Origin of the sequence: Muricoccus harenae, assembly GCF_009848505.1 — a bacterium.
Lineage (GTDB): Bacteria > Pseudomonadota > Alphaproteobacteria > Acetobacterales > Acetobacteraceae > Roseomonas > Roseomonas harenae.
On the sequence record NZ_WWDL01000032.1, the window covers coordinates 6,211 to 62,925 of the forward strand.

Annotated in this window: 50 protein-coding genes and 2 pseudogenes; 20 read left to right on the forward strand and 32 right to left on the reverse strand. The window is 68.7% G+C overall.

The window, feature by feature from the left end:
- A partial coding sequence (locus GSE44_RS20025) for a malectin domain-containing carbohydrate-binding protein (RefSeq protein WP_159350606.1) occupies positions 1-4,287 on the reverse strand: 4,287 nt, incomplete at its 3' end.
- A gap of 648 nt (positions 4,288-4,935) precedes the next feature.
- Here GSE44_RS20025 and GSE44_RS26530 point away from each other — a divergent pair.
- Positions 4,936-5,202 carry a DDE-type integrase/transposase/recombinase gene (locus tag GSE44_RS26530; protein WP_408015127.1) on the forward strand — a complete coding sequence of 89 codons (267 nt, stop codon included), beginning with the start codon at positions 4,936-4,938 and terminating at the stop codon, positions 5,200-5,202.
- Positions 5,203-5,396: 194 nt separating this feature from the next.
- Here the strand turns inward: GSE44_RS26530 and GSE44_RS25840 are convergent, their stop codons facing one another.
- Complete coding sequence (locus GSE44_RS25840) at positions 5,397-6,722, reverse strand: hypothetical protein (RefSeq protein ID WP_159350607.1); 1,326 nt, start codon at positions 6,720-6,722, stop codon at positions 5,397-5,399.
- Between the two features lie 208 nt (positions 6,723-6,930).
- On the opposite strand from GSE44_RS25840, the gene GSE44_RS20040 reads away from it, so the two are divergent.
- Together GSE44_RS20040 and GSE44_RS20045 are read left to right on the forward strand one after the other, a co-directional pair.
- A complete protein-coding gene (locus tag GSE44_RS20040; RefSeq protein WP_159350608.1) occupies positions 6,931-7,515 on the forward strand; it encodes a sigma-70 family RNA polymerase sigma factor in 585 nt (194 codons plus the stop codon).
- On the forward strand, positions 7,512-8,195 hold the full coding sequence (locus GSE44_RS20045) for a ChrR family anti-sigma-E factor (protein WP_159350609.1): 684 nt from the start codon (positions 7,512-7,514) through the stop codon (positions 8,193-8,195). Before GSE44_RS20040 ends, GSE44_RS20045 begins: the two co-directional genes overlap by 4 nt.
- Positions 8,196-8,199: 4 nt before the next feature.
- Here the strand turns inward: GSE44_RS20045 and GSE44_RS20050 are convergent.
- From GSE44_RS20050 to GSE44_RS20070, 5 genes and pseudogenes are all read right to left on the reverse strand, one after another.
- Positions 8,200-8,541: pseudogene (locus GSE44_RS20050) on the reverse strand (transposase); the annotation flags it as partial.
- A 453-nt stretch (positions 8,542-8,994) separates the two neighbouring features.
- Positions 8,995-9,873: a hypothetical protein gene (locus tag GSE44_RS20055; RefSeq protein ID WP_159350610.1), complete on the reverse strand. Its 879-nt coding sequence runs from the start codon at positions 9,871-9,873 to the stop codon at positions 8,995-8,997.
- A gap of 658 nt (positions 9,874-10,531) precedes the next feature.
- A complete protein-coding gene (locus GSE44_RS20060; protein WP_235924978.1) occupies positions 10,532-12,691 on the reverse strand; it encodes a N,N-dimethylformamidase beta subunit family domain-containing protein in 2,160 nt (719 codons plus the stop codon).
- A gap of 1 nt (position 12,692) precedes the next feature.
- Positions 12,693-14,285, reverse strand: a complete 1,593-nt coding sequence (locus tag GSE44_RS20065) for an ABC transporter substrate-binding protein (RefSeq protein WP_159350611.1) — start codon at positions 14,283-14,285, stop codon at positions 12,693-12,695.
- A 32-nt stretch (positions 14,286-14,317) separates the two neighbouring features.
- Positions 14,318-15,700, reverse strand: a complete 1,383-nt coding sequence (locus GSE44_RS20070) for an aminotransferase family protein (RefSeq protein ID WP_235924979.1) — start codon at positions 15,698-15,700, stop codon at positions 14,318-14,320.
- A gap of 95 nt (positions 15,701-15,795) precedes the next feature.
- On the opposite strand from GSE44_RS20070, the gene GSE44_RS20075 reads away from it, so the two are divergent.
- The 4 genes and pseudogenes from GSE44_RS20075 to GSE44_RS20085 all read left to right on the forward strand — a co-directional run bounded on the left by GSE44_RS20075 (position 15,796) and on the right by GSE44_RS20085 (position 18,674).
- Positions 15,796-16,533, forward strand: coding sequence for a TetR/AcrR family transcriptional regulator (locus GSE44_RS20075; protein ID WP_159350613.1), 738 nt, complete (start codon positions 15,796-15,798; stop codon positions 16,531-16,533).
- Positions 16,534-16,753: 220 nt separating this feature from the next.
- Positions 16,754-17,143 (forward strand): annotated as a pseudogene (locus GSE44_RS26535) (TRAP transporter large permease subunit); the annotation flags it as partial.
- Positions 17,144-17,300: 157 nt separating this feature from the next.
- Positions 17,301-17,438: a hypothetical protein gene (locus GSE44_RS25845; protein WP_235924980.1), complete on the forward strand. Its 138-nt coding sequence runs from the start codon at positions 17,301-17,303 to the stop codon at positions 17,436-17,438.
- Between the two features lie 630 nt (positions 17,439-18,068).
- Positions 18,069-18,674 carry a YciE/YciF ferroxidase family protein gene (locus GSE44_RS20085; protein WP_159350615.1) on the forward strand — a complete coding sequence of 202 codons (606 nt, stop codon included), beginning with the start codon at positions 18,069-18,071 and terminating at the stop codon, positions 18,672-18,674.
- A 534-nt stretch (positions 18,675-19,208) separates the two neighbouring features.
- Here GSE44_RS20085 and GSE44_RS20090 read toward each other — a convergent pair.
- The 6 genes from GSE44_RS20090 to GSE44_RS20115 form a co-directional block, all read right to left on the reverse strand.
- A complete protein-coding gene (locus tag GSE44_RS20090) occupies positions 19,209-19,646 on the reverse strand; it encodes a hypothetical protein (protein ID WP_159350616.1) in 438 nt (145 codons plus the stop codon).
- A gap of 78 nt (positions 19,647-19,724) precedes the next feature.
- Entirely contained in the window at positions 19,725-19,943 is a 219-nt protein-coding gene (locus tag GSE44_RS20095; RefSeq protein WP_159350617.1) for a hypothetical protein, read from the reverse strand.
- Positions 19,944-20,176: 233 nt separating this feature from the next.
- Positions 20,177-21,241: an SPL family radical SAM protein gene (locus tag GSE44_RS20100; RefSeq protein WP_159350618.1), complete on the reverse strand. Its 1,065-nt coding sequence runs from the start codon at positions 21,239-21,241 to the stop codon at positions 20,177-20,179.
- Position 21,242: 1 nt separating this feature from the next.
- Positions 21,243-22,298: a spore photoproduct lyase family protein gene (locus tag GSE44_RS20105; RefSeq protein WP_159350619.1), complete on the reverse strand. Its 1,056-nt coding sequence runs from the start codon at positions 22,296-22,298 to the stop codon at positions 21,243-21,245.
- Positions 22,299-22,939: 641 nt separating this feature from the next.
- Positions 22,940-23,227 carry a hypothetical protein gene (locus GSE44_RS20110; protein ID WP_159350620.1) on the reverse strand — a complete coding sequence of 96 codons (288 nt, stop codon included), beginning with the start codon at positions 23,225-23,227 and terminating at the stop codon, positions 22,940-22,942.
- Between the two features lie 270 nt (positions 23,228-23,497).
- Positions 23,498-24,946, reverse strand: coding sequence for a helix-turn-helix domain-containing protein (locus GSE44_RS20115; RefSeq protein WP_159350621.1), 1,449 nt, complete (start codon positions 24,944-24,946; stop codon positions 23,498-23,500).
- Between the two features lie 128 nt (positions 24,947-25,074).
- Here GSE44_RS20115 and GSE44_RS20120 point away from each other — a divergent pair, with 128 nt between their 5' ends.
- Genes GSE44_RS20120 through prpB form a run of 3 tightly spaced genes read left to right on the forward strand, consistent with a single transcriptional unit; the run spans position 25,075 to position 28,696 of the window.
- Positions 25,075-26,589, forward strand: coding sequence for an MmgE/PrpD family protein (locus GSE44_RS20120; protein WP_159350622.1), 1,515 nt, complete (start codon positions 25,075-25,077; stop codon positions 26,587-26,589).
- A gap of 23 nt (positions 26,590-26,612) precedes the next feature.
- Positions 26,613-27,776, forward strand: a complete 1,164-nt coding sequence (gene prpC / locus GSE44_RS20125) for a bifunctional 2-methylcitrate synthase/citrate synthase (RefSeq protein ID WP_159350623.1) — start codon at positions 26,613-26,615, stop codon at positions 27,774-27,776.
- On the forward strand, positions 27,776-28,696 hold the full coding sequence (gene prpB, locus GSE44_RS20130) for a methylisocitrate lyase (RefSeq protein WP_159350624.1): 921 nt from the start codon (positions 27,776-27,778) through the stop codon (positions 28,694-28,696). Before prpC ends, prpB begins: the two co-directional genes overlap by 1 nt.
- Before the next feature lie 209 nt (positions 28,697-28,905).
- On the opposite strand, the gene hemW is transcribed toward prpB, so the two are convergent.
- Positions 28,906-30,099, reverse strand: coding sequence for a radical SAM family heme chaperone HemW (gene hemW / locus GSE44_RS20135; protein WP_235924982.1), 1,194 nt, complete (start codon positions 30,097-30,099; stop codon positions 28,906-28,908).
- A 15-nt stretch (positions 30,100-30,114) separates the two neighbouring features.
- Between hemW and GSE44_RS20140 the strand changes: the two genes are divergently transcribed.
- Positions 30,115-30,615 (forward strand): YbaK/EbsC family protein, encoded by a 501-nt coding sequence (locus GSE44_RS20140; RefSeq protein WP_159350626.1) that lies wholly within the window; start codon positions 30,115-30,117, stop codon positions 30,613-30,615.
- Positions 30,616-30,830: 215 nt separating this feature from the next.
- Complete coding sequence (locus GSE44_RS20145; RefSeq protein ID WP_159350627.1) at positions 30,831-32,132, forward strand: MFS transporter; 1,302 nt, start codon at positions 30,831-30,833, stop codon at positions 32,130-32,132.
- A gap of 15 nt (positions 32,133-32,147) precedes the next feature.
- Here GSE44_RS20145 and GSE44_RS20150 read toward each other — a convergent pair whose 3' ends face one another.
- Positions 32,148-32,822, reverse strand: coding sequence for an RraA family protein (locus GSE44_RS20150; protein ID WP_159350628.1), 675 nt, complete (start codon positions 32,820-32,822; stop codon positions 32,148-32,150).
- A gap of 4 nt (positions 32,823-32,826) precedes the next feature.
- On the reverse strand, positions 32,827-33,816 hold the full coding sequence (locus GSE44_RS20155; protein ID WP_159350629.1) for a tripartite tricarboxylate transporter substrate-binding protein: 990 nt from the start codon (positions 33,814-33,816) through the stop codon (positions 32,827-32,829).
- Between the two features lie 162 nt (positions 33,817-33,978).
- Here GSE44_RS20155 and GSE44_RS20160 point away from each other — a divergent pair, with 162 nt between their 5' ends.
- Positions 33,979-35,142, forward strand: a complete 1,164-nt coding sequence (locus GSE44_RS20160) for a DegT/DnrJ/EryC1/StrS family aminotransferase (RefSeq protein WP_159350630.1) — start codon at positions 33,979-33,981, stop codon at positions 35,140-35,142.
- 128 nt (positions 35,143-35,270) lie between these two features.
- On the opposite strand, the gene GSE44_RS20165 is transcribed toward GSE44_RS20160, so the two are convergent.
- Genes GSE44_RS20165 through GSE44_RS20175 form a run of 3 tightly spaced genes read right to left on the reverse strand, consistent with a single transcriptional unit; the run spans position 35,271 to position 38,661 of the window.
- Positions 35,271-36,644, reverse strand: coding sequence for a serine/threonine-protein kinase (locus GSE44_RS20165; protein WP_159350631.1), 1,374 nt, complete (start codon positions 36,642-36,644; stop codon positions 35,271-35,273).
- Between the two features lie 7 nt (positions 36,645-36,651).
- Complete coding sequence (locus GSE44_RS20170; protein ID WP_159350632.1) at positions 36,652-37,527, reverse strand: Tll0287-like domain-containing protein; 876 nt, start codon at positions 37,525-37,527, stop codon at positions 36,652-36,654.
- Between the two features lie 45 nt (positions 37,528-37,572).
- On the reverse strand, positions 37,573-38,661 hold the full coding sequence (locus tag GSE44_RS20175) for a peptidoglycan-binding domain-containing protein (RefSeq protein WP_159350633.1): 1,089 nt from the start codon (positions 38,659-38,661) through the stop codon (positions 37,573-37,575).
- Between the two features lie 203 nt (positions 38,662-38,864).
- On the opposite strand from GSE44_RS20175, the gene phnC reads away from it, so the two are divergent.
- The 6 genes from phnC (at position 38,865) to GSE44_RS20205 (ending at position 44,926) form a co-directional block, all read left to right on the forward strand.
- Positions 38,865-39,677 (forward strand): phosphonate ABC transporter ATP-binding protein, encoded by an 813-nt coding sequence (gene phnC, locus GSE44_RS20180; RefSeq protein WP_159350634.1) that lies wholly within the window; start codon positions 38,865-38,867, stop codon positions 39,675-39,677.
- Between the two features lie 11 nt (positions 39,678-39,688).
- Positions 39,689-40,672 (forward strand): phosphate/phosphite/phosphonate ABC transporter substrate-binding protein, encoded by a 984-nt coding sequence (gene phnD / locus GSE44_RS20185; RefSeq protein ID WP_159350635.1) that lies wholly within the window; start codon positions 39,689-39,691, stop codon positions 40,670-40,672.
- Between the two features lie 13 nt (positions 40,673-40,685).
- Positions 40,686-41,657 carry a phosphate/phosphite/phosphonate ABC transporter substrate-binding protein gene (phnD, locus tag GSE44_RS20190; protein ID WP_159350636.1) on the forward strand — a complete coding sequence of 324 codons (972 nt, stop codon included), beginning with the start codon at positions 40,686-40,688 and terminating at the stop codon, positions 41,655-41,657.
- Complete coding sequence (gene phnE / locus GSE44_RS20195) at positions 41,654-42,547, forward strand: phosphonate ABC transporter, permease protein PhnE (RefSeq protein WP_159350660.1); 894 nt, start codon at positions 41,654-41,656, stop codon at positions 42,545-42,547. Before phnD (GSE44_RS20190) ends, phnE (GSE44_RS20195) begins: the two co-directional genes overlap by 4 nt.
- A complete protein-coding gene (phnE, locus tag GSE44_RS20200) occupies positions 42,544-43,458 on the forward strand; it encodes a phosphonate ABC transporter, permease protein PhnE (protein WP_235924983.1) in 915 nt (304 codons plus the stop codon). Before phnE (GSE44_RS20195) ends, phnE (GSE44_RS20200) begins: the two co-directional genes overlap by 4 nt.
- Positions 43,459-43,684: 226 nt before the next feature.
- Positions 43,685-44,926 (forward strand): TCR/Tet family MFS transporter, encoded by a 1,242-nt coding sequence (locus GSE44_RS20205; RefSeq protein ID WP_159350637.1) that lies wholly within the window; start codon positions 43,685-43,687, stop codon positions 44,924-44,926.
- A gap of 15 nt (positions 44,927-44,941) precedes the next feature.
- Here the strand turns inward: GSE44_RS20205 and GSE44_RS20210 are convergent, their stop codons facing one another.
- Complete coding sequence (locus tag GSE44_RS20210; protein WP_159350638.1) at positions 44,942-45,412, reverse strand: GcrA family cell cycle regulator; 471 nt, start codon at positions 45,410-45,412, stop codon at positions 44,942-44,944.
- A 166-nt stretch (positions 45,413-45,578) separates the two neighbouring features.
- Positions 45,579-46,544, reverse strand: coding sequence for an acetamidase/formamidase family protein (locus GSE44_RS20215; RefSeq protein WP_159350639.1), 966 nt, complete (start codon positions 46,542-46,544; stop codon positions 45,579-45,581).
- A 217-nt stretch (positions 46,545-46,761) separates the two neighbouring features.
- Between GSE44_RS20215 and GSE44_RS20220 the strand changes: the two genes are divergently transcribed.
- A complete protein-coding gene (locus GSE44_RS20220) occupies positions 46,762-47,739 on the forward strand; it encodes a Bug family tripartite tricarboxylate transporter substrate binding protein (RefSeq protein ID WP_159350640.1) in 978 nt (325 codons plus the stop codon).
- 81 nt (positions 47,740-47,820) lie between these two features.
- On the opposite strand, the gene GSE44_RS20225 is transcribed toward GSE44_RS20220, so the two are convergent.
- From GSE44_RS20225 to GSE44_RS20275, 11 genes are all read right to left on the reverse strand, one after another.
- Positions 47,821-49,032, reverse strand: a complete 1,212-nt coding sequence (locus tag GSE44_RS20225) for an MFS transporter (RefSeq protein WP_159350641.1) — start codon at positions 49,030-49,032, stop codon at positions 47,821-47,823.
- A 94-nt stretch (positions 49,033-49,126) separates the two neighbouring features.
- Complete coding sequence (locus tag GSE44_RS20230; RefSeq protein WP_159350642.1) at positions 49,127-49,837, reverse strand: isochorismatase family protein; 711 nt, start codon at positions 49,835-49,837, stop codon at positions 49,127-49,129.
- Positions 49,834-50,319: a hypothetical protein gene (locus GSE44_RS20235; protein WP_159350643.1), complete on the reverse strand. Its 486-nt coding sequence runs from the start codon at positions 50,317-50,319 to the stop codon at positions 49,834-49,836. The genes GSE44_RS20230 and GSE44_RS20235 overlap by 4 nt, the downstream gene beginning before the upstream one ends.
- Positions 50,316-52,253 carry an acetate--CoA ligase gene (gene acs, locus GSE44_RS20240; RefSeq protein WP_159350644.1) on the reverse strand — a complete coding sequence of 646 codons (1,938 nt, stop codon included), beginning with the start codon at positions 52,251-52,253 and terminating at the stop codon, positions 50,316-50,318. Before acs ends, GSE44_RS20235 begins: the two co-directional genes overlap by 4 nt.
- Before the next feature lie 157 nt (positions 52,254-52,410).
- Positions 52,411-52,731: a hypothetical protein gene (locus GSE44_RS20245; RefSeq protein WP_159350645.1), complete on the reverse strand. Its 321-nt coding sequence runs from the start codon at positions 52,729-52,731 to the stop codon at positions 52,411-52,413.
- A gap of 153 nt (positions 52,732-52,884) precedes the next feature.
- Positions 52,885-53,730, reverse strand: a complete 846-nt coding sequence (locus GSE44_RS20250) for a sugar phosphate isomerase/epimerase family protein (protein WP_159350646.1) — start codon at positions 53,728-53,730, stop codon at positions 52,885-52,887.
- Positions 53,731-53,739: 9 nt separating this feature from the next.
- On the reverse strand, positions 53,740-54,708 hold the full coding sequence (locus GSE44_RS20255; RefSeq protein WP_159350647.1) for a Bug family tripartite tricarboxylate transporter substrate binding protein: 969 nt from the start codon (positions 54,706-54,708) through the stop codon (positions 53,740-53,742).
- A gap of 109 nt (positions 54,709-54,817) precedes the next feature.
- Positions 54,818-55,168 carry a Rieske (2Fe-2S) protein gene (locus GSE44_RS20260; RefSeq protein ID WP_159350648.1) on the reverse strand — a complete coding sequence of 117 codons (351 nt, stop codon included), beginning with the start codon at positions 55,166-55,168 and terminating at the stop codon, positions 54,818-54,820.
- Positions 55,165-55,575 (reverse strand): EVE domain-containing protein, encoded by a 411-nt coding sequence (locus GSE44_RS20265; protein WP_159350649.1) that lies wholly within the window; start codon positions 55,573-55,575, stop codon positions 55,165-55,167. Before GSE44_RS20265 ends, GSE44_RS20260 begins: the two co-directional genes overlap by 4 nt.
- Complete coding sequence (locus tag GSE44_RS20270; RefSeq protein ID WP_159350650.1) at positions 55,572-55,865, reverse strand: YciI family protein; 294 nt, start codon at positions 55,863-55,865, stop codon at positions 55,572-55,574. Before GSE44_RS20270 ends, GSE44_RS20265 begins: the two co-directional genes overlap by 4 nt.
- 174 nt (positions 55,866-56,039) lie before the next feature.
- Positions 56,040-56,636 carry an HdeD family acid-resistance protein gene (locus GSE44_RS20275; RefSeq protein WP_159350651.1) on the reverse strand — a complete coding sequence of 199 codons (597 nt, stop codon included), beginning with the start codon at positions 56,634-56,636 and terminating at the stop codon, positions 56,040-56,042.
- Positions 56,637-56,715: the final 79 nt, after the last annotated feature.

Sequence of the window (56,715 nt, forward strand, 5' to 3'; positions counted from 1 at the left end):
GCCGCCCGTGACCGTGATGTCGCTGGTGCCGATGCTGGCGAGCGCAATCCCGGAAGGATCGCTATAGGTGACCGCCACCGTATGCGTCTGGTTCGCCGCAATCAGATCAGCGGCAGAGCCCGATGCGCTCGGCGGGACCGTGTCGGTCTGGCCTGACTGCGTCTGCACCACGAAGCCGCTGAGGGTGGCGTTGTCGAGGTCGTCGGCGCCGCTGCTTTCGAGGCGGAGGTTGAGCTGGCCATCGGCGACGGTCACGTCACGGGTGACGATGTAGGCGTTGTTGGTGCCGCCGGCCGCTGTGAACAGGTCGAGGTCGGCAATGACCTGCTGCCCTTCCAGGTGCACGTCGAACTTCCGCTTGCCCGCGCTGGTCCAGTAGGTTTCGACGAACTGAAGCTCGATGGTGTAGTCGCCGCTGGCAAGATTGACGTTGTAGCCGAAGTCCTTGCCCGTCCGGTAGGACTGGAAGAGCGTATCGTCGTTCGTGTTGGCGATGGCCGCGCTGACCGACTTCGCCGTGCTGGTGCCGGTCAGGGTGGGATGCGGCGAGGTGGCCGTGTCGGCGGCATATTGGATGCCGGTGTCGGTGTCGGTGTAGACTGCACCAGCGGTGTTGACCGCCGCCGAGGAGGGCGCCTCCCCGATGTCGACGGTGAAGGTGTCGAGCGTCGCGGAGGCCGTGGCGTTGCCCCGGGTGTCGGTCACCGCGCCGCTGGCGAGCGCCACGGTGTAGGTGCCGTTGTCGGCGGTCGTGAACCCGTCCGCACCGGAGGACAGCGTATAGGTCGCCACCACCTGGTTGCCACTCCCCTGGGTGGTCACGCCGGTCACCGTCACCGGGTTCGGGCCGCCCGTGACCGTGATGTCGCTGGTGCCGATGCTGGCGAGCGCAATCCCGGAAGGATCGCTATAGGTGACCGCCACCGTATGCGTCTGGTTCGCCGCAATCAGATCAGCGGCAGAGCCCGATGCGCTCGGCGGGACTGTGTCAGCGCCTTGATCCTGAATCAGACGAAGCTCCGGACTTACGGCGCTTATGACGATGCCCTGTGCATTCACCTCCGCGGCAGCCACGACCATGACCCGATCGGGAAGCATATCCACCGCAGCCGCCGCCCTTCCATCGGCATCGAGCGTGAGCGTCTGGTAGGTGACCTGGGTGGCGCTGTTTCCCTGATACGGGTCAGAGGAGGATACGACCTGCTGCTCGACCGCCAGGACTTCCACGCGAACCCTGCTGCCGGGCGTGCCGGAGACGATAACACTCGCGTCCGAGAAGGGCACCGAGACATTGCCGCTGCTGACGCCGCCAGCCGTTACCGTCGGCGCGGCGGCCTGCGATGGCCTGCTGGTCGCCTCAGCCTGGGCAACGCCCGAGCCGAACAAATCAGCGACCTGCTCAGTGCCATCGGCAAAAACATAAGTGACGCGCGCTCCCGCCGCTTCGGCGCCGGAAACGGCGCCAGGATTGACGGACTGTGGATATCCCCGCATCGAATCCGGATCGATGTCGATCGAGAATCCGAGCGTCTCGCCAGGGTTGAAATCGGTGAGGTTGAGGGTCAGTTCCCGGTAGCCAAGTTGGTTGCTGCCGTTGCCATAGCTCGCGACCGCGTTGAATGCCCCGATCTTGCTGTCGATCGTGAATGGCTTGCCGTCCGAGCCGCCCGCATTCGCAGGATCGAAGAATATCCCATCAGGAAGAATGGCGCTGCTCAGATCGATGCGGATCTGCGTCAGATTGCTGCCGCTGCTCGATAGGTTCTCGAGACGGAGGGTGTTCGGGTTAAACGTGCTGACATTGAGCGTGCCGTTCGGCGTCACCGTCAGCCGGGCTGCACCGGCCTCCCCGGGAGGAGGCTCGGCGGTCGAGGTTATGCTAACAGAGTTCCACGTGGCGTCGAATGGCGCACCAGGCCCTGTGGAGGTGGAGATAAGGCCCACCGCCAAGGCGCTTGGAACATCGGTGCCGTCTCCAGTGGGCACCGTGTACGTGCCCTGGAGCGCCTGGAGCAGCGCACCGGTGACCTGGACGGGGTTGCCCGACCCCGTGATCACCGTGCCGCTGCTTCCGGAGGTCGCGCCGCGGGTGACTGTCCAGCCGGGCGTCACGGAACCGACATCCGGATCCACGGTCAAGGTCAGCGTTATATCGTCGAGCGACGTAAGAGGCAGGCTTCCGCCGAATACCGGGACAGCGATTTTCTGCTGCGCGACAGCCTGATTGTTGCTTTCGAAGGTTGTCTCGATCATCGCCGTGTTGGCCGAGCCGATGAGGTCGCCCGCTCCTGCTACGATCTTGAGGTAGCTGGCTTGATCGCCTGTTCCAATGAAGAAGCCGATATTCTGATAATTGGCGGGCGTGGTTGTCTCGAAGGGGTTGTCCAGCTTGGTCGTGACGACAAAGCTGTCGACATCGGGCGCGACTTTGACGCCGAACTGGTAGCCATCGAGCTGACTGTTCTTGGTCCCGTTGGCGCTTCCTTCCGTGATGTCCTGCAGCAGGACGCCCGATGCCGCGCCGCCGGCTACAACCCGGGTCGGATCATATTGCTGCTTGTAGGATGCGGTCGTGTTCGTCATCACGCCGGTAAAGCCGATATTGTGGATCGTCTCCTCCGGGCCGGGGTGATCCTGGTTCTGGCTAAAGCCCCAGGTCAACGTCCCCCCGCCCTGCAACAGCGTCGTCATGCCGTTGTCCGGGTCGACAGCAAAGCGGTCAATGGTGTCGGTCAGGCCGTCCCCATCGGTGTCGTCGGTAGGGGGCGGTGAAACGGTGTCGCTCGGCTTCAGAACCGTGATGCCGCCGCCATAGCTCGCCACCCACAGGGTACCGACAAACGGGCCTGAGTCGGGCGCGGCGTGAACATCCAGAGCATTTCCGCCGCCAAGCACCCCATTCGGCGTGAGATTGGTGACATCCAGGACAGATTGTCCGTCTGACGCAAGATTCACCCGGTAGATGAAGTCCTCGTTGAGAGAAGCAAGAACGAGATCTCCGGTCATCTCACCGTCGAAATTCACTGCGCGATAGTCATCGATGCCGTTCACCGAACCGAGGAATGTAGTTAACTCGTCCCTGAGATTGATCGGGGTTTCAAGGTTCGACGGGAGCCGAGCGGCACGATCTTGCCCGGGCGGCAGGTAATAGCCTTCGACCGGGTTCTCCATCCCAAGCGGGACCGGCGGCCAGTCCGCAGGCAGCGGCACGAGGTTGTTGTTGGCATCGTACAGTCCCGCGCCGTCCGGATTACCCCTGATTGGGGTTGGGTGCCCGCCATAATAGCCTTCCTCAATCCAATGCAGCGGCGCCTTGTTGACCGAGCCGGAGCCGTTGTTGATGCGATTCGTGACGTCGTCGGTGGGCGTGGTCGAAAAGCTTCCGTCCGCCTGACGATAGATGGGCGGACCGCCCCAGGTCGGGTTGCCCGAATTGTCGATTCCGTACATCTTGCCGGATGCAGAGAAGGTGATGTCGTAGATGTTTCGGAAGCCTCCGGCGTAAATCTGGACAGGGCTTTCCGCAGTCAGGCGCGCCTGATTCAGGCCGTCATTTCCTCCAAATATCTCCGGCTGCCCGGTGGCGATGACATCGGCGCCGTTCGATCCATCCGCGCGAGTGGGATCGTTCACGGTCGGCAGCATGTATTTGTAGGTTTGGCCGCGATAGGTGATGTCGGGCATCGCATTGATGGCTTGCAGGTCGATGCTTACGATTGAGCTTGAATAGGCATACTCCGAAAGGTAAGCGAAATTCGCGGAGGGCGCTCCGACATTCGTGTTTCCGCCGACCGTCAGCAGGAGATGACCCGTCGCCGGGTCGATCTGCATTCCATTGACGGCGTGGTTCTCTTCGCTGCGCGGGAGACCGACGACGAGGTCTTCCTTGACCCATGTCGAACCAGCCTTGGTCAGACGGGACAGAATGCCGGAATTCGTATCTAGCCCGGTATCGTTCTGCGAAGTGCCCGCCCCGATCCGGGGGTCGCTGGAGCTGACATAGAGGACGGGGTTGGTCGCGGTGCCGGTGACCAGGATGCCCGTCACCTGGCGCCCGGTGATGCTGGAATTGAACGCGCCGTTATCATTATGGTTCGGCATCTGCGCGACAAGACTGATCGTCTCGGTCGCGGTAACCGTGTACCCGCCCGTCGACGTCTCTGCGATGGAGAATGCCTTTAGCGTTCCATTGACCTGCGAGGCGTACAAGCGGCCATCAGGCCCGAACTGCAACGACGTCGGATTCACGATGCTTGCGTTCAGCTGGAACTGCTCGAAGTTGACCATGGCGTTTGGCTCCACCGGGCGGTTTGACGCTATACTTGCCTTCAGCAGCTGCAACATGCTGCGCTTACGGAACGGACGGGAGCGATAGGGAAGGCCAGGAGAAAGATGTTGCTGACGGGGGCTTCTATGAATCGGATCGTACTCGTGTGACGCCGATTGCGAAGCAGCTGACGCACTGAACGAACCGGGTTAATGCTAGAAACAACCAAGTGTGATCGATGTCGATCTTCGCTTGCGCGAGCTTGGACCGGTCAATGCAGTCCGTGGTTGATAATTCGCTTCTGCCAGCTTTCGCGCCAGAAGGGGCCGGGTAGCGGGCGAGGATGTCTGGTGGGTAGGCTCCGGACTGGATCAAGGCGGCTCAGGAGCCCGGGATGGAATGCGTCGGCTGCGGGTCCCAGGCTGCCTAAGAGCGCCGGGACCGCACCCGGCGCTTCAGCTGCCGCGGTTTTGGCCGACAGTCCAATGAGCGCAGCGGCGGCGTGCTGAAACTGACTCAGTATCCGAGCGACGTTTATTGCCTTGGTCGTGTTCTGGCGCTTACGCCGCCGCCTCACACTGCAGGACCTCAGCGCGATGTTTCTGGAGCGCGGCATTGTCTTCAGCCATAAGGCGGCCCGGGAGTAGGAGGCGAAGTTCACACCCATTCTGACCGCCGAGCTCTGGCAGGGACGTCGTAGCAAACACGGAGCCGGTCGCCGGTCCTGGCCTGTTGGCGAGACCTGTTCGAAGGTTCGCGGTCGCTGGTGCTTCCTCTGCCAGGCCACCGATCGCAACGGTGATCTGGTCGACGCTCTGCTGAGCGATCACCGCAACATGGCCTCCGCCCAAGCTTTCTTCCGCTCGGCCAAGTCGGTCACCGGTATGACCCCCGATCGCGACACCACGGACGGACATGCCTCCTATCCAGGCTAACGAAATACCAACGATGCTCCGCGAGCAAACAGCTTATTGTCGCGTTCGGCCATCGATACTTATGCCGGTGCGGAGCCCGCATCTCACCTCGTCGAGTATCGCATGGCTTGCTATCCTGCTCGGATTCTTGGGGCCAGGCACCCGCACGGCCCGGATCCCGAGGGTGATCCGGGCCGGCACTCATCCTCCGGAAGTCAGAGGATGAAATCACTGGCGGAGAGGTTGTGCTCGCCCGTCAGTTCGATCTGGAAATCGGCATCGCCATCGCCATTCAGATCGCCCTCGACAAGCGTATTGCCGCCGGACTGAATGGCGTGCAGTTCGCCGGCTGCGCCAGTGAACTCCACGGCACCCAGGAATGCAAAGGCCTGCCCGCCATTCAGATTCAGCATCGCGCCGAGTGCGGCGAGATCGATCACGTCACCATCGCCGAAATCGGTAATGACATCGTGGCCGCTGCCCCTCTTGGAGTCCTCCAGCGTGGTGAGGGTGAAGCGGTCCCCCCCCGCCCCGCCGGTAAGGATGTCCCTGGCCGCGCCGCCGATCAGGATGTCGCCGCCATTGCCGCCGTCGAGTGTGTCCTTGCCAGCATCTCCGAGCAACGTGTCATCGCCCGCGCCGCCGAGCAACGTGTCCCTTCCATTGCCGCCCGCAGCGCGGTCGTCACCAAGGCCACCGTCGATCCGATCGTCGCCGGTGCCACCGATCACGCGATCATTGCCGCCGCCCGCTTCGACGATGTCGGCGCCGCCTTCAGCGTCGATCATGTCGCTGCCATCGGTGCCAGTCAGGCGGTCGACAAAGCCGGTGCCCGCGAGGGTGGGGGTGAGGTCGGCGTCATCTGCTGCGTCGTCATGCAGGAAATCCAAGAACTGCGGTGCGAAGAAATGGGCACCGACCTGTTGCAGCTCGCCTGACGCGATGGGCAGGACAGCCTTGTAGCCTTGGACCCCGTCGGCCTCACCGCTGCCTGTACCCTGGCCTTCCTGCAGGGTCAGTCCATGCAGCACAATTTCCTTGGCCTGGAGGGGCGTGATGCCGCCGAAGATTGCCTGGGCGTTCTGGTCCGAGGCATCGAAGTGGAAGGTTTCAGTGTAGCGCAGAAAACCTTTCTCGTCCGCGGTCGGAAACACTGCTGCCGCGGTGTGGTCATGGCCGTCCGTGCCATGGTCATGCACCGAGTTGTCAGGGTTAAGGGTCAGATTGAGTTGAACCGGTCCATAGGTATCGAGCCCTTCCAGAAGCTCGACAAAGCCGTCGCGGTCGTCATCCTGTGCAAGTGTCGGGGTCCTCGCTTCGAAGTCGTTGCCGAAGCCATGGATGTGCTGCGGGTGCACTTGGTTCGGCTCAAGCCCCTCAGCCTTGATATGCACGGTAAGCGTCTGGCTGCGCGCGTCGAGGAACAGAAGCGCCTGTCCATCGACGCCGGAGTTGTTGAGCGCAGTGAACTCGGTCGCAAATATCTGCAGACCACCAGTCGCCGATCCGGTCTGGCTGCTGCTGTGACGATCGCTACTCATCGCGTGACATCTCCCTGTCTCCGTTCGTTGGCGCCAGGTGATACGGAGGGAGAGGTGCGCTGGATCACAGGGTAACGCTCACGTGACCGTCTGGGCTCGATGCGGTGCCCGCCATGTATGTCTGTTATGAATGTGACCTGTGAGCCTGAGCAGGTCACCAAAGTGATCTAGCCGAGCGCTCGTCACGTATTGGGCTGGAGCGTCGTCATTGCAGTCGCACCGTTCGCCCCAAACCAGCACCGAGGCGGCGCTCGAACGCTACGCCGCCGAACTGGCGCGGTCGCAGGACCAGGCCGCCTTCGCAGCTCTGTTCTCTCACTTTGCGCCGCGGCTGAAGACATACCTGCGCAGACTAGGCATGGTCGATGGGGAGGCGGAGGAACTGGCACAGGAAGTAATGATGCTTGTCTGGAGAAAGGCAGCGCTGTTCGACCCCGAAAGGGCTGAGTTCTCCACCTGGATCTATGCGATTGCCCGGAACCTTCGCCTTGATGCGCTTCGCCGCAAAGGCTTCGCCGGGCATGAGATCACGGCGGCGGAGCAGGACGCGGTTCCCGATACCGCCCCGGATGCGGAGGAGCAGTTCGCCTCCTCAGCACAGCAGGCACGACTGAAGACGGCGATGCACCGCCTGCCTCACGAGCAGGCACAGGTCGTTCAACTCTGCTACTTTGACGACAAGTCACATGTCGAGGCCGCCTCTGAGTTGGGCATCCCTCTTGGTACTGTTAAGGGTCGCCTGAGGCTCGTCCTGAGGCGACTGCGCCGGGCGTTGGGAGATGAGGGAAGATGACCGGAGAAGGATATCGTACGGCCCGCCGTCATCCTAGTGCGGCGACGTTGGCCTTTTATGGCGCAGGCCACCTCGGACAGGCTGCCGGCATTGCTGTCGCGGCTCATCTTCTCCACTGCGAGCACTGTCTTACCGCAGTCAGCATGGCGGAGGAGGTTGTTGGGCCGACGATACCGGACCTGCCGCTATCACCGCTTGCCCCTGACGCTCTGCAGCGAACCATGGACCGGATCCACGCTGACTACACGGCCCCGCCCGATGTGCTGTCTACCGGGGGACTGCCGGTTCCCACCCAAGGGGCGGCAATCACGCTTGACCGTCTCGGCTTGCCTCCTCCCCGGCTTCGCTGGGCTGCTCCAGGCGTTCGTATTGCCCGGCTGCTGCAGGAACGTTGGGGAAGCAACGACTGTGAGACGCTGCTCCTTCTGCGCGTCGCGCCGGGTGTTGCGCTGCCCGGCCACGGCCACGAGGGCAGCGAGCTTACCTGCGTGCTGGAGGGAGCCTTCGCAGACGAGACTGGGCAATACGGCGCCGGGGACATGGCGGAGGCGGAGGAGGATGTCAGACACCGGCCGGTGGCAGAGGGGCGAAGTGACTGTGTCTGCCTGATCGCGACGCGCGGACGGTTGCGATTCCCAGGGCTGATCGGGCGGCTGGCAGGAGCCTATCTGAGGATATGAGCACTTAAGATCTGCGGCTGAGCTCTACTTGGAACAGCCGACGGAACCGTCTGACCTGGCCGAGGCAGACGGGGGCGCAGGCGAGTGTCGTGAAGGCGAGGTGGATATCCGAGCGTCGCTCGTATCGGATGGTCAGGCGGCGGTATCGGGCCAGCCAGGCGATGGTCCGTTCCACAACCCAGTGGCGGCGACCGAGGTGGGTGCTGTTCTCGACCCCGTGGCGCGCGAAGCGCGGGACAATGCCACGAGCGCGGCAGTCCTGGCGGTCGCGGCGGTGGTCGTAGGCCTTATCGGCGTGGAGCTTGTCGGGCCTGTGCCGAGGTCGGCCGCGATGGCCGGTGCGGACCCGTCAGCGCTGCCAAGTCAGCTAGCCGCAGGCGACCGCCCTTCGGCTTGGGCCGCTTGGGCGGTAGCAGCGGCTCAATCGCCGCCCAAAGGTCGTTCGGAACAGGGGCTTCGCCAGACCCCAGGAACGCTCAGCAGCCAGTTGTGTTAGGCATTCCAAGTGCAGCGCCGCCTTCTCCGAGGACCCGTCGCCGGGATGAGAACTGGGCAAGGCCTGGAGTAGTGCTGTGGAAGCTTCGGTGAACCGCGCGCCCTAGATTGGCCTGCTGGCTCTGATCTGACGGCATGATGTGGCGGCCGACGTGCCGACCACGGACGGAGGCATGACACCGGCGACGTGGCAATCCCTCGAAGGGACTTGACGGGATTGGCCCATCACGAAAGCACTATGGCGCTCGCGGCCGCGTTCCGAGACACCCGCCGGGCGGGACCGACCGCCGCTCCTGCCGCCCGCTCATGAGCCGCTCTTCGCCCGAGATCCGGGGCTCGTCGGCAACCCGGAAACCGGGTAGGGCGAAGCCGCGAACAGGCATTGCTGCTGATCGAACAGCCAGCGCAGAGCGTTGGGGCATCTGTCGAAGAGGTATTGCCATCCGCGCACGAGCTCTACGAGTAGCTCCTCCGGGGTGAGCGAGGCTTCCCTGAGGTCGGGCCCTATCCCCGCAAATGTCACCATGCGCTGGCCGCACTCAAACTTGGTGAGGATGTCGTCCGACTCCTGCATCACGCGGCGGGTCAGATCCGCGTCCCTGAACCCCCCAACGGGGCGCGTGTGCACCGCCGACACTCCGTCGATGATGCCGACGCGCTCGTAGCCGAGGATCTTCGGCCAAGCGGAATCGAGGCCGAAGCCCCATCCCGTGGTCGAGAGCGCGAACGTGGGAAGAAGCTCCTCGAGAGTCGCTCGGCGGAAGCAGGGAATCATGATCTCTACGAAGCCGACCCGCCTTGCGAAGAAGCTCGCGTTTCGCATCGCGATGAAGTGGGCATAATGCGAGGTCTCGTGGAGGGCCGGCGCGAAGAGATGGAAGTCGAGCGCGCGCCCAACCTCGAACATGCTCGTGATAGCATCCTGTCTGGCGAGGATGTCGTCGTCGGGAAGCCAGATCTGGTCGTAGTCACGCCAGCCGGGCCATGCGTTCAGCAGCCTGGTCAGGCCGGTCCATTTCGGACCCGGGATAACGTCGCCGATCTGGCAATCCAGGTCCTCCTGTGGCCCGATCTCCTCGTAGGGACAGAGATAGAGGTCCCAATCTCGCGGCTTGCCCGCATCGATCCAACACCGGTGAAGCGATTTCCGGCCAACCCGAGCGATGACGAGAGAGCGGCTCATGAAGCCTCCGCAAATGGGTCGAATCCGCCGACTGCATGCTCCGCAACTCGCTCATCTGCGCGAACACGGCATCTACCCCGGCTTCCGTCAACTTGGTCCCGTGACCGGGAGGGCAGTACCGCCCACCCGAGAAGCCGATACTCAAATATCGGCTTACACCCTGAGGCCCGCGAGACTATCTTCGATGACGACGCATCCGGCGCTAACATAGGCTCCGTCACTGCCGGGGTTTTAGGCGGACAACGCACAGAACCATCCAGGGTTACCGTTCGGAGGCGGACAGTTCCCACTGCGCATTCGGCGCGAAGACTCCTTTGGCCCGGAGTTTGACGCCGAAATAGGCGCGCCGCTTGCCGCATCTGCGATTAGCTCTCGCCGCCCCTAATACCGAGTGTGCATCCGTGGCAATGTCTTCTGCTGCCTGCCTGCCTGCCTGCCTGCCTGCCTGCCTGCGTGCGCGCACGCACAACGCATCGCCAGTTGCACGGTAAAGCGCCTATGGTTTCCTGCATGCAGGGCAATGGCTCTCTGGGTCCAGATACGAGTGGACACGGGGAGCCCCTCACTGCCGCTGCCCGGCTTACCCCCGCACAAACGATGCCTGCGATGACAGAGCCGCCTGTCGATCCCGCCTCATACGAACCCAGCTTAGATCAGCTCAGGAACGAGTGGTGCCTGAGAAGCGCCGCACAACGTTCTCGAGCAACCGCGAGATCGGTCCGCCGAACACTCCGTCCTTCCAGAGGCTGCCGAGAAAGGTGATGGAGCCGACTGCGAAGACGGCGCCGCCGCCGGGCACATCGAAATAGACGATCTCCGCCCGCTTCAGAGCCTCCGGGCTCTCGCCCGTTACCGTCGCGATGTGCGAGAGCAGCTCCTCCGGCACCGTCACGAAAGAGTTGGGCGGTGGTCCCGAACGCGCCAGGATAACCGTACCCGGCGGGGTGCCGAGACGCTCATCTGCTCTGTCCAGCTCGAAGCCTGCCGCGCCGCCGCCCGAGAGGCCATGATCACCGAAGATCTCCGGCACGTCCTCGAACATCCAGGCATGGGCGGGGTCATGACTGGCTGGCAGGCGGTGATAGAAGGTGCCCTCGAACAATCCCTGAGCACTGAAGCCGACGCCCGCGAGCGCCTGGGGCGGGCGGCGGTTGCGGCGCCAGAGTCCGCCAAGCGCACCATCCAGCTGGTGGTGGTACTCGCCGGGCTCTGCCGCCCAGGCGCGGATGCCTCCCTCCGCGCGGCGAACCTCGATAAGGTGTGGGCGGGTGGGATCGCGCGCGATGCGCCAGTAGAAACCGTTGCCGCCGAGGTAACAGAGCCGGCCACCGTTGTCGCGATAGGCGGTCAGCGCGTCGAGCATACGCTCCGTGTGGTATTCTGGGTGCGAGCCGGTGAGCACCACGCGGTGCGGGCGAAGGAGTTCCGTACCCTCGTCGTCCAGATCTTCGTCGGTGATCACGTCGAAAGCGATGCCGCGCGCCTCCAGCCAGGCCAGGAGATGCGTGTCCGCAGGGTAGTGGCGCAAGCCCGAACCCTTGGCATCGTTGAAGGTGAGGAAGCCCGGCCGCATCGTCAGGATCGGCCGCCGGCGGGAGGAGAGCGCGACGCCGCTGCCGTCGGGGTGGCGGTTGTAGGTGGAGTGGGCGAAGTCCGGCACGCTGTCCGGGTTGAAGGAATAGGCGCCCCATTCAGCCACGCGCGCCTGGTAGTCCGCGTCGGCATTGCCGCGCGCGTGGTTGGCATAGGCCTGGTAGGTGAAGGTGGAGGCGAGGAAGGCGACTGGCGCGTGCGGCCCCTCCCGCCGAGGCAGCACGTAGAAAGGCAACCAGTCCTCTCCGCCCGCGCAGGTCAGGTGGAAGGCGTAGGCGCCGCTCGGCAGGTTGGCTGGAACGTCGAAGTGGAATGAGGGCGCCCAGCCCAGGTCGTCCAGATCGTCCGCGTGGAAATGGACGGCGGCGTAGTCGGCCGGGGCATGGCGCCAGCAGGTCTCGGTGCCCGACCAGCGCGCGCCCACCACGCCGCGGGTGGGGGCGTTGCGGAAGGTGCCGTGCAGGGCGTCCGGGCCGCGATCGGCGAAACCCCAGCCCTCGATCCTGGCGGAGAAGTCCCAGCGGGCACGCAGCTCGCCCGGTGGTGGCTCCAACACGTCCGGCCATGAGGTAACGAAGGCGGCCAGCAGCAACGGGTCCTCCACCTTGCCGGTGAAGTGATCCGACGGCACCGCACCCCCGCGCGCTCCGAACGTAGCGGCGGTAACGGCCGGCCCCTCGCCGGGCGGGACATCCGCCCTGGCTGTCGCGGCGCCGCCTCCCAGAGCCTTCTGCCCGAGCAGCGCGCGGCCCGTCACCGGGTCTTGAGACAGCCAGAGCCGGTACCATACCCCTGGACGCAGTGGCGCCCCCGTGGCGAGGCGCGTCACAGCCCCGTCCGCCGCGATCTCCGCCTCGGCGCCGCCGGCACCGGCGCGGATCGTCACACCCCCGGCCGAGAGAACGGTGGCGGCGGGCAGGGGGGCGAGGAGCTGCACAAGCACCGCCCAGCACCGCGCCTCCGTGCCCGACAGGCGCGGCCCCGCTGGTACCTGGCCGGAGGAGCCAAGCCGTGACGGCTGGTGGATTCCCGCGAAGGCATGGTTGAACAGCTCCGGCATGGAGCGGAGGTCCATCCCGGGCCCCTCCGGGTTCGGGTCGCCAGAGACCACGCGGACGAGGCGGGCGCGGCAGGGCCCCGGCTCGCGCAGGCTGACATGGGCCGTGACCCGGCCGCCGGGACGGCGGGACAGGCGGTCGAGATAGCCGGTGACAGGAGGAAGCATCTCAGGCGCGCCGAATGTTCCAGGGCACCGGGCGCGGTCCCTCCAGCAGGCCGGTCAGCGACCGCCGGTAGGCCGTGCGGATGAAGAATTGGCCGAGCGGCACGGTGGGTACGTCGCGGAAGGCGAGGTCCTGCATCTGCTCGCCGATCGCCATCCGCGCCGCTTCATCCGGTGCCGAGAGCCAGCGCTCGTTCAGCGCCTCCATCTCCGCGCTCCCGTACCAGCCGCTCCAGCCACCGGCGCCCTGGCCGCGGATGAGGGCGTTCTGCGTCGGCGTGACGATTCCCATGCCGCTCCACCAAACGGGATAGAGGTTCCATCCGCCCTGGGCTGGCGGGTTCCGGTTGTTGACGCGCCCGAGCACCGTGCCCCAGTCGGTGGACACGAAATCCATGTTGAAGCCGATGCGCGTCAGCAGGTCATTGGCGATGAGGCCGAGCGGCGCGATGGAGGTGAAATCGGAGGGGTTGAGGAAGGTCACCTTCTCCCCATTGTAGCCGCTCGCCCGCAGCATCTGCCGCGCCTTCTCCATCCCTGCCCCCGCCATGGGGTCGGGCGAGGGTGCGCGGCCATAGGGCGTGGTGCAGGGGAAGAAGGAGTGGCAGATATTATAGGCGGTGGAATCGTTGTTGGTGACGGCCGCCATGAAGTCCGGTTGGCTGATGGCGGCCAGCACGGCGCGTCGCACCTCCGGCTTGTCGAAGGGCGGGTGCAGGTGATTGAAACGCAGCACGCCCATGTAGCCGGCGGGATCTCCGTTCCCGATGGCGATGTCGCGATTGCGGCGCAGCAACGGGATCAGGTCCGCCGCCACCTGCTCCCACCAATCCACCTCGCCGGACTGGATGGCCGCCGCCGCCGTCGCCTGGTCGGGCAGCATGATCCATTCCACCCGCTCGAAGTTCACCGCCTTGCCCCCGGCGGTCCATTCCGGCGCCTCCTGGCGCGGCGCGTAGCGCTCGAACTTCCGGTAGGCGGCGCGGCTGCCGGGGATGAACTCGTCCGCCACGAAGCGATAGGGGCCGGAGCCAATGATCTCCGGCAGTGGCCTTAGCGCGTCAGTGGCCGCCAAGCGCTCCGGCACGATGAAGGCGGGCACGGTTCCGGGCTTGGCCAGTGCATCCAGCAGCAGCGGGAAGGGACGCTGCAGGCGGATGACGAGGGTGCGGTCGTCCGGGGTCTGATACTCGGCGACCACGGCCGCCAGCGTCCGGCCGAAGGTGTCGCGGCTTCCCCAGCGGCGGATGCTGGCGGCGCAGTCGCGCGAGCGCACCGGCTCCCCGTCGTGGAAGAACAGGCCCTCGCGCAGGCGGATGGTCCAGGTCAGGCCGTCATCGGAGACGCTCTGCCCCTCCGCCATCTGCGGCTGCGGGCGCATCTTCGCGTCCACGCCGTAGAGCGTGTCGAAGACATAGAAGCCATGGTTCACCGAGACGCCGGCGACGGAGGAGACCGGATCGGGATTCGACAGGGCCGCTTGCGGCACGAAGCGCAGCACCCGCGGATCGGCGCGCTGGGCACGCGAAAGGGAGGGCGCCGCAAGGATCGCGCCTCCGGCCAGGAGCGCGCCGCGGCGCGTGACGGTGGTACGCATGCCCGAACCCCCTTGTATCCCGATGGGTGATGTCAGCGGAGGACACCCTCCGACCGCAGTTCCGACGCGTAGTCGTCGAGTACGGCGGCGAGCCGCTCGACGAGGAGATCGACCTCCTCCGCCGTGATCGTCAGCGGCGGGCTTATCATCAGCCAGTCGCCATACGCGCCGCGCGACGTGCGGCGGCAGTAGAGCGCAAGGCCACGCCGCATCCCCAGCGCCTTCACCCGCTCTGGCGCCACGCGCTCCAGCGGGATCATCGCCTTGGCTTCCTTGTCCGCCACCAGCTCCACCGCGAGCAGCAGCCCCTTGCCGCGTACGTCGCCGATCAGCGGACTGTTCGCGGCCAGCTCGTCCAGCCGGGCGCGGAGCAGGTCGCCCCTGCGCGCGGCGTTGCCGACGAGGTCCGCCTCCTCCACCTCGCGCAGCACGGCGGCGCCGACGGCGCAGTTCATGACATGGGCGTTGTAGGTGAAGCCGTGCATAAAGCCGCCGGCCGCCGTGACGGCCTGCACCATCGCCGCCGAGACCAGAGCGGCACCGAGTGGCGCGTAACCGGCGGACAGGCCCTTGGCGAGCACCGCGATGTCCGGCCGCGCATCGGGCCAGTGGTCGGCGGCGAGGAAGCGGCCGGTTCGGCCGGCGCCGCTCATCACCTCGTCGAAGATGAGCTTCACGCCGTGAAGGGTGCAGATCTCCCGCACCAGCGTATAGTAGAGGTCGGGTGCCACCAGCGCGCCGGTCGCGAGGCCCCCGACCGGCTCCATGATGAAGGCGAGCACCGTCTCCGGTCCCTCGCGCTGGATCGCCTCGTCGAGAGCGGCGGCACAGGAGCGGGCGTGACTCTCTGCCGTGTGGTTCGGCGGCACGCGGTAGGTGAGGGGCGCCGGCACGCGGGGCACGGCGCGCATCATCGACCCGAAGATCTCGTGCGCGTGCGCATCGCCCGAGACGGCGAGCGCCCCAAGCGTGTTGCCGTGATAACCGGGCTGGCGTCCGATCACCTTCCAGCGCGAGCCCTGCCCGGTGACGACGGCGTGCTGGCGGGCGAACTTGATGGCGCTCTCCACCGCTTCCGAGCCACCGGAAACGATAAAGGCGCGGTCCAGCCCCGGGCCCGCGAGGCGGCCGAGGCGTTCGGCGAACTCGATGTTCGCCGCGCTCTCGAACTGGCTGGGATACGCGAAGACCGCCTGGCGCGCCTGCGCCTCGATCGCCGCGATGATGCGCGGGTGGCCGTGGCCGAGATTGCTGGCGACGGGGCCGGAGGAGGCGTCGAGATAGCGGTTGCCATCCGTATCGATCAGCCAGATGCCCTCGCCGCGCGCGATGCGGGGGAGCGGCGGTGCGTCCAGGGGGCGCGAGAAGGCCTGGAGGCCGTAGCCCGGCTCGGTCGGTGTGGCTGCAGTCGGCAAGGCGAGCTCCCCATCGGCTGAGAGCAGTCTGGCGCGGTTCTTGAGCATCGTTCAAGAGGCTTTCGTGGCGGGCGAGGGAGCGATAGACGGGCGACATGCCGAGAGAGCAGAAGGCCAGGCGCCGGGCCGCCCGCGCCGCCCCCGTCGCGGTCGGGCTGAGCCGGGCGGCGATCATCGATGCGGCGCTGGCCGAGATCGACCTCGGCGGGCTGCCGGCCTTCAGCCTGCGTGGTTTGGCCCGCGCGCTCGGGGTGAATGCCAACGTCATCGTTTGGCACGTTGGCAACCGGGACACCGTGATCGCCGAGGTGATCGCCCATGTGCTGCGCGACGTCGTACCGTCCGAAATGCCAGAGGAGGGATGGGAGGCACGGCTGCGCGGCCTTTTCGCCCGGTTCCGCGCGGCCATGCGGCGGCACCCGAACACTGCCCCACTGATCGGGGCGGATGCTGTCTCCAATCTCCGGCCCGACCTCCCCCTCATTGAAGCAATCCTCTCGGCACTGGAGGAGGCGGGCGTACAGCCGGAACGAATCTGTGAGACCTACAACACTGTACAGGCGGCCATGGTCGGCTTCGTGACGCAGGAATTGGCACGGCTGCCGACAGAGGATTTGCCGGGTTGGCAGGCCAGGATCCGCGCCGGGCTGGAGGCGGTGGATGCCGGGCGCTTCCCGACCTTGGCGCGCCATCTACCGCGCCTGATGAATCGCGCCTTCATCCTGCGTTGGCAGAATGGCGCGGAGGTGCCGATGGAGAGCAGCTTTGAGGCGTTCGTGGACTGCGTTATTGCGAGCATCGCTACATCGCGGGGCGAACCCTGGATGCAGTAGGAGTAGAGTATTTCTGCATACTCCGCTGGTCCGACCAAATGCGCCCGACGACCGGATTAGGCTAACCACATGGCAGAGAGTGACCCAGGAACACGTGCCTGTTTTCGGGTTTCTCACAGGACAAAGCGGACGCTGAGTGGGACAGGCGTTTTGCCAGCCATCGGCCATTTCTCGGGCCATCACGGAGCGAGGCCGGACGGGATTACCCCGATAGCTCGAGTTGCTGGTCCATCGGACTGGCACGCCTGAGGTATCACCGGAGGGTCGGCGCTGCGAGAGGGGGCGCGATGCAGCGGTCAGCCCAGGCAGTTGGACGCTGTGGCGTGGCGCTCCGCCCAAACCTCGTCGATGCCGATGCTGCCCCAGCGAAGGCGACCGGCCGATCCGGCGGTGGGGACCGGAGGACGAGGGATCCTGGGAGATCCGGACGAAGCACGAGCCCGAGGGCCAGATCCGTCCCGGCTTCATCCATCAGCGCAACCTGATGAATCTGTCGGGGATCACCGACCGGATCTTCAACTTCGCCGACACGCTGTTCAGCCGGATTCATGGTGGGCTGACCCAGGTTAGCATTCTGGGCAGCCTGATCTTTTCCGGCCTTTCCGGCGCCGCGCTGACCGACCCTGCGAGAAGCGTGGGGTGCCACCTTGCCTGCCATCCCGCCCCTGGTGGCGGCCGGGGCGGACCCGGTGCATCCGGGCTTGGGCGTGGTGGCCGATCAGATGATCGGCCTGCTGACGCCGCCCCTGTGAATGGCGCTGCTCCTGATGACCGACATCGCGGAGATCAGCATGCGCCAGCTGCTGCGCGCGTTGGTGCCCCTCCAAATCCCGTTGATCGTGACGCAGGTGGTGATCACGATGTGGCCGGATGTGGTGCTGGTGACCCCGCGGATGATTCGCTGACGGCGGCGAAGCGGGGCGGGCATTGGTTTTCGCGGCTTCGGGACGCGGGTGTTGGATGGGGCGGTGCGAGGTCAACTCGGCGGCAGGGTGCCGCTCGCCTGGAAGGCCTCGGGGCCAGTTTTCGAGACTGAAGTGCTGGTCAAGCCGAAATGGCAGCTTGCCGACATGGCCACGACACCTGGAGCGAGTTAAGGCAGGATCGCGCAGCTCGCGAGGCGACGCTTTTCGCCCTGGACGGCAAGTGCTGCCTTACGATCGGAACGTCTGCTCTTAGCACCGCGGCGGCGCTAGGCGTCGGTTATGACGCGCCCTGCCGAGCTGCGACCTTGTTGCGCCGAATGTCCGCTTCGGAGTGCGCCTGAGCGGGCTTGGAAGGTTCGGAATGGGCGCAAAGCTGAAGGTGCCTGTCCAGGTAATCCCGAAAGGGGAAAGCCCTGCTTCAACCTGAGGCCGAGGGGGCCGAGGAGAGGGCGACTGCTTCCTCATATCGCCGCACACCCTCAGATGTAACCAACAACTTTTTTGCAACAATTTTTGCACGGCCGCCCACCCGGCTGTCCCGCTAATCCGGACGTTGCAGCTGAGGTCCACAGTCAGACGTTGGGACCGTGTTTAGGAGAATCAGCTACAATGCCCGAGAAAACCCTCAATGACGCCTTCTACGAAACGCTGAAGGACGTCTACTACGCCGAAAAGCAGTCGGTGCGCGCCCTGAAGAAATCCGCCAAGGCTGCCGAGGTGCCCGCGCTGAAGGATGCCTTCAACCAGCATGCCGAGGAGAGCGCCGTGCAGGTCGAGCGCCTCGTACGGGTGTTCGAGATCATCGGAAAGGCGGCGCGTGCCAAAACCTGCCAGGCGATGCAGGGGCTGGTCGCGGAGATGGAGTCGGATCTGAAGGATTTCAGTGGCACCGAAGCAGCGGACGACGTGCTGATCGGCTGCGCGCAGGCGATCGAGCACTATGAAATTGCTCGCTACGGCATGCTCCAGAGCTGGGCCCGGAAGCTCGGCTATGATGAGGCCGGGGAGTTGCTAGGCGAGACGTTGGAGGAGGAGAAGCGCACCGATGTGCTCCTGACCGAGATCGCCGAGAGTCTCGAAGCGTCCGGTGCGGAGGAGGAAGAAGAGGAAGAGGAAGAGGAAGAGGAAGAGGAAGAGGAAGAGGAAGAGGCTCCAGCGCCCAAGCGCACTCGAGCCGCGAAAGCTTCGCCTGCTAGGTCCAAGGCGAAGAAGTAGGCTCCGGTCGGAAGCACCTGCCAGGATGTGAGGACCGCGGCGAGGGCGGGGCCAGTTCACATGGCTCCGCCCGGAGGTGTCCAACACCGAGCAGCGGTCGTTGGCCGATGTTGAACATGAGGCAGGCGTAAGGCTTGTCCCCCACAGAAAGTTCGGGTTCGCCAAGAAGTCGCCCATGTCCGGCTCGTTGACCTGCCCGCTGATGGCACGTCCGAGCGCCATGATCAGCGCTACGACGGCATCGATCTTCTGCTCCGGCCGGGCCGTGCGCGGATAGACATTGCCGCGGGCGTCATCATGCCCGACCACATTGCCGTTGTATCACCCCAGCACGGGCGTGCCGTCGTGCCGGATCCGCCCCGCCTGCGTCGCTGCGCCTGGCTCTTTGATGGGCGAGCCGCGGACCACTTGCGGGACAACCTGATCCTCTCGCCCGGGCAAATGCCCGACCGGGTGAGGATAATATCCGCCCGATCGAGGCCTTCGTTCCACCGAGGATTGACGTTCCGGGCAGGCGACCGGGTTCCCCCCGCTTTATGCCTCCCGGAACTGGGCAGGATCCTCGATGCCGAGCTCGGCGCCCTTGGCGTCGAAGGCCGCCTCGTAGACCTGCGTCAGGCGGCTCTTGGGTGCCACGCCGCCGTTTCCCTCTCCCGACAGATCCGACAGGGCGAGCACGTCAGCCTCGATGGCGATGGCCATCATATGGGATGCCTGCGCCGCCAGGCCTGCCGAGTGCATCGTCTCCACCGCCAGCTTCGCCTCAGCGATAGCGAGTTGCCGCTCAAGCTCCGCGGCTTGCCGTTCCGCAACGTCAGCCCGTCGCTCCTGCTCCATAAGGGCGGCTCGCAGCTCCTCCATCTTCGCGGCCATGTCGCGTACGGCCTGATCCAGGCGGTTCAGGGGGAGGCGTTCAAGACCGTTGGAGGCGCCCTTCGGGGAAGGGATCGTTGCGGCTTGGGGCTCGGGCATCGGAACTCGCTGGGCCAGGAAGGCGCCACCCATAGTTCGGTCTGGCCGGACAGGAAATGCTGGGCAGGCCCGCACCTCCTAGCGGTTGGCAGCCTTGTGGGTGCCGACGTTCTCGTGCCACTCGACCGGCATCCCATCCCAGAAGGTGATCTGCTTCCCTGCCCACTTTCGCCGGACATAGACGTGGAATGCGTCGGGTGAGGCCTCGACGTAGCCGGACTTCCCGTCGGTCAGCCGCAGATGAAGGGCCAACTGCTCTGCCTGCTCCTTCATGTACGCGTCATCCGAGTCGCTCATCGGGAGCCTCCCATGGGTCATGTTCCAGTCTGCCCCGGAACCGCCGCCGGGCGGAGGGGTTTCCTGTCCGCCACAAGGGAGGCGGACCGCTTGCCAAGCGCCACATCAAGCGGATCGCGGCGGGACCAGGCACCGGCCGTCCTCTGGCGCGGCCCCGGTACGGGCAGCTTGGGGTAATGCGCGTCAATGGTGGGGCCGCTGGTGGTGCTGTTCTTCCGGTGCCTCACCTGATGTCAGGTGAAGTAGAGCACTCGCGCCTGCGGCAGGTGGCGAGCGACGCTCGCTTCCAGGCCCGCGCGCAGCTCGGCCATCAGCGCCTTGGGGAAGACGTACTTGGCCGAGCCGAACTTGGTGAGCTTTCGGCTGCGCTGCGCCGGGTCCATCTCCAGACCGCTGCCGGGGTACCAGCCCTGGAGCACCTCCCGCGAGCCCTCGGTGAAGCGGTGGGTGATGAGTTCCACCGTCAGGTCGGGGTCCGGCGCGCCTTCCAGAGCGGTCGCGCAATCTGCCAGCAGGACGTCGTAGGCCTCCCGCCAGCCCGGCAGGTTCAGGAGGGGCGCGACGGTGAGGCCGATGCGGTAGCCAGCCATGGCGGCCTGCCGCATGGCGTAAAGCCGGCTCCGCACGCGCGGCGCCCCGCCCTCGAAGCGCTCCGTCCCGCGCGCATTGACGGAGAAGCGGATGCGCGTGCGGCGGCTGTGCGGCAGGTCCAGCAGGGGGGCGATGGCGTCGTATTTCGTGGTGAAGCGGAGCTGCGCCTCGGCCTCACAGGCGCCGAAGAAGCGGATCGTCTCGGCCAGGCTGCCGGTGATGTGCTCGATACCCAGGGGATCGGTGTAGCAGGAGGCCTCGAAGGTCGTGCCTTCTGCCACGCGGGCGGCATTGCGGGAGGTGACCTGGCCCTGGCCCAGCAACGGCGGCAAGGCGGCCAGGATCTCCGGCAAGTTGGCGTAGGCGCGGATGATGGGCGGGCCGGCGAGGGAGCCTGCGAGGTAGCAGTACGCGCAATGGGCCGGGCAGCCCTCGGCCAGGTCGAAGCGCCAGTCGGCGCTGGGCGGGATGGGCTGCGGCTTGCGGCGGCTGGGGGAGGCGACGACGACGGCCATGGTCGTCTTGGCGTCGCGGTAGGTGTTGGGCAGGCCGGTCAGGCGGTCGGCCTTCAGCCGCACCACTTCGGCCCCCAGCGCTGCAGCGCGGTCCGCCATGGTCGCGCCTTGCGGCCAGGAGAGGGCCGAGGGGGTGATGAGCAGGCGCTTTGGCTTCCAGAGCGGGTGGGCGCGGGCAGGGACCTCCAGCATGTCAGAAGGCATAGCGTACCCGGCAATAGGGCATACGGGCGGCCAGCAGGTCCTTGAAGCGCTGTAGCCAGCGGCCTTTCCAGCCGGTGCGGTAGCGCAGGTTCACGCCGCCGCTTTCGGAGACCTTCTCCTCCTGGATGTCCGGGCGCCAGAGCAGCTCCTCCGCCTTCGGATGCCAGGCGAGGTTGATCTCATGCAGTTCCCTGTTGTGGGTGAGCATGATGATCTCGGCCGCCAGCTGATCCTTCACGGCGGCAGGCAGTATGTCGTCCAGCTCCTCGAACAGCGCACCCCACTCCGCCTCCCACCCCTCACGCAGCACGACGGGAGAGAAGTTCAGGTGCATTTCGTAGCCGGCGCGGTGGAGGTCCGGGATGGCGGCGATGCGCTCGGCCACGGGGGAGGTGCGGACATCCAGCAGCTTCGCCAGGTCGGGCGGCATGAGGGACATGCGGATGCGCGTGCGGCCCCTCGGGTCGTAGCCCAGGAGATCCGGGTTCACCCACTTCGTCGCGAAGCTGCCCTTCGCGTCTGGCAGGGTGCGGAACAGGGAGACGAGGTCCCGCACGTTGTCGGAGATGGCAGCGTCCACGGAGAGATCGCCATTCTCGCCGAGGTCGTAGACCCAGGAATGCGGGTCCACCTGGTTCGGCACCGTCTTTGAGCCCTGGCGCGCCGCGTGGCGGGCGGTGGCGGCCAGCATCGCCTCGATGTTGACGAAGACGCTGATGGGATTCGCGTGCCCCTTGCGCCGGGCGACATAGCAGTAGGCGCAGGCCATGGCGCAGCCGTTGGAGGAGGAGGGCGCGATGAAGTCCGCGCTGCGGCCGTTGGGGCGGAAGGTCAGGCCCTTTTTCACGCCGAGCACCAGGGCCTGCCGCTTGGCGGCCAGGTAGTCGCCGGGATCGCCCTCCCGCAGCTCCGGGATGCGCCAATGGGAGGCGACCGGGATGCGCTCGGCCTCTGGGAAGCGAGCGAGGATCTCCCGTCCGCGGGCGTGCTCCTCCACGGCGGGTTCGAGGTAGATTCGGGCGATGTCGAGTGGGAGGGCGGCCATCCACGCGAGATGTGGGGACTCCGCCCGGGCTTCCCAGGGGGCAGGTCAGGCCCCCGGCAGCATCAGGATCCGCTTTTCCGTCCCGGTCGGGTACGCGCATCGCGGTCGGGAATGCTGGCCGGGTGCGGCCCGCCACCTGCCTCCCCGCCGCGCGACCTGGGCAGGCGTGCCTCCAGCGTGATGTTGGTGAAGAAGCTGCCAGGTACACGCATGGCGAAGGCCTTCAACACACTGCCGGCCGCGCTGCTGGCGCAGGACCCGCGGCGCGAAAGAGGAAATCGTGTCATCTTCCTCCCGGGTAATGACGAAGGGGCGATGGCGGAGGTGACGCTGGTGCGTCAACTCGGCTCTGCGCCGGTGCCACTCGGCACGCTCGAGACCGGCGGCATGCTGATGCAGCTCGGTGGTGCGCTGATGGTCCGTGACCTGATCCACTACGGCCGAAACTCGAGACCGGGACATGACAGTCGCGACCGAGCTGCTGACGGCCGGTCGTCCGATGAACCGGGCGGTGAGTGCTTTCGTGAAGCTGGTGCGTGCGGTGCGCTGGGAGGGTGGACGCATCGCCTCGGCGACGTGACAGGCGTCGCACCCGGCCGCCCTGGGGGGCGGCCGGGTTCGCGTCGGGCAGGCGTGAGGGTTCAGCTGCCCTGGGAGGTGAAGTCGAACGCGCCGATGACGCCGGCCAGCGGCGTGCGGCCGGAGGCGGAGGGCGAGGCGGTGGGGCCGGCGACATACTGGTCGTCACCACCGGCATACCGGTTCTGCACCGCGAAGTAGGAGCCGGCGAGCGGGGTGCGGCCCCCGACCTGGCTCCAGGACTGCGAGGCGGTGGGGCCGGAGATGTAGTCGCCCTCGGCGAAGGAGGGGCCGCCCTCGCCACCGACCAGGGCAGTGGCGAGGGCGGCAATGGTGAGTATCTTGCGCATGGCGGGGGTTCCTTCTCTGTCTGGGTGGTGCGGCTCGGTGCCGCAGTGATGGATAGGACGAGGCGGGGATGGCCGGCTGTTCCCCCCGGCACACCGCGTCACGCCCTCATCGGCCTGCTGCGGGACATGGCCGGGTATCCACCCGCGCTGGCCGTCTGCTCCGGACTCTCCTTCCTGGCGGCGCTGACAGTCATCCGGCGTCCTGGCGGTAGGAGCAGGCGGCGGCAGAGGCGCGGCATCCTTGTGCGGGCCTGATCCCGCCAGCACGGCTCACCCCTGGCTGGGGCGGACGATCCGATAGGGCAGAAGGCCGCGCTCCGCCGTGCCGACATCCAGCCGGTGCCCCACCGGCGGCATGGCCCGGTGACGGCAATCCCCACGCTCACAGGCCCGGCAGCCCGGGCCAATCGGCACGGGCAGCCGCTGATCCGCCAGGGCGATACCGGCTGAATAAACCAGCTGATCGGCATGTCCGATCTCGCAGCCCAGCCCGACTGCTCCCTCCCGCGGCTGGTTGAGGAAGGAGCCCCCGCTGCCGACGGTGCGCGCAATGCACAGATGCGTCACCCCGTCGGGCGTGCGGGCGAGCTGCGTCAGGATGCGGCCCGGCTGGGCAAAGGCCTGGTGGACGTTCCACAGGGGGCAGGCGCCGCCGAACAGCGCGAAGTGGAAGCGCGTGGCGCTGGAGCGCTTCGAGACATTGCCGGCCACATCGACCTTGAGGAAATAGAAGGGCACGCCCTCCTGCCCCGGCCGCTGCAGCGTGCTGAGGCGGTGGCACACCTGCTCGAAGGAAGCGCTGAAGCGGCGCTGCATCCGCTCCACGTCGTGTCGCAATTCCCGCGCGGCGGCATGAAAGCGGCCATAGGGCAGCATCAGCGCGCCCGCGTAGTAATTGGCGAGGCCTACCCTCGCCAGGGCACGCGCATCGGGGCCCGATAACGGTGCGCCGGCCACGATGCGGTCGATCGTCTCGCCCTGCCCCAGCAGACCCACGACATGGGCAAGGTAGAAGAGGCGGCTCTCGGCCGCCATTTCCTCGGCCAGCAGCAGGCGGCGGGTGTCGCGGTCCAGGCGCCAGAGCACGCCGGTTTCCCGTTCGTCTCCGGAGGCTTCCGCCACCGAGATGCCGTGCCGCTCCGATAGGTGGTTCCGCAGATCGGCGGACAGGGTCTGGGAGGAGAAGCCCCTGGTCTCGAAGAGGTGCTCCGCCGCCTCGTCCAGGGCGGGGAAATGGTTGCGCTGGGCCTGTACCCAATCCTGCACCTCGTCATAGGGAAGACGGGAGGCCGGGCCCATGGCGACGGCGCCATCGACCAGCCGGGCATGCAGGGCCCGGTGCTCCTCCTCCAGCGCGCGGTAGGCGCGGTGCATCGCGAGAAGGCGCGCGGCCACCTCGGGCGCCGCCCGGACGGCAGCATGCACCTCGGCCAGGTCGGGCGGGGCCGTGCCGAACAGGGGATCGGCGAGGGCCTCGCGCAGGTCGCCCACGCGCCGGAGTTCATCGGTTTCGGCGAAATAGCCGGGGCGGACCTCCAGCGCCTCGCAGAGCCGGTTCATCACCTCGCGCGGGAGGGGGCGCTGGTCGCGCTCGATCTGGTTCAGATAGGAGGGCGAGAGGCGGAGCAGGGTGGCCAGGGCGACCTGGGTCATGCCGCGGCCCGTGCGCAGGCGCCGCAGGCGTTCGCCGGCGAAGATCTTGGCGTCCTGGCGCGTCATCGGCACTCCTGGCATTCGCAAACTTCGCAACACTGGTGCCATGGCGCGGCACGAATGAGCAAGATTGCCCCTTCACGCTGCGCGGTGCTGTCGCGATCTTCGCAGTGACCTGGGAGCAAAGGCGCATCATGATCGTCCACGACGTCACCGTTCACCCGGAGCGGGACAGGCTGCCGCGCGAAGAGCAGCTGGCCTGGAAGATCGCCGCCGTGGCGACGGACCCGGTGCCGGTGGAACCCGCGGTGGCGGAGATGATCGTGAACCGGATCATTGACAATGCGTCGGTGGCGATCGCGGCCATCAACCGCCATCCGGCGGTCACGGCCCGGGCGCAGGCGCTGGCACATCCGCGCCCGGGCGGCGCCACCCTGCATGGCTGTGGACCCGAGGTGCGGGTGCATGCCGAATGGGCGGCCTGGGCCAATGGCACGGCGGTGCGGGAGCTGGACTTCCACGACACCTTCCTGGCCGCCGACTATTCCCATCCGGGCGACAACATCCCGCCCATCCTGGCCGTCGCCCAGCAATGCGGCTGCGACGGGGCGGCGCTGCTGCGCGGCCTGGCCACGGGCTACGAGATCCAGGTGAACCTCGTCCGCGCGATCTGCCTGCATGAGCACAAGATCGACCATGTCGCGCATCTCGGCCCCTCGGCCGCGGCGGGAATCGGCACGCTGCTGGGGCTGGACACCGCCATCATCCACCAGGCGGTGCAGCAGGCGCTGCATGTCACCACTGCGACGCGACAGAGCCGCAAGGGCGAGATCTCCTCCTGGAAGGCCTTCGCGCCCGCCCATGCCGGCAAGCTGGCGGTGGAGGCGGTGGATCGCGCCATGCTCGGCGAGGGCGCGCCATCCCCGATCTATGAGGGCGAAGACAGTGTCATCGCCTGGATGCTGGACGGCAAGGATGCGCATTACCGCGTGCCGCTTCCCGCGCCGGGTGAGGCCAAGCGGGCCATCCTCGACACCTACACCAAGGAGCATTCGGCCGAGTACCAGTCCCAGGCGCTGATCGACCTCGCCTTCCGCATGGGGCGCGGGATCACCGACTGGGACGCGGTGGAGGAGATCGTGGTGGAGACGAGCCACCACACGCATTACGTGATCGGCACCGGGGCCAACGACCCGCAGAAGATGGACCCGACGGCGTCGCGCGAGACGCTGGACCATTCGATCATGTACATCCTCGCGGTCGCGTTGCAGGACGGTGCCTGGCACCATGTCCGCTCCTATGCGCCCGAGCGGGCCGCGCGCCCCGACACGGTGCGGCTGTGGCACAAGATCCGCACGCTCGAGGACCCGAAATGGACGGAGCGCTATCATTCGCGCGACCCGCATGTGAAGGCCTTCGGCGGTCGGGTGGAGATCCGCATGAAGGATGGCTCCATCATCGCCGATGAGCTGGCGGTCGCGAATGTCCATACGCTCGGCGCCACGCCCTGGGGCCGCGCGGACTACATCCGCAAGTTCGAGACGCTGACCGAAGACTTGCTCGATCCCGCGGAATCGCGCCGGTTCCTGGAGCTGGTGCAGCGCTTGCCGGAGCTGCGTGCCGGGGAGCTGACGGGGCTGAACGTGGCCATGCCGGCGGGCCGGCTCGACAGCGCGCGGCTCACCGGTATCTTTGGCCACAAGGCCTGAACACAGGAGAGGAAGAGAACGCCATGAACGACACGCCGCAGGCCCCGAAGGCCAAGAAGTCCGTCGCCCTCTCCGGCGTTACCGCCGGCAATACCGCCCTCTGCACGGTGGGCCGCTCGGGCAATGACCTGCATTACCGCGGCTATGACATCCTCGACATCGCGGGGCAGTGCGAGTTCGAGGAGATCGCGCATCTTCTCGTGCACGGCACGCTCCCCAGTGAGGCGGAGCTCCGCGGCTACAAGGCCAAACTCCGCTCGCTGCGCGGGCTGCCCGCCTCGGTGAAGGCCTCGCTCGAGGCGCTGCCGGCCGCCGCGCATCCGATGGACGTGATGCGCACGGGCGTTTCCGCCCTGGGCTGCGCCCTTCCCGAGAAGGAGGACCATGACCCCGCGGCGGCGCGCGACATCGCCGACCGGCTGATGGCCTCGCTCGGCTCGATGCTGCTCTACTGGTACCACTACGCCCAGAACGGCCGCCGTATCGAGGTGGAGAATGACCAGGACAGCATCGGTGGGCATTTCCTGGAGCTGCTGCACGGGCGCTCGCCGCGCGAGAGCTGGGTGCGGGCGATGCACACCTCGCTCAACCTCTATGCCGAGCATGAGTTCAACGCTTCCACCTTCACCGCGCGGGTGATCGCGGGAACGGGCTCGGATTTGCATTCGGCGATCGTCGGCGGCATCGGCGCGCTGCGCGGGCCGAAGCATGGCGGCGCCAACGAGGTCGCCTTCGTGGTGCAGAAGCGCTACGACAATCCGGACGAGGCGGAGGCCGATATCCGCCGCCGCGTCGAGGCCAAGGAGGTGGTGATCGGCTTCGGCCATCCCGTCTACACCATCGCCGATCCGCGCAACGCCATCATCAAGCAGGTGGCGCTGGAGCTGTCCGAGGAGGCTGGCTCGCGCAAGATGTACGACATCGCCGAGCGCATTGAGGCGGTGATGGCCGATACCAAGAAGATGTTCGCCAATCTCGATTGGTACTCCGCCGTCTCCTACCACATGATGGGCGTGCCGACGGAGATGTTCACGCCGCTCTTCGTCATCGCGCGCACCGCCGGATGGAGCGCGCATGTGCTGGAGCAGCGCGCGGATGGCAAGATCATCCGGCCAGCGGCCAATTACACCGGCCCGGAGCCGCGCGCCTTCGTCCCGCTCGCGCAGCGCGGCCTGGGGGCGCGCTGATGCCCTATGTGATTGGAGAGGACCTGCCGGAGGCGCCGGCGGGGGTGCGGTTTCGCGCGCTGCTGGAGCGGCCGGGCATTCTGCGGCTGCCGGGGGCGCAGACGGGCATGGCGGCGCTGCTGGCCAGGCGGGCGGGGTTCGAGGCGCTCTACATGTCAGGCGCGGCCATGTCGGCCGGCATGGGCCTGCCCGATCTCGGCATGATCACGGTCGATGATGTCTGCTGGCACATCCGCCAGGTGGCGCGCGCCTCTGGCCTGCCGGTGCTGGTGGATGGCGACACCGGCTATGGCGAGGCGCTGAATGTCATGCACATGGTCCGCGCCTTCGAGGAGGCCGGCGCGGGGGCGGTGCATCTGGAGGACCAGCTGCTGCCCAAGAAATGCGGGCATCTGAACGACAAGAAGCTGGCCGACCCACATGACATGGCCGCCAAGGTGGCCGCCGCCCGCAAGGCGCGGCGCCACCTCACCCTCATCGCCCGCACCGATGCGGCGGCGAGCGAGGGCATGGACGGGGCAGTGGCGCGGGCCAAGCTCTATCTCGAGGCCGGGGCGGACGCGATCTTCCCGGAAGCGCTGACCACGGCCGAGATGTTCCGCGAATTCGCCCGGCGCATGCCCGGCGTGAAGCTCCTGGCCAACATGACCGAGTTCGGCCGCACGCCCTTCTTCACGGACCAGGAGTTCGAGGCCATGGGCTATGCCATGGTGATCTGGCCGGTCTCGGCGCTCCGGGTGGCCAACCGCGCCATGGAGGAGCTCTACGCCGCCATCCAGCGGGACGGCGGCACCCAGGGCATGGTCGAGCGCATGCAAACCCGCGCCCAGCTCTACGAAACCATCGGCTACCACGACTACGAGGCCCTCGACGCCTCCCTCGTTAAAACCATCATCCCCGAGGGAATGCCACAACGATGAGGCGACGCCGGGCGGGACGCAGGCGTCCCGCCCGGCACCCCAGGAGCTTGCGTGTCAGCCGGGGCCGGATGCCGCCTTCGAGGCGAGGCGAGGCGAGGCGAGGCGAGGCGAGGCGTGCGGCCGAGGGGCCTGAGCCCCGGACCCCAGGCGGCCCGCCTCCGGCCTAGGAACGTGTCCCGCGACGGAGCCGGTTCAGCCCCGGGGCAGAATTACCGCAGCAGCACGGGCAGCAGGGCATCCAGCCGCAGCCGCCCTTCCATCGTGGCCTGGAGCCGCCCGTCCGGCAGCCAGCGCAGATAGCCTTCCTCCTGCAGCGCCTCGAGCATTGCGCGGTCCACCACCGCATCGAAGTCCTGCCCGCTGCGCGCGGCGATGCGCGCGGGATCGATGCCCTCGGAGAGGCGCAGCCCCATCAGCATGGCCTCGCGGCCGCGGTCGACGGCGGAGAGGGCTTCCTCCTCCACCCGCGCATGCCCGTCCCGCTCCACCCGTTCCAGCCAGATCTCCGGCGCGCGGTGGCGGCGGGCGGCGAGGATGGCGCCATCCCGCGTCAGCCGCTGATGCGCGCCGGCGCCGATGCCGAGGTAATCGGCATAGCGCCAATAGGCCAGGTTGTGCCGGCTCTCGGCGCCGGGTTTCGCGTAGTTGCTCACCTCATAGGGCAGCAGGCCGAACCGCGCGGCCTCCTCGGCGGTCGCGGTGTAGAGTGCGGCCGCGTCGTCGCCCTCGGGCAGGTGGAAGGCGCCGCGCGCATGCTCCGTGGCGAAGCGCGTGCCCGGCTCGACCGTGAGTTGGTAGAGCGAGAGATGGTCGGCGGCGAGCGCCAGGGCCCGGCGGAGCTCCTCGCGCCAGGCGGCCTCGCCCTGGCCCGGGCGGGCGTAGATCAGGTCGAAGGAAAGGCGCGGAAAGGTCTCGCGGGCATGTTCCAGCGCCGCGATGGCCTCATTGGCGGAATGGTTGCGGCCGAGGAAGCCAAGCGAGGCCGCATCCAGCGCCTGCACGCCGAGCGAAAGGCGGTTCACCCCCGCCGCGCGGAACTCACGGAGCTTGCCGGCCTCCACGCTGGTGGGATTCGCCTCCAGCGTGATCTCGAGATCGGGTTCCGCCTCGAACAACGCCCGGGCACGCTCGATGAGCGCCGCGACGGCCCCGGGCGGCATCAGGGAGGGCGTGCCCCCGCCGAAGAAGATCGAGCCCAGGCGGCGGCGCCCAGCGCGGGCGGCCTCATGCTCCAACTCCGTCAGCAACGCGCGGCCATGGCGCGCGGCGTCCACGGCCGGGCGCACATGGGAGTTGAAGTCGCAATAAGGGCACTTGGCGGCGCAGAAGGGCCAGTGGATGTAGAGGGCCAGCGACTCCGCCGTCTGCGTGGCGGGGCGGTCCAGGGCAAGTGTCTCGGTCACGTGGGGGATATGGTCATGGCAGGGGGTGAGGGGGAAGGTGGCTCGGTGGGCCGCGTGCGTGCGGCGCTGCGTGCGGCCGGGCATCCGGATGAGCTTCAGGAATTTCCCGAGGGTACGCGCAGCGCGGCGGACGCCGCCGCCGCCGTGGGCTGTTCCGTGGGGCAGATCGCCAAATCCGTGATCTTCCGCGGCACCGGACCGGACGGAACGGAGCGGCCGGTGCTGGTGGTCGCCAGCGGCGCGCATAACGTCGACCCGGCCCGGGTGGCGGCGCTGACCGGCCTGTCCATCGGCCGCGCGGAAGGCGCCTGGGTGCGCTCGGTGACCGGCTTCGCCATCGGCGGCGTGGCGCCACTCGGCCATGCCACCGCGCCCGTGGTGCTGGTGGACGAGGCGCTCTTTGCCCATGGCGAGGTCTGGGCTGCCGCCGGCAGCCCGCGCCATGTCTTCGCCTCCACGCCGGAGGCGCTGCTGCGGGTGAGCGGCGGGATGCGGGCCGTGGTGGCGGCGGGCTGAGCCGCCCAGGCTGAGTCGGACCTCTTCCGGGGTCCGATCCGGCACCCCGATCTGGCCAAGGTTGCGCATCGGGCGCAGGAAGAGCATGGCCGGTTGAACGGCCCACCCGGAGTGTCCCGTCCCTGTCCGCCTCGTCCTCCCGGCCCCTCCCGCCTGACATCCCCCCGGACGGACTTCCGCTGCCCCGCCGCCACTGGGCCACCGCCGCCGTCGCCATGGGCATCATGATGTCCGTGATCGACAGCACCATCGGTGCCGCGGCGCTGCCCACCATCGCGCGGGCCCTGAACACACCCCCCGCCGAAGCCATCTGGGCTACCAATGCCTATCAGCTCGCCGTCACCGTCTCCCTGCTGCCGCTGGCGGCGCTGGGGGAGATCGTGGGCTACCGGCGGGTCTATCTGAGCGGGCTGGTCCTCTTCACCATCGCCTCGGTCTTCTGCGCCATGGCGACGAGTTTCGACGGGCTGGTGCTGGCCCGGGCCTTCCAGGGCTTCGGCGCGGCCGGGCTGATGAGCGTGAATTCGGCGGTGATCCGCTTCATCCAGCCGCGCGCCCGGCTGGCGCGGGGCCTGGGCCTCAACGCCATGGTCGTCTCCACTGCCGCGGCGGCGGGGCCGACGGTGGCGGGGCTGATCCTGGCGGTGGCCGACTGGCCCTGGATCTTCGCGGTGAACGGGCCGATCGGCCTGGCGGCGCTGGCGCTCGGCTGGCGCTCCCTGCCCGAAAGCCCGCGCGGGCGGCAGCGGTTCGATGTGCTGAGCGCCCTGCTGTCCGCCGCCACCTTCGGCATGCTGATCCTCGGCTTCGACTCCCTGGCACATGGTGGCGAGGCCTGGATGGCGCTGGCGCAGGTGGCGGTGGGGGTGGTGGCGGGGGTGTGGCTGGTGCGGCGGCAGACCGGCGTCGCGCGGCCGCTGCTGCCGGTGGACCTGCTGCGGATCCCGGTCTTCTCCCTCTCGGTCGGCACTTCGCTCTGCTCCTTCATGGCGCAGAGCCTCGCCTTCTCCTCGCTGCCCTTCCTGCTGCAGACCGGCTACGGCTTCTCCGTCTTCCAGGCGGGGCTGCTGACCATCCCCTGGTTCCTCGCCACCGCCACGGCCGCGCCCCTGTCCGGGCGGCTGCTGGACCGCATCCCGGCCGGGGTGCTGGGCGGGGTGGGGCTGGTCATGATGTCGGCGGCGCTGGGCCTCCTCGCGCTGCTGCCGAACGCGCCGCATCCGGTGGATATCCTCTGGCGCATGGCACTGGGCGGCTTCGGCTTCGGGCTGTTCCAGACGCCCAACAACCGCACCATGGTCGGCGCCGCCCCGCCAGAGCGCGCGGGCGGGGCAAGCGGGATGCTGAGCACCGCCCGGCTGCTGGGGCAGACCTCGGGCGCGGCCATGGTGGGGCTGGTGCTGGGATGGATGCCCGGCATGCCGATCGGCGGGCCCAAGCTGGCGCTGACCCTGGGCTGCGGGATGGCGGCGCTGGGGGCGATCGTCAGCCTGCTGCGGCTGCGCGTCCGAAGCTGAGGGCGGTTCCAGGCCTTATCGCCGCTCCCGCTCCTGCAGGGCGAAGTAGCCATGGGCGGCGCGGGCCTCGGCGAGTTCCGCGCCGCCCCGGACCGCGTCCTGGATGAGGGCTTCCTTCGCCCCGATCCGCTGCACGATCTCCAGAGTGGGCACCGCCGCCTCGCGCGGGACCACCACCACGCCGCCGTCATCGGCGCAGATCAGATCCCCCGCCTCCACCCGGATGCCGCCCAGGGCGATCGGCACATTGGTGGCCTCCAGCTGCCAGCGGTCCTTGCCCGTGCGCATGAAATGGGCACGCGACCAGATCGGGTAGCCAAGCGCGCGGCTCTCGCCGATGTCGCGGTTGGCGCCGTCGATGACCGTGCCGGACAGGCCGGCGCGCTTCGCCGCCTCGGTGAGGATGTTGCCCCAGGCCGTGCAGTCGGTGCGCCCGCGCATGTCGAGGGCGAGGACGTCGCCGGGCGCGGCGAGGTGGAGGAAATCGCCCATCGTGCCGCGCCGCGTTCCGACGGGCAGGTAGGCGAGGGTGACGGCCTGCCCCGCCATGCGGGCGCCGGCCAGCATGGGGCGCAGCCCTTCCACTGCGCCCTCGATTCCCTGGCGGTCCAGCGCGTCGGAAATGGCGGAGCTGGGCAGGTTGCGGAAGGCGGCGACGATCGCGGGATCGAGGCGGGGGAAGCTGTCCATCGGTTCAATCGGCCTTGATCTCATGTTCCCGGATCACGCGGGACCAGAGCCCGGCCTCGCGTTCCACCAGCTCCGTCAGCGCCGCGGCATCACCCAGGATCAGGCGCGCCTGCTGCGTCTCCGTCATGGTGGCGCGGACCCGGTCGCCGGAATAGGCGGCGCGGAGCGCCCCGGCGAAGCGGGCGACAATGGGGGCAGGAACGCCGGCCGGGCCGAAATAGCCCCACCAGGCGCTGGCGACCACGTCCCGGTAGCCATCCTCGGCCGCGGTTGGCAGGCTGGTCAGGGCTGGGATGCGCTCGGCGCCGGTCTGGGTGATGGCGCGCAGCCTTCCATCGGCGATGGCAGGCGCCATGAGGGCGGCGCTGCCGATCATCAGGTCCACGCGCCCGCCCAGCGTATCGGTCATGGCCGGGCCGCCGCCGCGATAGGCGACATGCACCATCCGCACCCCCGCCCGTGCCGCCAGCAGCACCATCACCAGATGCCCCAGCGTACCGCTGCCAGTGGAAGCGAAGGTGACGGTCTCGGGCCGCGCCTTCGCGGCTGCGATCACTTCCGCCAGACTGCGGAAGGGCGCGTCCGGCCGCGCCGCGAGCACATAGGGCGCGCTGCCGACGAGGAAGGCCGGGGTGAAATCCGTGCGCGTGTCGAAGGAGAGGTTCGGCACCAGGGCGTTCATCATCGGGTGCCAGTCGAAGGTGATGAGCCAGGTGTTGCCGTCTGCCGGCGCCTTGGCGACGACGCCGGTGCCGATGCTGCCGGCGCCGCCGCTGCGGTTCTCGATCACCACCGGCACGCCCAGCTCCGCTGAGAGGGCAGGCGCACCCAGCCGCGCCACCGCATCGATGGATCCGCCCGGCGGGACCGGGACCACCAGCCGCACAGGGCCATTCGGCCAGGATTGCGCCGAGACCGGGCGTGCCAGGGCCGGGGCGGCCAGCATGGCAAGGGCGGCGCGTCGGCCAGGGCCGACTCCGTGACGCGGCGGCATGGGCGTTCCTCGTTCCTGTTCGTTGCGGCAAGAAAAGGCTACGACGCCGGAATTGCCAAGGCTTCCTACCCCAGGGCCCGAAGGGCGTGCCGGCCCCCGCGTTACCACCCGACACGATCCTTGATTTCGACCCTTCGCCCGCTTTGCGCTAAGGGGCGCCTCATGCCGCAAGACGCTCCCTCCCTCCCTCCCATCGCCCTGTTCGACGTCCGCGCCCAGCAGGCGCTGATCCGACCGGAGATCGACCGGCGCATCGCCGCCGTGCTCGATTCCGGACGCTTCGTGCAGGGGCCTGAAGTGGAGGAGCTGGAGAAGGGGCTGGCCGCCTTCGCCGGGGTGGGCCATTGCGTCGGCGTCTCCTCCGGCACGGATGCGCTGCAGATCGCCATGATGGCCGAGGGGATCGGGCGCGGGGATGCCGTTTTCCTGCCCGCCTTCACCTACACGGCCACCGCCGAGGTGCCGCTGGTGCTCGGCGCCACGCCGGTCTTCGTGGATGTGGACCCCGCGACCTTCAACATCGACATTGCGGATCTCCGCCGCCGCATCGCCCTGGTGAAGGCCGAGGGCAAGCTGCGCCCCCGCGCCGTGGTGGGCGTGGACCTGTTCGGCCTGCCTGCCGACTGGCCCGCCATCGAGGCAATCTGCGCCGAAGAGGGCATGTTCGCCCTGGACGACGCCGCCCAGGCCTTCGGCGGCGTGCTGAAGGGCCGGCGGCTCGGCGGCTGGGCCGGGGCGGCGGCGTTGTCCTTCTATCCGACCAAGACGCTCGGCTGTTACGGCGATGGCGGCGCGCTGCTGACGAACGACGCGGAGAAGGCCGATCTCTACCGCTCGCTCCGCACCCATGGCGAGGGCAAGACCCGCTACGAGGTGATGCGCACGGGCATGAACGGCCGGCTAGACACGATCCAGGCCGCCATCCTGCTCTGCAAGCTGCCGCTGATGGAGCAGGAGCTGGCCGCCCGCACCCGCATCGCCGGCTGGTACGATGCAAGGCTGGCCGGAAAGGTGCAGACCCCCGCCCGGCTGGAGGGCGCGGAGAGCGCCTTCGGCCTCTATTCCATCCTGCTGGCGGATGAGGCGCAGCGCAGCCGGGTGCAGGAGGCCTGCAAGGCCCGCGGCGTTCCCACGGCGGTCTATTACCCGCTGCCGCTGCACCACCAGCCCGCCTATCGCGAGGCCCATGCCGCGGCCATTGGCCAGGTGCCGCCGCTGCCGGTCAGCGAAAGCCTGTGCAAGCGGATCCTGGCCCTGCCGATGCATCCTTACTTGGACGAGGCCCAGGCGTTGCGGGTGACGGAGGCGGTGACCGCCGGACTTTAGGGTCCATCACCGGGCCCTGCGCCCTGGCCTCGTCAGGCCCGTAACGCCGCGCCGCCCTTCCGAACGAGCCAGGGGGCGGTCGGCCTGCGGGTCGAGCTGCGAACCGGGCTGAGGCCGGGAGTGGCGCTCTATGCTGTCCGCTTGCGCAGGAAGGTGGCGCGTTCCGCCGGCTCGGCGATGCGCTCCGCCAGGCGGTTCCACAGCTCCTCGGCGGTGGCGGCGGACGCAGCCTCCCGCTGCACCAGGATGCGGCTGATCGGGCCGAGATGCGGCAGCAGCGCTGCCGTCGCGGCCGCCAATGTCTCGGGCGGCAGACTCGCCGGGGTGGGGCTCGCGGTGGCGGGTGCGGCACGGCTGACCGAAGGCGGGCCGGCCATGGACCCGGCCCGCGACGCTTCGGTTTCGCGCTGGGCTTCCTGGCGGAAGCGGCGGCGCTCGGTCTCCTCGCCGATGTTGAGGGCCAGGCTGTCGCAGAGCGCTTCGAGGCTTCCGGCCCCGCGCGCCGCGCTCGCCACCAGCCGCGGCGCGATGGGGCCGACATAGGGGGCAAGCCGGCGGGCAAGCCGGCCGAGCGTCCCCTCGTCGAAGGCTTGCGGGGAAAGGGGCGTGAACGGGCGCGCGAAGATGGGCGCGGGGCGCGGGGCGAGAACGGTGCCGTCATCCGGCGGCGCATCGAGCCCGGCGCGCAGGGCCGCGGCCATGGCATCCGCGCTGGGGAAGCGATCCTCGCGGTTGCGGGCCAGGCTGCGCCCGATAACCTGGGCGAGGCCGGGCGCGGCCGCCAGGACGTTATCCGGCAGGCTGGGCGGCGGACCATCCAGGATCTTGCGCGTCACCTCGATCTGGCTGCGGCCGTCAAAGGCGCGGCGCCCCGCCAGCAGCTCGAAGAGCAGCACGCCGGTGGAGAAGAGGTCTGCCCGTCCGTCCACCGGCTCGCCCAGGCATTGCTCGGGCGACATGTAGTTCGGCGTGCCAACCACGTCGCCGACCTGGGTGACATCCGAGCCCTCGATCCGCGAGATGCCGAAATCGGCGACCTTGGTGGCGCCGTTGCGGGCGAGGAGGATGTTGGCGGGCTTGATGTCCCGGTGCACCACGCCGTTCGCATGGGCGCAGGCCAGTGCCGCGAGGATGGGCTGCACCAGCGCCGCCGCCTCGGGAATGCTGGGGCGGAGGCCGCCGCGCAGCGCCTCCTTCAGGCTCGTTCCCTCCACATATTCCATCACCAAGAAGGGATGGCCCTCATGCAGGGCATAGTCGTGGACGGCGACGATGTTGGGATGGCTGCATCGGCCGGCGGCCTGCACTTCATGCTCGAAGCGGCGCAGGAAGTCCGCGCGCTCCGCCGAATCGAGCAGCTCCGTGGAGACGAGCTTGATGGCGACGATGCGCCCGATGGCCGGATCGCGCGCCTTGAAGATCAGCCCCATGGCGCCCCGGCCGATCTCGCCCTCGACGACGTAGCGGCCGATGCGCCGGGGCTCGGTTCCCGTCTCGTTCAAGGTCGTGTCACGGCGTGCCGAGCATCCGCATGGCATTGTCCAGGCTGCGGCGCATCAGGTTGAAGGAGCGCGCGAGGGAGGAGATCTCGTCATTGCCCGGGGGCTGGTATTCCGGGACGTTCTCCTCGCCTTCCGAAACCGACTTCGCCAGGGCCGAGATGCGCCGCACCGGGCGCACGATCAGCAGGTGCAGCATGATGTTGAGGGCGATCAGCATCAGCAAAAAGACGCCCGAGAGGCTGATCAGGAAGGTCTGCAAGGAATCGTTCGCGCGCTTCATCGCGACCTGAAGCGGCACGGAGACGATCTGCGCGCCGATCACGTCGTTCAGCGCCCAGCCGAAGCCGTTGGAGGGGCCGTAGAGGTCCACCATGGTGCGCGGCGCATTGGCCGGGGTGGAGTGGCAGGTGAGGCAGGCGGGATCGGTGATCCGGAAAGGCTTGGCGAAGGTCAGCACCGGGCCGGTCACGGTATCCCGCTGGCCGACCAGCTCCGTCAGCCCTTCATCTCGCTTGAAGCTGTTGATGATGTCGGCTTCCCAGTCGGTCGCGCGGTCCGACGGATTGGTCGGGTTCAGCGCGGCTTCCTTGTAGGCATAATCCGGATAGTCGCCCCGCAACCCGCGGAAGACGGTCTGTGCCGCGAAGGAGGGGACGGTGTGCGGCAGGAAGCGCGTCGCCATCTGGTCCGACAGCAGCGGGGTAAGCTCCGTCGAGGTGTAGCCGCGCACGGCGCTGGCGTTGCGCATGATCATCAGCGCCTCGTTGAAGGTGCCGCGCCGCGCCTCCTCCACCGCGATCCGGTGGAAGACGACCGAGGCGATCCCGAGGCCGGCGACGAAGGTGCCGATCATGACGAGGTTGAACTTCGTGCGCAGCTTCACCTGGATTTCCCTTCCGGCGCCGCGATCGGGCGCTGTGTCATTCCGCTACGGCGCATGGCCGAGCAGCGCCCCGATCTGCTGGGCCGTGAGCCGGCCGGTGGGCTCGGCCCCCGCCGAGGATTGGTAGCGCCGGATCGCCGCGCGGCTTTCCGCCCCGAAGATGCCATCCACGCGGCCGTTGTAATGGCCGAGCACCCCGAGCGCGGCCTGAAGGCGGCGTCGCTGCACCTCGGTGAGGGCACTTTCCTCGGGCGGAGCAGGGGCCGGCGTGAGAGCGGCCGGCGCGGGCGCGGGTGGTGGAGGAGCGGCCGGTGCCGGAGCGGCGGCAACCGGCGGGGTGGGAGCGGCAGGAAGGGCGGGTGGCGGCCCGCCGGCCAGGTGCCGTGGGATCTTCGGCGCCACCACGGCCAGCTGCGCCGCCTCGGGCAGCCGGGTGCGGAGCGCGGCGACAAGGGCGGTCAGCTCCACCGCCGGCCCGGCCAGTTCGGCGCGGAGGGCGGCGGCGAGGGGGGTGACGGGCAGGTTGGTGGCGGGGCTCGCGGCAACCACCAGCCCGGCATCGGCGGCAAGCGCGGTTTCCGCCGCGGCGGCGAAGCCGGCCGCGTTGAGCGTGCCGCCCGGGCGCGGAGTAAGGTCGAGCAGGGTGAGGCTTGGCCCGGTGCCATTGCGGGAGGCCGCATCGGCCGCGTTGCGGGCCAGGATGCCCTGGGTCAGCGTGTCCGAATCACGGGTCAGGGCGGCGGTGGCGGGCAGCAGGAAGGCGCGGCTGTTCCATTCCAGCGCCAGGCCGCAGACATAGACTACGGCCGGGGCATCAGGCGCCGCTGCGCGGGCACGAGCGAAGCTTGCCAGGGCGGCGTCGAACTCACCGCGGCCGGCGTCCTGGCGCTCCGTCACCGCGAAGCCGAGGGCGCGAAGGGAACCGGCCACCGCTTCCGCCGCGCCACGGCAGGCCGGCACCGCCTGTTCGGACGCATAATGACTTGTACCGAGCACGAGGGCCGTGCCCTGCCGCGCGGGGGGCTGGGCCGATGCGGCGCGCGGAGCCGAGGCAAGCGGTGCCGCGGCGAGAAGGAGCGCGATCAGGCTCCGCGCCATGCGCGGCGCGTGCCGCGTCCAGGCCCTGGATGGCATGGATCGGTCCTTTGCGGGGCCCGGCGGCTGTATGCGGCGCATCGGGCGGGTAGGGGTTGCCGGCATATCGTTCCGGGTAGCTTAGGGTGGTTCGTCCCCGGAAGGGAGAGGGGCGAACATCCCGGCGCGCGATGAACCATGCCGGGGGGTCATACCGGTTTGGCCTTTGCGCTATGCTGCCCGTTCCAAGCCCGGGGTCCCCGATGCTCGAGATCCAGAACCTGACCCGGCGCTTCGGCGCGCGCGCGGCCGTGGACGGCGTCAGCCTCTCCGTGCCGGACGGGCAGATGGTGGGGATTATCGGGCGCTCCGGGGCCGGGAAGTCCACCCTGCTGCGCATGGTGAACCGGCTGACGGAACCCTCCGCGGGGCGCATCCTGCATGACGGCACCGATGTCACCGCCCTGCGCGGCAAGGCGCTGCGGGACTGGCGCACGCGCTGCGCCATGATCTTCCAGCAGTTCAACCTGGTGCAGCGGCTGGACGTGCTGACCAATGTGCTGGTGGGTCGGCTGAATCACCGGCCCGGCCCTTGGGGCACCCTCACCTCCCTCTTTCTCCGCTTCTCGCCGGAGGAGCGTGCGCTGGCGCTTGATGCGTTGGAACGGTTCGACTTGGCAGAACAGGCGCTGCAACGCGCCGACACGCTCTCGGGCGGGCAGCAGCAGCGCGTGGCCATCGCCCGCGCCATGCTGCAGGAGCCGCGGCTGCTGCTCGCCGACGAACCCATCGCCTCGCTGGACCCGCGCAACGCCCGGGTGGTGATGGAGGCGCTGCGCGACGTGAACCGGCGGGACGGGCTGACCGTGCTGGTGAACCTGCATCATCTTGATACCGCGCGGCGCTATTGCGACCGCATCATCGCCATGCAGGCCGGCCGCATCGTCTTCGACGGCGCGCCCGCCGCGTTGGATGCAGGGCAGGTCCAGGCCATCTATGGCGTACCGGAGGAGGCGCTGGAGGCCGAGACGCCGCAAGCCATGCCCGGCTCCATGCCTGGCCCCGTGCCCGCCTGAACGGACGCATCATGCCGACCCGCCGCAGCCTGTTGCTCGCCACCCTCTCCGCTGCGCCTGCCCTGGCGCAGGCGGCACCGCGCCGCAGCGCGGATCCCGGCGTCACCTTTCCCGAGGCGGGGCGCCGCGCCTGGGCCGATGCCGTGCCGCTGCTCCGCATCGGCATCTCAGGCGGCGAGAACGAGGCGGACCGCCTCGGCCGCTACGAGCCCTATCGTCGGCTGCTGGAGGAGACCTTCCGGCTTCCCGTTCGCCTCTATCCCGCGCCCGACTTCGCGGGCATCGGCCAGGCCTTCGCCTCGGGGCAGATCGAGATGGCACAGATGGGTGCCGCCAATTACGCGGGCAGCTGGATCGACACGAAGGGCGCCATCGAGGCGCTGGTCGCGGCCGAAGCCGATGACGGGACGCTCGGCTATGTCGCCGTGATGGTGGTGCGCGCCGATTCCGGCATCACCGATCTCGCCGGCATGCGCGGAAAGTCCCTGGCCTGGGCCGATCCGGCCTCCACCTCCGGCTACTTCGCGCCGCGTGCCGCGCTGCGTGCCGCGAACATCCCGACGGAGCCGGGCGCTTATTTCTCCCGCACCGGTTTCGCGGGCGGGCATGAGCAGGCGGTGGTGGCGGTGCTGCAGCGGCAATACGACGCCGCCTGCACCTGGGCTTCGGGCCAGGGCGATCCCGCGCAGGGCTATTCGCGCGGTGCCCTGAGGGCGATGGTGGAGAAGGGCATGCTGGACATGCGCGACCTCCGCACGATCTGGCGGAGCACCCCCATCCCGACCGGCCCCATTGCCTGTCGCGCCGATCTGCCAGAGGCCTTCAAGGAGGACATGCGCCGCTTCCTCCTCGCTTTGCCGAAGACTCATCCTGCGATCTACGAGGGCATCGAGCGCGGCGGCGGCGCCGGCTTCCGCACGGTGACGCATGAGGATTATGCGCTGGTCGTCCAGCTACGGCAGGACGAGGCGGCCGAACGCCGGCGGCGGCGGTGAGGCGGGGGAAGCCATGAAGCGCCGCCACGCATTCCTCCTGCCCTTCGCCCTCACCGCCGTGCCGGCGCGGGCGCAGCGCCGCAGCACGGATCCCGGCATCGCCTTCCCAACCCCTGGCCGCCGCGCCTGGGCGGCCCAGGTGCCGCAGATCCGCATCGGGCTGATCGGCGGGGAGAATGAGGCCGACCGGCTCGGCCGCTACGATGCCTATCGCCGGCTGCTGGAGGAGACCTTCGCCGTTCCCGTCCGGCTGTTCCCCGCGGGCGACTATGCGGGGGTGGTGCAGGCCTTCGGCGCGGCGCAGCTCGACCTCGCGGCCGTCAGCCCCGCCGTCTATGCCGCCGCCTGGCTGGAGACGAATGGCGATGTGGAGCCGCTGCTGGTCGCCGAGCAGGAGGATGGCTCGATCAGCTATGTCGGTGTGATGGTCGCGCGGGCGGATTCCGGCATCACGGACCTGGCTGCGATGCGTGGCCGTTCGCTCGCCTGGCCCGATCCGAATTCCGCCTCCGGCTATCTCATCCCGCGCTTCGCGCTGCGCCGCGCTGGGATTGATCCGAACAGCTATTTCTCCCGCACCGGCTTCGCGGGCGGGCATGAGCAGGCGGTGATCGCGGTGCTCCAGAAGCAATACGACGCCGCCTTCACCTGGGCCTCCGGCCAGGGCGACAGGGAGGCCGGTTATTCGCGCGGCAATCTGCGGACCATGGTGGAGAAGGGGATGCTGGAGATGCGCGACCTGCGCATCGTCTGGCAGACCGAGCCGGTGATCTACGGCCCGCTGATGGCGCGGAAATCACTGCCGGACGCCTTCAAGGAAGACCTGCGCCTGTTCCACCTCGCCTTGCCCACCGCGCATCCGGCGATCTACCGCGCCATCGAGCGAGGCGCCGGCACCGGCTACCGCGAGGTGGGGCACGACGCCTTCCAGCTGCTGATCGACATGCGGCGCGAGGAGGCGGCTGAGCGCCGCAGGCGGAACTGAGCGCCACCACCACCCTTTCCCCCGCCGTCGCGCGTGGCGAGGCTGCCTTCCAGGCGGCGCGCCGGGCGAAGCGCGCGCGGCTTCTGCTCGGCCTCGCGCTGTTCCTGGCCGCCTTTCTCGCCGCCGCCTGGATGAGCGAGTTCCATCCCGCCGCCCTGGCCGCCGGCCTGCCGCGCGCGGGCGACTACTTCCTGCGCCTGCTGCCCGATCTCCGCTGGGCCACGCTGTTCGGCGGGTGGGAGACGGAGGGCAGCATCGCCTTCTGGTTCTACCGGCTGGACAAATGGGCGCTGCTGTTGCTGGAAACAGCGAACATGGCCGCGCTGGCGACGCTGGCCGGCGGCCTGCTGGCGCTGCTCCTGGCCTTCCCCGCGGCGCGCAACGTCTCGCCCTCCACCTGGTCCTACCGCCTGGCCCGGCGTGGGCTGGAGGCGATGCGGACGGTGCCGGAGATCGTCTATGCGCTGATCCTGGTCTGGGCCTTTGGCGTCGGTCCGCTGGCCGGCATCATCGCGATCGCCGCCCATACCACCGGCGCGCTCGGCAAGCTCTTCGCCGAGGCGATCGAGAATGCCGACATGAAGCCCTGGGACGGCGTGCGCGCGGCGGGGGGCACTTGGGCCCAGGCCTGCCGCTTCGCCATGCTGCCGCAGGTGGCGCCGAACATGGTCAGCTATCTGCTGCTGCGCTTCGAGATCAATGTGCGCGGCGCCAGCGTGATCGGCTTCGTCGGCGCGGGCGGGATCGGGCAGGAGCTCTATCTCGTCATCTCGCAGAACTACTATGAGGAGATCTCGGCCATCATCCTGCTGATCGTGCTGGTGGTGGCGATGATCGACCTCCTGTCGGAAGCCATCCGCCGCCGGCTGGGCGGGGAGGTGCGCGCGTGAGCGGCGTCGCGCCGGAAGGCGCGCCAAGCGATGCTATGCCGGAAGGCGCGCCAAGCGGTGCTATTCCGGAAGGCGCGCGGAACAGCGTTGACCGCTGGAAGGCCGCGCTGCCCGCCGCCTTCGGCCTCTCGCCGCGCCAGCGCGCCTTCCGCATCGCGGGCGCCGCCGCGTTCCTGTGCTGGCTGGCTTGGGCGCTCTGGCTCTTCGACATCACGCCGCAGCGGCTGTGGAACGGGCTGTCGGGCCTGTTCACCATCATCCGGCTGATGATCCCGCCCTCGCCCGGCGAGCTGTGGCAGGACATTCTGAAGGGCATCGCGGAAAGCGTGGCCATGGCCTTCCTCGGCACGGTGCTGGCGGCCGTCTTCGCCATTCCGCTCGGCTTCCTCGGCGCCCGCAACATCGTCACTTCCACGCTGCTGCGCTTTTCCCTCCGCCGTGTCTTCGATGGGTTGCGGGGCGTGGACCAGCTCATCTGGGCGCTGGCCTTCGTGCGCGCTGTCGGGCTTGGCCCACTGGCCGGGGTGCTCGCCCTTTTCGTCTCCGATCTCGCGACGCTTTCCAAGCTCTATGCCGAAGCCATCGAGAATGCGGAGCGCCGCCAGGCGGAGGGCGTGATCGCCGCCGGCGGATCGCGCCTCATGGCGGTGCGCTTCGGCATCCTGCCGCAGGTGCTGCCGCTGATGCTCGCCCAGGCGCTGTATTTCTTCGAGAGCAACACGCGCTCCGCCTCCATTCTCGGCGTCGTCGGCGCGGGCGGGATCGGGCTGCAGATCGCCGAGCGCATCAAGGTGCGCCACTGGGACGAGGTGGCCTTCATCATCATCCTGATGGTGATCACCGTCGCGCTGATCGATTGGATTGGCGGCAAGCTGCGGCGGCGGCTGATCGGTGGACGAAACGCGGCGTAGCAAGACGCGCCGTTGCCTTCCGGGTTTTTCTTGACGCCCGCCCGAGTCCACTCGTATCAGCCCGGCCCTGGGCGGCACCTTCCGCCGCGCGAGATGGAGAGATTCATGTTGGAGATTGCGGTCACCTTCTGACCGACCGCCCACGGGCGAGGCCGGTCATCACACCCGCCATCCGTGCGCCACGCTCCCGCATGCCGGCCAATCCGCCGGTCCAGGATCATCCCCGATGCCGCTTCTGTCCCGTTTCGCTGGCCGCCGCGCCGCGATCGTCTTCATCCTTGTGACCGCCGTGCTCGATATTGTGGCAATGGGAATCGTCATTCCCGTCCTGCCGAAGCTGATCGAGGAATTCGCCGGATCGAATGCCCGCGCGGGCGTCATCAACGGCGCCTTTGTCGCGCTCTGGGCCGGGATGCAGTTCGTCGCCTCGCCCATCATCGGCTCACTGTCGGACCGCTATGGGCGGCGCCCCGTGCTGCTCCTTTCCACCGCCGGACTGGCTGCGGACTATGTGCTGATGGCACTGGCGCCGGACCTCTGGTGGTTGGCCGTCGGGCGCATCCTCGCGGGCGTCACCTCGGCCAGCTTCAGCACCGTCTATGCCTATATGGCCGACATTACGGCGCCGGAGGACCGCGCCCGCGCCTACGGGCTGATCGGCGCCGCCTTCTCGGCCGGCTTCGTGGCGGGGCCGCTGCTCGGCGGCGTGCTGGGCGAGATCTCGCCCCGCGCGCCCTTCTGGGCAGCCGGGACGCTCAGCGCGCTTGCCTTCCTCTATGGCTGGCTGGTGCTGCCGGAATCCCTGCCGCGCGAGCGCCGCATGGCCTTCGCCTGGTCACGCGCCAATCCCTTCGGCGCACTGCGCCTGCTGGCCCGCGACCGCGAGTTGACGGGGCTGGCCGGCGTTACCTTCCTGCTGCACTTCGCGCATCACATCTTCTCGGCGATCTACGTGCTCTATGCCGGGCAGCGATATGGCTTGTCGGCCTGGGAAGTCGGAATGCTGCTTTCCTTCGCCGGCGGGCTGGATGCAGTGATGCAGGGCTTGCTGGTCGGGCGCGTCACCGCGCGCTGGGGCGATCGCCGCACCATGGTGATCGGGCTGGTCGGCGGTGCGATCGGCATCGCCTGCATGGGACTCGCGAACAGCGGCTGGCTCTTTGTGCTGGCTCTGGTGCCCAACGCGCTCTGGGGCCTCGCCATGCCGACCTTGCAGGCGCTGATGACACGCCGCGTGTCAGAACGCGAGCAAGGCCAGCTCCAGGGTGCGACGATGAGCGTGTCGAGCGTCGCGGGTATTGCCTCGCCGCTCTTCTTCGGCGCGGTCTATGCGCTCTCGGTCGGGGAAGGGGCGGCGATCCCCTTCATCGGCACCGCCTTCCTGATCGCGGCGGCGGTGCTGCTCGGCGGAGCCTTTCTCGGCGCCGCCACAACGCGCAGGGCGGTTTCGATCGCCCCTGCTGACTAGATCGGGCTGATTAGGTCAGGCGGCGTCCTCGCGCCGGTCGCGCGCCTTCACATAGGCGATCGAGGCATGCTCGAGGCAATAGGGCTTCCCGCCCGCCGCCTCCTCCGTGCAGAAGCGGAATTCCGGCGTGCCCGGCTCGCCGATCGGCCAGCAGCAGCTGCGCGCGGAGCTGCGCGGGAACGGGCGCACCACCGCCGGTGGCACGGCGCGCATGACGGGAACGGGCGCCGGTGCGCGGGGCGCGACCGGTGCGGCGGGACGCGGCGCCGGCGCACTCACCGGTGCTGCGACGGGGCGCGGTGCCTGGGCCGCAGCGGCGGCCTGCTCGCGCTGGATCGGGCTCGGTCGCGCAGGCAGGTGAAGGCGATGTGCCTTCCCAACCACCGCGTTCTTCGAGATCCCCATACGGCGTCCGATTTCGGCGGTGGAGTGACCCTCCGCCCAAAGCGCCCTGAGTTGTTCGATCGCTTCCGCTGACCAGTCCATCGCGCCTATCCCCGGCAACGTCGATACAAGATACGGTAGGTCACACGGTTGCCCTCCCACAAGATGCGGCGCACGAAAACTTGTGGAAGGAAATGTGGGGAAGTCTGTGGACAGGATTCGCAGCGTGAATCGGATCAGCGTCTTGGCTTGTCTGGTTCACACGGAATCAGAAGAGCAAACCTTTCCTCAACATTCCGTGCACGCCCTTCTCTCCGTTCACGGTTTGAGTCACCCGGAAATCCACCGCGAGCGAGCAGAACTGGTAGGCATCGGCGGGCGAGAGATTCGTGCGCGACGCGATGAAGGCGATCATCTCGCGCAGCGCCTGCTTCATGGCAAGGTCCAGGTCCTCGTTCATTCCCATAGTGATGAAGTGGGTCGGGGTTTCAGCGCGTGGAAAGCGCAGGATCGGATCGCGCGCGCCGCCGCCCTTCTCGACATCCAGGCGGAAGGTGCCGGTCAGGCAGGTTTCGAGCGCGTTGATGCAGACCTCGCCATCGCCCTGCACGCCATGCCCGTCACCGGCCGAGAAGCGCGCGCCCGGGACATGCACGGGCAGCCAGAGGGTGGTGCCCTCCACCAGCTCCTTGTTGTCAAGGTTGCCGCCATGCGCGCGCGGCTCCTTCGTCGCGATGCGGCCCCATTCCCGGGGCGGCGCCACGCCCATCACGCCGAAGAAGGGCGCGAGCGGCAGGGTGATGCCGCCGCCCATCGGCAGCAGGCCCGTCTTCGCCGCGCGATCCACCGGGATGTGCAGCATGCGGCGGAAGGGGAAGTCCTCCGGCAGCGTGCCCATCAGGGGGCGGAAGCCGCAGAAGCCCCAATCGGCGCCCAGCTCGATCTTCTCGATCTCCACGCGCAGCGCATCGCCCGGCTCCGCGCCGCGCACCTCCACGGGGCCGGTGATGATGTGCCCGGTCTGGCCGATCGCATTGGCCGCCTGGATCGCGCGCAAGGCCTCCGGCACCGTCAGCCCTGACTCCGGACCGGGAATGGCATCGCCCTGGCCCGAGACGCATTCCAGCGTCACCCGCTCGCCGGCCGCGATGCTCGCCACCGGCGGGAAGGCCGCATCGAAGACGCCGATGCGCGTGGTCTGCGGGCTCGCGGGAACGAAATGCGGATCGGCCATCGGGGTCTCCATCGTCGTGCGCAGTGTTACCCGGTGCAGCCGGCTTGGCGAGACGTGCCAGGGATCGTTTCCAAGTAATCCGCCCCGGTCGGGGATTGCGAGGCAAGGCCTTCCGGGATCACCCGATGTTGCGCTTGCGATTCCACCCATCCCGCTGTCAGCCTGCACGGAGCGGCCCGCACCAGACGGGACCGCAGAGAATGGGAAACGATCCAGGATGTTCCGCCGCACCCTGCTGGCCGCGACGCCGGCTCTCCTCGCCGCTCCCGCCATTCGCCCCGCCTGGGCGCAGGCCGGGTCCTTCAACCGCCCGCTGCGGCTGATCGTGCCTTTTGCCGCGGGCGGCACCAGCGACATTCTCGCGCGGCTGATCGCGCCGAAGCTCACCGAGGTGCTCGGGCAGAGCGTGGTGGTGGAGAACCGCAGCGGCGCGAACGGCAATATAGGCGCCGATGCCGTGGCCAAGGCGCCGAAGGATGGGCACACGCTGCTGCTGACGGATGCGGCGAGCCTGGCGATCGCGCCGGCGCTGGTGCCCAGCCTTTCCTACAACCCGATGCGGGATCTCGCGCCGGTCACCGTGGTGGCCTTCGCGCCCTATATCGTGGCAGTGCATCCGAGCGTCGAGGCGAACAACCTCGCCGAGTTGGCCGCGCTGGCGAAGCGGCGCAAGCTGAACCTGGCGCATAGCGGCGTCGGCTCCGGGCCGCACATGACCGGGCTGGTGCTGGGCAAGCAGATCGGGATCGAGTGGGAATACGTGCCCTATCGCGGCGGCGCGCCGGCGGTGCAGGCGGTGGCGCAGGGCGATTGCCAGGCGGTGCTGAACGGCGCGACGGCGACGCAGCCCTTCGTCACCTCTGGCCAGCTTAAGGCGCTTGCGGTCAGCGGCACGACGCGCCTGCCCGCCCTGCCGGACAAGCCGACCTTCGCCGAATTGAAAATGCCGGAGATGCTGGTGCAGAGCGGCACCTGGCAGGGGCTGTTCGCGACCGCCGGCACGCCGCAACCAGTCGTGGCCGCGCTGAACCGTGCGGTGGTAACAGCGCTGGGCGATCCCGCCACTGCCTCGCGCATCGGCGAGATCGGTGGCGAGGTGCGGACCACCTCCCCGGAGGATTTCGCAAAGTGGTTCGCCGGCAACACCGATGCCTGGGGCCGGGTGGTGCAGGAGAACGACGTGCGGCTGGATTGACGCCCGCCGGCCGATCCCGCGCGGGACCGACCGGAAACATGGCGGAGCGTTCGACATGAAGGCGAGTGAAGGGAAGGAGCCCTAGCGCCGCCCGAACTTCTGCGACAGCAGGAGGCCGAGTGCCAGCATGCCGGCGCCGCAGACGAGCAGCGCCGGCCCCGCCCCCAGCACGGCCAGCGCCGTCCCGAACAGCACCGGCCCCAGCGACTGCCCCGCGAAGAAGGAGAAGGCGTGCAGCGCGACGGCCGAGCCGCGCGCCTTGGGCGCCACCTCGGTCACGCGGTTCTGGATGGAGTTGTGCATCCCGAAGAAGCCCATGCCGATGGCGAACATCCCCGCCACCACCGGCCACAGCCCGGGCGAGCCGCCGGCGCCCGCGATCCATCCGGTCGCGGCGATGGCGGCGAAGCCGAGCCCCGTCAGCAGCCCGGCCAGGCGGAGCATCATGGGCACGCCAAGGCGGGTGAGCAGCGGCCGCGCGACGAAGGTATAGGCCACCCCCGCCGCCCCGAAGGCGCCGAGCGCCAGCCCCGCCTGCACTGGCCCGCCGATCCCCCAGCCCGCCATCAGCGCCGCGACATAGGGGAAAATCCCGAAGGTGAAGAGGCCTTCCACCGCCACGGCCATGTAAAGGAGGCGGGCGGCGGGCAGGCGGATGATCTCCACGTAGCGTTGCATGGAAGCCGCGGCATCGAGCCGGGCGGGCGGCGGATCGGGTTCCCGCCGGAGGTCGAGCCAGAGCACCAGGCCGACGGCGAGGACCATGCTCGCCCCGCCGGCGATGATGCCGCGCCAATCCACCACTCCATGGACAAGGCCCGAAAGCATGCCGCCGGCGATCTGCCCGCCCATGCCGAAGGCGCTCATCCGGCTGAGGACCACCTGCCGCTGGGCCAGGGGCACGCGATCCCCGAAGGTCGCGATGACGAGGGGGTAGACGCCCCCCGCCGCCGCCCCGGCCAGCGCACGAGCGACGAAGAGGAAGCCCAGCGCCGGCGCCAGGGCGCAGGCCACCAGCGCAACGCCCGTGAAGACTGCGGCGATGGCGATGATGCGGCGCTTGCCCAGCGCGTCGCCCACCGGCCCCAGGATGGGCTGGATCAGCGCATAGGGCAGGGTGAAGGCCGAGGCGAGGAGGGCGACCGTGTCGATGCCCACCGCGAAGTCCCGCGCGATCTCCGGCAGGATGGGATCAAGGCTGCGGGCGGCAAGATTGGTCGCGAAGACCGTCAGGCCATAGAGGGCGACGAGGCGGCGGATGCGGACGGCTTCCGCGTCGGTCGGGACGGTCATGCGGCCGGAAGGGTGGGGTCGGTTGCCGCATTGCGCCAGACCCGGCGGCGCGGATCTGCGATGCGCAGCCGGGGCTGGCCGGGGCCGGCGCGCCTCAGCGGGCCAGGGCCGTCACCGCCGCGGTGGTGGTCACCCAGCCGAAGAAGGTGCGGACATTGAACACCGTCGCGTCATGCACGTAGCGCGGGCCGCCCTGCCAGCAGGCGTCCTCGACCAGCACGGGCCAGAACTCGCGGTGGAAGGCCTCGCGCAAAGTGCTCTCGACGCAGACATTGGTGGCGACGCCGCAGAACAGGATGTCGCGGATGCCGCGCGCCCGCAGCATCGCCTCCAACTGCGTGCCATTGAAGCCGCCGTAGCGCGGCTTCTGAATGAGGATATCGCCCGGGGCGCGCTGCATCTGCGGCACAAGGGCGTAATCCCAGGTGCCCTTGGCCAGCAGGCTTCCCTGCAGCTCCGGCTGCTCGCGCATCAGGCGCAGCGCGTTGGACTTCCAGTGGTTAGGCGAACCCGGGCCGCCGGCCTCGATCCCCTCGGCGTCCCAGCCGTTCTGGAACCAGACGATGGTGATGCCGAGCATCCGCGCGGCCGCCACCACCTCCGTCACCTTGCCGATGACCGATTGCGCGCCGGACAGGTCGAAGCCCGCCTTGTCGAGATAGCCGTCCTTCGAGGCATAGGCGTTCTGCATGTCCACCACGATCAGGGCGGTCCGGGCGGGCAGGATCGGGAAGGCCTCCGGCTCGGCGGGCAGGAGAAGGTCGCCCGCCGCGCGCGGGAGGATCTGGGGGGTGCGGTCGCTCATCGCAGGGCATCCTCGAGCCGCGCCAGGCGACGGCCTTCCAATTCGTTCATCGTCCGGCGCGTGGGGTAGAGTTCCTCCAGTTCCGGGCTGGCCTCGTTGCCAAGCACGATACCGTGGCATGTCCAGGCATAGAGGGCCACGGCGCCACCGTTCGCCGCCTCCTGCACTTCGAGCCCCGGATCGAGCGGCTGCTTCCACCACCCTCCGTCGCGGCGCACCAGCAGCGCCGGCCGGGTGCCGGAGCAGAGGATCTGGAGCTGTTCCTCCGTGCCCCGATCCTCGCCGCGCCCACGGGGATGGGCGCTCGCCCACCAGCGCACCCGCAGGTGGCGGAGCAGGCCGGCCGGGCCTGCTCCGCCGATTTCGTCATCCAGCACGCGGAACCAGATGCAGGAGTCTTCGGAGCAGGGGCCCTGTACGGGGGGAGAGACCGCCTCGGCACGCGTGACCAGCAGCAGCAGCGCGAAAAGGACCGCAATCAACCCACCCGGTTCCCGATCAGGTCCTGCACCACCGTGGGGTCGGCCAGAGTGGAGGTGTCGCCCAGGCTGTCGGTCTCGTTCGCGGCGATCTTGCGCAGGATGCGGCGCATGATCTTGCCCGAACGTGTCTTGGGCAGGCCCGGCGCCCATTGGATGGCATCGGGGGAGGCGATCGGCCCGATCTCCTTGCGCACCCAGGCCACCAGCTCCTTGCGCAGCGCCTCGGTCGGCTCCTCATCCGCGATCAGCGTGACATAGGCGTAGATGCCCTGGCCCTTGATCTCATGCGGCATGCCGACGACGGCGGCTTCCGCCACCTTCGGATGGGCGACCAGCGCGCTTTCGATCTCGGCCGTGCCCATGCGGTGGCCGGAGACGTTCAGCACGTCATCCACGCGGCCGGTGATCCACCAGTAGCCGTCCTCGTCCCGCCGCGCGCCGTCGCCCGTGAAATAGGTGCCGAGGAAGGTGGCGAAATAGGTCTGGATGAAGCGCTCGTGGTCGCGGAAGACCGTGCGCATCTGGCCGGGCCAGCTGTCGGTGATGACGAGGTTGCCCTCGGTCGCGCCCTCCAGCCGGTTGCCGTCATTGTCCACCAGCGCGGGGAAGACGCCGGGGAGCGGCAGGGTGGCGGAGCCGGGCTTCTGCGCCACGGCGCCGGGGAGGGGGGAGATGAGGATGCCGCCCGTCTCGGTCTGCCACCAGGTGTCCACGATCGGGCAGCGCTCGTCGCCCACCACACGGTAGTACCAGAGCCAGGCCTCCGGATTGATCGGCTCGCCGACCGAACCCAGGATGCGCAGCGACTTGCGGCTCGCCTTCTTCACCGGGCCCTCGCCCTCGCGCATCAGCGCGCGGATGGCGGTGGGGGCGGTGTAGAAGATGTTCACCTGGTGCTTGTCGATCACGTTCCAGAAGCGGCTGGAATCCGGCCAGTTGGGCACGCCTTCGAACATCAGCGTCGTCGCGCCGTTCGCCAGCGGGCCATAGACGATGTAGGTATGGCCGGTGACCCAGCCGACATCGGCCGTGCACCAATAGACCTCGCCCGGGCGGTAATCGAAGACCAGTTCATGGGTGAAGGCGGACCAGACGGCATAGCCGCCGGTGGTGTGGAGCACGCCCTTCGGCTTTCCGGTGGAGCCGGAGGTATAGAGGATGAAGAGCGGGTCCTCCGCCCCCATCGGCTCGGGCGCGCATTCGGCGGATTGGGCATCGCAGAGCGCGGCCCAATCATGATCGCGTCCGCCCTGCATCGCGACCGTGCCGCCGGTGTTCTTCGCGACGATGACGTTCTTCACCGTGGGGCAGGATTGCAGCGCCACGTCCGCATTGGCCTTCAGCGGCACGGTTCGGCCGCCGCGGCGGCCCTCGTCGGCGGTGATGAGCAGCGTGCTCTCGCAATCCTGGATGCGGCTGGACAGGCTGTCGGGCGAGAAGCCGCCGAAGACCACGGAATGGATGGCGCCGATGCGGGCGCAGGCCAGCATGGCGACGGCGGCTTCCACGATCATCGGCAGGTAGATCGTCACCCGGTCGCCGCGCCGGACGCCGAGATGCTTCATGGCATTCGCCAGGCGGCAGACGCGCTCCAGCAGCTGGCGATAGGTGATCTTCGCGTCGCTCTTCGGGTCGTCGCCTTCCCAGATGATCGCCACCTGGTCGCCGCGCCCACCTTCCACATGGCGGTCGAGGCAGGATTCTGAGATGTTCAGCACGCCGTCCTCGAACCACTTGATCGAGACGTCGCCCGTGAAGCTGGTGTTCTTGATCTTCGTCGGCGCGCGCATCCAGGCGATGCGGTTCATCTCGCGCTTCCAGAAGCCCTCGGGATCGTTCTTCGCCTCCGCGACCATGGCGTCGCGTCGCTGGGCATCGGCATGGCTGCCGGCGGCGATCTGGGGCTTCACGGGGATCAGGGTGTGGTCGGTCATGACGGCGGTCCTCCGGGGGCTCGGCCCTTGGGGTCCCATCGTCGCCGCCTGTGGGGGGGCGTCAAGGCCGGGGGCGCCTTCCCCCTGGGCCTGTTCCGTTTTGTCCGGCGGCGGCAGGCTCCCCGGGGTTCCCCCAGGGCCGGCCGCCTGCCGTGGTTCAGCGGTGGTAGTGCGGGCGGGCGTGCCGGTAGTAGCGCGGCGGCGGGCCGTAATGGCGCCGATGCGCGTGGTGGCGCCGCCAATGGGGCGGGGGCGGCGGGCGGTGCCAATGGCGATGGCGGGGGCCGTAATAGGGGCGCGGCGGCGGGCCCCACTGCACCGGCACCAGCTGGGCCTCGGGGGCGCCGATGGCGAGCACGGCATGGACCGTCTGCGCTTCCGCGGCCGGGGCCGCCACGAGGACGGGCGCCCCGATCAGCGCGCCGAGGATGAGGGCCCTCCGGGCCCAGGAACCGAGCTTGGCGAGGCGTTCCCGCATGGTGACTTCCTCTCTCTCTGTCGGACCAGGTGGTCCCTCTCTGCATGGGATTGAACGCCGCGATCCGGGCAGGGGCGCGACGGGAATACGGCAGAGAGGGGGCGAGATCGCCCCCGGAGTTGCGGTCCCGGCCCGGTCGGGAGGCGGAACCGGTCAGCCTGAAAGGCTCTCCAGGAAGGCGCGCGTCGAGCTTCCGCAGAGCCGTCCGCGTTCGGCCGGCGGCAGGCCGGCATATTCGGCGCATGGCGCCTCAACCCCAAGGATGATGTCCGGCGGAAGCGCGTCCAGGATATCCTTCAGTGGCAGTCGGCCCTTCGGCGAATCCGGATAGAAGCGGTTGCCGCGCGCCTCTGCGCGCAAGGCGTCGGTGCCGGATGGTCGCTCGCCGCCTGCCTGGCAGATCTGGCAGTAGTCCAGCCGCGCCGGGTCGATGCCGCGCAACGCCTCCGGCGTGCCGCCCGAACGGATCAGGTGCAGGGCATCAATCAGGATGCCGGCATTGGCGTGCCCGGCCCGGCTAACCAGGCGCAGGGCAGCCTCGATGGTCCCGGTCTGGCAATAGGGGATCAGCTCCAGCATCGGCTTGATGCCGAAGGGCTGCGCCGCTTCGCAGAGCCGCGCGAAGTTCTCCGCCGCGCGCGCCTCGTCCGGATCGTTGCCGACGGTCAGCAGATGGCTCGCGCCCAGGCGCTGCCCGGTCTCCAGCACGGGGATCAGGCGATCCATCGCCGTTTCCGCGGTGAGCCAGACCGCCTCCACGTCGAGAATGCGAAGCCCGGTGTCGCGCAGCCTGGACTCGATCCGCCGGATCAGGGCTTCATTCCCGACCACGGGCAGGATCCGGTCCGTCGGCATCGGCGCGACGATGCGCAGGCCGAGCATGTCGAAGCCGCCCGCCATGGCGGCATCGATCAGCGCCAGCGGATCGGCGTCCAGCACGGTGAGATGCGCGAGCGAGATCCGGCGCCGTGGCGCGCCTGGCCCTTCGGTCTCCGCCATTCCCCGCCCCTATTGCTGGACGCGGATGTTGCGCTCGCGGATGAGCTTGCCCCAGCGCGCGTTCTCCCGGGCCAGATAGGCAGGGAACTCGTCCGGCGTGCCGATGGTGGCCACCACCGCCTGCTGCGCCAGCTTCTCCTGCATGTCCGGGGCACGCAGCGCCGCGGCTGCGGCGGCCTGCAGGCGCGCGGTCACCGCGGCTGGCGTGCCGGCCGGGGCGAGCAGCGCGAATTCGGTGGCGCATTCGTAGTCCGGGTAGCCGGACTCGGCGATGCTGGGGATCTCGGGCAGCAGCGGGCTGCGCTCGCGCGTGGTGACGGCGATGGCGCGCAGGTCGCCGGACCGCGCGAAGGGCAATGCCACGGCGGCGTCAACGCTGGTGAACTGCACCTCTCCGGCGAGCACCGCCTGCACCGCCGGCGCATTGCCGCGATAGGTGACATCCGTGACCTCGATGCCGGCCATGCCGAGCAGCATCTCGGTGGCCAGATGCGTCGTGCTGCCGGCGCCGGCCGAGCCGTAGCTCAGCTTGCCAGGCGCCGCCTTGGCGCGCGCGACCAGCCCCTGCACATCGGTGATCCCAAGCTTGGGGGACACGCAGAGCAGCAGCGGCGTGGAGAGAATCAGCCCGATCGGCGCGAAGGCCGTGACGTTGTCATAGGGAAGGGGAAGGAGGTGCGGCACCATGGCGTAGGTGGCGCTGGCGGCGAAGAGGATGGTGTTGCCGTCCGGCCGGGCGCGCGCGACGGCGGAATGGCCGATCATGCCGGAGGCGCCGGGCCGGTTCTCTACCACGAAGGATTGGCCGAGATCCTGGGAGAGCTTCTGCGCCAGCAGACGCGCCAGTGTGTCGGCGGAGCCGCCGGGCGCCCAGGGAACGATGATCGTCACCGGCCCCCGCGCGGCATCCTGCGCCCGGGCACGCCCCGCACCCGCCAGGCCGAGGGATGCGAGGCCAAGGCCACGTCGTGAGAGCATGCTCGTTTCCTCCGCGTCGCGACTGTTCCAACGCGGTCGCAACCTTTGCCCCATCATGATCCCCGGGATGGCGGAAGCAATCCCGATGTCATGGGCTCAGGGGAGGGCCCTAGATCCCCTCCGGCACCACCACGGTGACCCTGCCATCCTCCTCCACCCTGGCTTCCACCCCCTCCAGCGCATCCCCCGCGCAGGGGCCGGAGACGCAGAAGCCATCCTCGATCCGGAAGCGCGCGCCATGGGCGGTGCAGACGAGGTGGCGCCGGGCGCCGTCGAGGAAGCGGTCCGGCAGGCTTTCGAGCGGGATGCCGATATGCGGGCAGGAATTCACGTAGACATGCACCGTCCCGCCGCGCCGGACGGCGACCAGCCCTGTGAAGCAGCCGGGCGGGGGCGGGAAGCCGCGCGCCTGGCCATCCGGGATGTCCTCCAGGCGGCAGAGGATGCGCGTCTCCGTCAAAGCCCCGCCATGTCCGAGATGATCGCCCAGTGCTCCGGCGAGACGGGCACGACGGAAAGTCGAGACTGGCGGATCAGCGCCAGGCCTTCCAGCCGCGGCTCCGCCTTCATGGCGGCGAGCGTCACGGGCCTGGGCACGGGCTTCACGGCGCGCATGTCCACGCAGGCCCAGCGGCCGGATTCCTCGGTGGGATCAGGGTAGGCCTCGCGCGCCACCTCCACGATGCCGACGATCTCGCGGCCCTCGTTGGAATGGTAGAAGAAGGCGCGGTCGCCTTTCTTCATGGCGCGCAGGTTGTTCGCGGCCTGGGCGTTGCGCACGCCCGTCCAGGGCTCGACCTTGTTCTTCACCTGCTGGTCCCAGGAGAAGGCGTCGGGCTCGCTCTTCACCAGCCAGTAGGCGGTCATGCCACGCGCGCGCCGTCGCGGAAGACCTCGCGGAAGGCATGGACGGTCTGGGTGGCGAAGACATCCGCCTCCCAGAAGGGATCGGCCTTGGCGAAGGCCCTGGCGGTCTCGAGGTCCGGCTGCTCGGTCACGACGATGCTGCCGCGCTGCTTGCCCTCCTCGTCGAGCAGCGGGCCGACATAGCGGAGCACGGGCGCGGCCGCCTCCAGCCAGACGAGATGCTTCTGGCGGGCGGCCAGGCGGCGCTCCAGCGCGTCCGGCTTGTCATGGCTGACGATGGCGAAGAGCAAGATGGCGATCCCCTGGATGCGGGCGAATCGCCGCCCGGCGGGCGCGCATGGAAACCCCGCCCGGCTGATGGTGCAACGGGGCGGTCCGCGTCCGCCAAGCCCGGGGTGACCCGGTCCACCGCTGTGGGAGCGAAGCGACGCGCCCGGCGGGTTCCGCCGCCGGGCCGATTGGTACTAGCCCGGCGTCGGATCGTGGTGGACGCGGCGGAGGCGCAGGGCGAAGCCAATCAGCAGCGCGCCGCCGATCACCGCCTGGATGGCCACCACCCAGATCAGCGCCAGAAGCCCCGGCCCGGGCGACGCCGCCAGCCAGAGCCCCACCAGGACGCCCAGCGCGCCCCAGAGCCCCAGCATCCAGCTGCCGCTGCGCCAGGCGAGGACGATGCGGAAGATCCCCGTGGCGATAGACCAGGCCGCCACCAGCAGGACCAGCACAATGGCCGAGGCGATCGGCATCATCAGCAGCACCACGGCCCCGGCGAGGGAGAGCAGCCCATCAAGCCAGAGCCATCCGGTGCCCCCCCGCGGCGTGCCCAGCATGGCGGGGCGGCCAGTGATCGCCTGCCAGAGGGTGAAGATGCCATCCAGCGCCAGCCAGGCGGCCAGGGTGCCGAGGATCACCGCGAGGCCCAGGCCCGGCGAGAGGAAGGCGAAGATGCCGAAGAGGATGGAGACGATCCCCCGGAGCAGGAGCAGCCACCAGCCGCCTGCGAGGGCGCGGATCACCCGGAAGCGCCCCTCGGCGGGGGTGGGCGAGGTGGTGGCGGACATGGCGGTTGGCTCCTTCGCGGTTCCGCCCGTGCAGCGGCGCAACTCCGCCAAGGTTTCCGAAGGCCGCTTCCGACGCGTT

Coding starts and splice junctions, on each gene's coding strand:
- GSE44_RS25845 (WP_235924980.1), top strand. CDS start 17,301: ATGACCGACATCGCGGAGATCAGCATGCGCCAGCTGCTGCGCGCGTTG.
- GSE44_RS20065 (WP_159350611.1), bottom strand. CDS start 14,285: ATGCGTACCACCGTCACGCGCCGCGGCGCGCTCCTGGCCGGAGGCGCG.
- GSE44_RS20155 (WP_159350629.1), bottom strand. CDS start 33,816: ATGCCGCCGCGTCACGGAGTCGGCCCTGGCCGACGCGCCGCCCTTGCC.
- GSE44_RS20175 (WP_159350633.1), bottom strand. CDS start 38,661: ATGCCATCCAGGGCCTGGACGCGGCACGCGCCGCGCATGGCGCGGAGC.
- GSE44_RS20255 (WP_159350647.1), bottom strand. CDS start 54,708: ATGCTCTCACGACGTGGCCTTGGCCTCGCATCCCTCGGCCTGGCGGGT.
- phnD (WP_159350635.1), top strand. CDS start 39,689: ATGCCGACCCGCCGCAGCCTGTTGCTCGCCACCCTCTCCGCTGCGCCT.
- GSE44_RS20060 (WP_235924978.1), bottom strand. CDS start 12,691: ATGCTTCCTCCTGTCACCGGCTATCTCGACCGCCTGTCCCGCCGTCCC.
- GSE44_RS20215 (WP_159350639.1), bottom strand. CDS start 46,544: ATGGCCGATCCGCATTTCGTTCCCGCGAGCCCGCAGACCACGCGCATC.
- GSE44_RS20140 (WP_159350626.1), top strand. CDS start 30,115: ATGGCAGGGGGTGAGGGGGAAGGTGGCTCGGTGGGCCGCGTGCGTGCG.
- GSE44_RS20250 (WP_159350646.1), bottom strand. CDS start 53,730: ATGGCGGAGACCGAAGGGCCAGGCGCGCCACGGCGCCGGATCTCGCTC.
- GSE44_RS20245 (WP_159350645.1), bottom strand. CDS start 52,731: ATGCGGGAACGCCTCGCCAAGCTCGGTTCCTGGGCCCGGAGGGCCCTC.
- GSE44_RS20205 (WP_159350637.1), top strand. CDS start 43,685: ATGCCGCTTCTGTCCCGTTTCGCTGGCCGCCGCGCCGCGATCGTCTTC.
- GSE44_RS20150 (WP_159350628.1), bottom strand. CDS start 32,822: ATGGACAGCTTCCCCCGCCTCGATCCCGCGATCGTCGCCGCCTTCCGC.
- GSE44_RS20225 (WP_159350641.1), bottom strand. CDS start 49,032: ATGACCGTCCCGACCGACGCGGAAGCCGTCCGCATCCGCCGCCTCGTC.
- GSE44_RS20265 (WP_159350649.1), bottom strand. CDS start 55,575: ATGACCGCCTACTGGCTGGTGAAGAGCGAGCCCGACGCCTTCTCCTGG.
- GSE44_RS20090 (WP_159350616.1), bottom strand. CDS start 19,646: ATGCCCGAGCCCCAAGCCGCAACGATCCCTTCCCCGAAGGGCGCCTCC.
- GSE44_RS20045 (WP_159350609.1), top strand. CDS start 7,512: ATGACCGGAGAAGGATATCGTACGGCCCGCCGTCATCCTAGTGCGGCG.
- prpB (WP_159350624.1), top strand. CDS start 27,776: ATGCCCTATGTGATTGGAGAGGACCTGCCGGAGGCGCCGGCGGGGGTG.
- GSE44_RS25840 (WP_159350607.1), bottom strand. CDS start 6,722: ATGAGTAGCGATCGTCACAGCAGCAGCCAGACCGGATCGGCGACTGGT.
- GSE44_RS20075 (WP_159350613.1), top strand. CDS start 15,796: ATGCCGAGAGAGCAGAAGGCCAGGCGCCGGGCCGCCCGCGCCGCCCCC.
- GSE44_RS20055 (WP_159350610.1), bottom strand. CDS start 9,873: ATGAGCCGCTCTCTCGTCATCGCTCGGGTTGGCCGGAAATCGCTTCAC.
- GSE44_RS20230 (WP_159350642.1), bottom strand. CDS start 49,837: ATGAGCGACCGCACCCCCCAGATCCTCCCGCGCGCGGCGGGCGACCTT.
- GSE44_RS20220 (WP_159350640.1), top strand. CDS start 46,762: ATGTTCCGCCGCACCCTGCTGGCCGCGACGCCGGCTCTCCTCGCCGCT.
- phnC (WP_159350634.1), top strand. CDS start 38,865: ATGCTCGAGATCCAGAACCTGACCCGGCGCTTCGGCGCGCGCGCGGCC.
- acs (WP_159350644.1), bottom strand. CDS start 52,253: ATGACCGACCACACCCTGATCCCCGTGAAGCCCCAGATCGCCGCCGGC.
- prpC (WP_159350623.1), top strand. CDS start 26,613: ATGAACGACACGCCGCAGGCCCCGAAGGCCAAGAAGTCCGTCGCCCTC.
- GSE44_RS20160 (WP_159350630.1), top strand. CDS start 33,979: ATGCCGCAAGACGCTCCCTCCCTCCCTCCCATCGCCCTGTTCGACGTC.
- GSE44_RS20110 (WP_159350620.1), bottom strand. CDS start 23,227: ATGCGCAAGATACTCACCATTGCCGCCCTCGCCACTGCCCTGGTCGGT.
- GSE44_RS20100 (WP_159350618.1), bottom strand. CDS start 21,241: ATGCTGGAGGTCCCTGCCCGCGCCCACCCGCTCTGGAAGCCAAAGCGC.
- GSE44_RS20085 (WP_159350615.1), top strand. CDS start 18,069: ATGCCCGAGAAAACCCTCAATGACGCCTTCTACGAAACGCTGAAGGAC.
- GSE44_RS20105 (WP_159350619.1), bottom strand. CDS start 22,298: ATGGCCGCCCTCCCACTCGACATCGCCCGAATCTACCTCGAACCCGCC.
- GSE44_RS20210 (WP_159350638.1), bottom strand. CDS start 45,412: ATGGACTGGTCAGCGGAAGCGATCGAACAACTCAGGGCGCTTTGGGCG.
- GSE44_RS20115 (WP_159350621.1), bottom strand. CDS start 24,946: ATGACGCGCCAGGACGCCAAGATCTTCGCCGGCGAACGCCTGCGGCGC.
- phnD (WP_159350636.1), top strand. CDS start 40,686: ATGAAGCGCCGCCACGCATTCCTCCTGCCCTTCGCCCTCACCGCCGTG.
- GSE44_RS20095 (WP_159350617.1), bottom strand. CDS start 19,943: ATGAGCGACTCGGATGACGCGTACATGAAGGAGCAGGCAGAGCAGTTG.
- GSE44_RS20120 (WP_159350622.1), top strand. CDS start 25,075: ATGATCGTCCACGACGTCACCGTTCACCCGGAGCGGGACAGGCTGCCG.
- GSE44_RS20145 (WP_159350627.1), top strand. CDS start 30,831: ATGGGCATCATGATGTCCGTGATCGACAGCACCATCGGTGCCGCGGCG.
- GSE44_RS20275 (WP_159350651.1), bottom strand. CDS start 56,636: ATGTCCGCCACCACCTCGCCCACCCCCGCCGAGGGGCGCTTCCGGGTG.